This is a genomic window from Promicromonospora xylanilytica, assembly GCF_054782895.1.
This window is the reverse complement of record NZ_BAAGRP010000014.1, coordinates 1-56929: the sequence shown is the minus strand read 5'-3', so window position 1 is coordinate 56929 and position 56929 is coordinate 1. Positions and strand designations below refer to the sequence as shown.

The 56929-nt window shown below is 72.0% G+C and carries 50 protein-coding genes, 3 tRNA genes and 1 other RNA gene (1 of these 54 cut by a window edge); 14 read left to right on the top strand and 40 right to left on the bottom strand.

The window, feature by feature from the left end:
• The 5 genes from ACYVK7_RS14575 to ACYVK7_RS14555 form a co-directional block, all read right to left on the bottom strand.
• Positions 1–980, bottom strand: the 5' portion of a protein-coding gene (locus tag ACYVK7_RS14575) for a HupE/UreJ family protein (RefSeq protein ID WP_460888440.1). Its footprint begins 199 nt before the window's first position; the window shows 980 of its 1179 coding nt (coding positions 1–980); it begins with the start codon at positions 978–980; the stop codon falls past the left edge of the window.
• Between the two features lie 41 nt (positions 981–1021).
• Complete coding sequence (locus ACYVK7_RS14570) at positions 1022–4939, bottom strand: metallophosphoesterase (RefSeq protein WP_460888439.1); 3918 nt, start codon at positions 4937–4939, stop codon at positions 1022–1024.
• 244 nt (positions 4940–5183) lie between these two features.
• Positions 5184–5259, bottom strand: a tRNA-Lys gene (locus ACYVK7_RS14565).
• Positions 5260–5365: 106 nt separating this feature from the next.
• Positions 5366–5441, bottom strand: a tRNA-Lys gene (locus ACYVK7_RS14560).
• 102 nt (positions 5442–5543) lie between these two features.
• Complete coding sequence (locus ACYVK7_RS14555) at positions 5544–5840, bottom strand: GroES family chaperonin (protein WP_460888493.1); 297 nt, start codon at positions 5838–5840, stop codon at positions 5544–5546.
• Between the two features lie 112 nt (positions 5841–5952).
• Between ACYVK7_RS14555 and bcp the strand changes: the two genes are divergently transcribed.
• The 3 genes from bcp to ACYVK7_RS14540 all read left to right on the top strand — a co-directional run bounded on the left by bcp (position 5953) and on the right by ACYVK7_RS14540 (position 7788).
• On the top strand, positions 5953–6435 hold the full coding sequence (gene bcp, locus ACYVK7_RS14550) for a thioredoxin-dependent thiol peroxidase (RefSeq protein WP_460888438.1): 483 nt from the start codon (positions 5953–5955) through the stop codon (positions 6433–6435).
• Positions 6436–6465: 30 nt separating this feature from the next.
• Positions 6466–7674, top strand: coding sequence for an acyl-CoA dehydrogenase family protein (locus ACYVK7_RS14545; RefSeq protein ID WP_460888437.1), 1209 nt, complete (start codon positions 6466–6468; stop codon positions 7672–7674).
• Positions 7675–7706: 32 nt separating this feature from the next.
• Positions 7707–7788, top strand: a tRNA-Leu gene (locus ACYVK7_RS14540).
• A gap of 30 nt (positions 7789–7818) precedes the next feature.
• On the opposite strand, the gene trxA is transcribed toward ACYVK7_RS14540, so the two are convergent.
• A complete protein-coding gene (trxA, locus tag ACYVK7_RS14535; protein WP_460888436.1) occupies positions 7819–8181 on the bottom strand; it encodes a thioredoxin in 363 nt (120 codons plus the stop codon).
• A 125-nt stretch (positions 8182–8306) separates the two neighbouring features.
• Between trxA and ACYVK7_RS14530 the strand changes: the two genes are divergently transcribed.
• A complete protein-coding gene (locus ACYVK7_RS14530; RefSeq protein ID WP_460888435.1) occupies positions 8307–8879 on the top strand; it encodes an NUDIX hydrolase family protein in 573 nt (190 codons plus the stop codon).
• On the opposite strand, the gene ACYVK7_RS14525 is transcribed toward ACYVK7_RS14530, so the two are convergent.
• The 3 genes from ACYVK7_RS14525 to ACYVK7_RS14515 all read right to left on the bottom strand — a co-directional run bounded on the left by ACYVK7_RS14525 (position 8876) and on the right by ACYVK7_RS14515 (position 12664).
• Positions 8876–10507, bottom strand: coding sequence for an ABC-F family ATP-binding cassette domain-containing protein (locus ACYVK7_RS14525; protein WP_460888434.1), 1632 nt, complete (start codon positions 10505–10507; stop codon positions 8876–8878). The two genes, ACYVK7_RS14530 and ACYVK7_RS14525, sit on opposite strands and share 4 nt — an antisense overlap.
• A 145-nt stretch (positions 10508–10652) precedes the next feature.
• A complete protein-coding gene (locus tag ACYVK7_RS14520; RefSeq protein ID WP_460888433.1) occupies positions 10653–12323 on the bottom strand; it encodes a sodium:solute symporter family protein in 1671 nt (556 codons plus the stop codon).
• A complete protein-coding gene (locus tag ACYVK7_RS14515; RefSeq protein WP_460888432.1) occupies positions 12320–12664 on the bottom strand; it encodes a DUF4212 domain-containing protein in 345 nt (114 codons plus the stop codon). Before ACYVK7_RS14515 ends, ACYVK7_RS14520 begins: the two co-directional genes overlap by 4 nt.
• A gap of 332 nt (positions 12665–12996) precedes the next feature.
• Here ACYVK7_RS14515 and ACYVK7_RS14510 point away from each other — a divergent pair, with 332 nt between their 5' ends.
• The 7 genes from ACYVK7_RS14510 to ACYVK7_RS14480 all read left to right on the top strand — a co-directional run bounded on the left by ACYVK7_RS14510 (position 12997) and on the right by ACYVK7_RS14480 (position 19376).
• Positions 12997–13422 (top strand): hypothetical protein, encoded by a 426-nt coding sequence (locus tag ACYVK7_RS14510; protein WP_460888431.1) that lies wholly within the window; start codon positions 12997–12999, stop codon positions 13420–13422.
• 9 nt (positions 13423–13431) lie between these two features.
• Positions 13432–13782 (top strand): hypothetical protein, encoded by a 351-nt coding sequence (locus ACYVK7_RS14505; protein WP_460888430.1) that lies wholly within the window; start codon positions 13432–13434, stop codon positions 13780–13782.
• Complete coding sequence (locus tag ACYVK7_RS14500; RefSeq protein WP_460888429.1) at positions 13779–15509, top strand: solute symporter family protein; 1731 nt, start codon at positions 13779–13781, stop codon at positions 15507–15509. The genes ACYVK7_RS14505 and ACYVK7_RS14500 overlap by 4 nt, the downstream gene beginning before the upstream one ends.
• Positions 15496–16842, top strand: a complete 1347-nt coding sequence (locus ACYVK7_RS14495) for a histidine kinase (RefSeq protein WP_460888428.1) — start codon at positions 15496–15498, stop codon at positions 16840–16842. Before ACYVK7_RS14500 ends, ACYVK7_RS14495 begins: the two co-directional genes overlap by 14 nt.
• A 4-nt stretch (positions 16843–16846) precedes the next feature.
• Complete coding sequence (locus ACYVK7_RS14490) at positions 16847–17656, top strand: LytR/AlgR family response regulator transcription factor (RefSeq protein ID WP_460888427.1); 810 nt, start codon at positions 16847–16849, stop codon at positions 17654–17656.
• Between the two features lie 115 nt (positions 17657–17771).
• Positions 17772–18986, top strand: coding sequence for a sulfotransferase family protein (locus ACYVK7_RS14485; protein WP_460888426.1), 1215 nt, complete (start codon positions 17772–17774; stop codon positions 18984–18986).
• 9 nt (positions 18987–18995) lie between these two features.
• Positions 18996–19376 carry a DUF3054 domain-containing protein gene (locus ACYVK7_RS14480; protein WP_460888425.1) on the top strand — a complete coding sequence of 127 codons (381 nt, stop codon included), beginning with the start codon at positions 18996–18998 and terminating at the stop codon, positions 19374–19376.
• Positions 19377–19380: 4 nt separating this feature from the next.
• On the opposite strand, the gene ACYVK7_RS14475 is transcribed toward ACYVK7_RS14480, so the two are convergent.
• The 9 genes from ACYVK7_RS14475 to ACYVK7_RS14435 all read right to left on the bottom strand — a co-directional run bounded on the left by ACYVK7_RS14475 (position 19381) and on the right by ACYVK7_RS14435 (position 27448).
• On the bottom strand, positions 19381–20046 hold the full coding sequence (locus ACYVK7_RS14475; protein WP_460888424.1) for a non-canonical purine NTP pyrophosphatase: 666 nt from the start codon (positions 20044–20046) through the stop codon (positions 19381–19383).
• Positions 20043–20798: a ribonuclease PH gene (gene rph, locus ACYVK7_RS14470; protein WP_460888423.1), complete on the bottom strand. Its 756-nt coding sequence runs from the start codon at positions 20796–20798 to the stop codon at positions 20043–20045. The genes ACYVK7_RS14475 and rph overlap by 4 nt, the downstream gene beginning before the upstream one ends.
• Before the next feature lie 61 nt (positions 20799–20859).
• On the bottom strand, positions 20860–21687 hold the full coding sequence (locus ACYVK7_RS14465) for an MBL fold metallo-hydrolase (protein ID WP_460888422.1): 828 nt from the start codon (positions 21685–21687) through the stop codon (positions 20860–20862).
• Positions 21687–22490 (bottom strand): glutamate racemase, encoded by an 804-nt coding sequence (murI, locus tag ACYVK7_RS14460; RefSeq protein WP_460888421.1) that lies wholly within the window; start codon positions 22488–22490, stop codon positions 21687–21689. The genes ACYVK7_RS14465 and murI overlap by 1 nt, the downstream gene beginning before the upstream one ends.
• A 101-nt stretch (positions 22491–22591) precedes the next feature.
• On the bottom strand, positions 22592–23362 hold the full coding sequence (locus tag ACYVK7_RS14455; protein WP_460888420.1) for a DUF2017 family protein: 771 nt from the start codon (positions 23360–23362) through the stop codon (positions 22592–22594).
• On the bottom strand, positions 23359–23667 hold the full coding sequence (gene clpS / locus ACYVK7_RS14450; protein WP_460888492.1) for an ATP-dependent Clp protease adapter ClpS: 309 nt from the start codon (positions 23665–23667) through the stop codon (positions 23359–23361). The genes ACYVK7_RS14455 and clpS overlap by 4 nt, the downstream gene beginning before the upstream one ends.
• A 118-nt stretch (positions 23668–23785) precedes the next feature.
• Positions 23786–25234, bottom strand: coding sequence for a nicotinate phosphoribosyltransferase (locus tag ACYVK7_RS14445; RefSeq protein ID WP_460888419.1), 1449 nt, complete (start codon positions 25232–25234; stop codon positions 23786–23788).
• Between the two features lie 109 nt (positions 25235–25343).
• Positions 25344–27149, bottom strand: a complete 1806-nt coding sequence (locus ACYVK7_RS14440; protein WP_460888418.1) for a DEAD/DEAH box helicase — start codon at positions 27147–27149, stop codon at positions 25344–25346.
• A complete protein-coding gene (locus tag ACYVK7_RS14435; protein ID WP_377188831.1) occupies positions 27146–27448 on the bottom strand; it encodes a DUF3039 domain-containing protein in 303 nt (100 codons plus the stop codon). Before ACYVK7_RS14435 ends, ACYVK7_RS14440 begins: the two co-directional genes overlap by 4 nt.
• Positions 27449–27594: 146 nt before the next feature.
• On the opposite strand from ACYVK7_RS14435, the gene ACYVK7_RS14430 reads away from it, so the two are divergent.
• On the top strand, positions 27595–29037 hold the full coding sequence (locus ACYVK7_RS14430; RefSeq protein WP_460888417.1) for an AAA family ATPase: 1443 nt from the start codon (positions 27595–27597) through the stop codon (positions 29035–29037).
• A gap of 28 nt (positions 29038–29065) precedes the next feature.
• Here the strand turns inward: ACYVK7_RS14430 and nagB are convergent, their stop codons facing one another.
• From nagB to ACYVK7_RS14400, 6 genes are all read right to left on the bottom strand, one after another.
• Positions 29066–29848 (bottom strand): glucosamine-6-phosphate deaminase, encoded by a 783-nt coding sequence (gene nagB, locus ACYVK7_RS14425; RefSeq protein ID WP_460888416.1) that lies wholly within the window; start codon positions 29846–29848, stop codon positions 29066–29068.
• Positions 29848–30900, bottom strand: coding sequence for an ROK family protein (locus ACYVK7_RS14420; protein WP_460888415.1), 1053 nt, complete (start codon positions 30898–30900; stop codon positions 29848–29850). The genes nagB and ACYVK7_RS14420 overlap by 1 nt, the downstream gene beginning before the upstream one ends.
• Positions 30900–31754 (bottom strand): carbohydrate ABC transporter permease, encoded by an 855-nt coding sequence (locus ACYVK7_RS14415; RefSeq protein ID WP_460888414.1) that lies wholly within the window; start codon positions 31752–31754, stop codon positions 30900–30902. The genes ACYVK7_RS14420 and ACYVK7_RS14415 overlap by 1 nt, the downstream gene beginning before the upstream one ends.
• A complete protein-coding gene (locus tag ACYVK7_RS14410; protein ID WP_460888413.1) occupies positions 31751–32698 on the bottom strand; it encodes a carbohydrate ABC transporter permease in 948 nt (315 codons plus the stop codon). The genes ACYVK7_RS14415 and ACYVK7_RS14410 overlap by 4 nt, the downstream gene beginning before the upstream one ends.
• Positions 32699–32832: 134 nt before the next feature.
• Entirely contained in the window at positions 32833–34125 is a 1293-nt protein-coding gene (locus ACYVK7_RS14405; protein ID WP_460888412.1) for an extracellular solute-binding protein, read from the bottom strand.
• A gap of 117 nt (positions 34126–34242) precedes the next feature.
• Complete coding sequence (locus tag ACYVK7_RS14400) at positions 34243–35397, bottom strand: ROK family transcriptional regulator (RefSeq protein ID WP_460888411.1); 1155 nt, start codon at positions 35395–35397, stop codon at positions 34243–34245.
• A gap of 306 nt (positions 35398–35703) precedes the next feature.
• Here ACYVK7_RS14400 and ACYVK7_RS14395 point away from each other — a divergent pair, with 306 nt between their 5' ends.
• Positions 35704–36669 (top strand): DUF4349 domain-containing protein, encoded by a 966-nt coding sequence (locus ACYVK7_RS14395; RefSeq protein ID WP_460888410.1) that lies wholly within the window; start codon positions 35704–35706, stop codon positions 36667–36669.
• A gap of 75 nt (positions 36670–36744) precedes the next feature.
• Here ACYVK7_RS14395 and ACYVK7_RS14390 read toward each other — a convergent pair whose 3' ends face one another.
• From ACYVK7_RS14390 to ACYVK7_RS14350, 9 genes are all read right to left on the bottom strand, one after another.
• Complete coding sequence (locus ACYVK7_RS14390; protein WP_460888409.1) at positions 36745–37149, bottom strand: RidA family protein; 405 nt, start codon at positions 37147–37149, stop codon at positions 36745–36747.
• Between the two features lie 29 nt (positions 37150–37178).
• Positions 37179–38384: an alanine racemase gene (locus tag ACYVK7_RS14385; protein ID WP_460888408.1), complete on the bottom strand. Its 1206-nt coding sequence runs from the start codon at positions 38382–38384 to the stop codon at positions 37179–37181.
• Positions 38385–38430: 46 nt separating this feature from the next.
• Positions 38431–40029: an N-acyl-D-amino-acid deacylase family protein gene (locus ACYVK7_RS14380; protein ID WP_460888407.1), complete on the bottom strand. Its 1599-nt coding sequence runs from the start codon at positions 40027–40029 to the stop codon at positions 38431–38433.
• Positions 40026–41789, bottom strand: coding sequence for a beta-N-acetylhexosaminidase (locus ACYVK7_RS14375; RefSeq protein ID WP_460888406.1), 1764 nt, complete (start codon positions 41787–41789; stop codon positions 40026–40028). Before ACYVK7_RS14375 ends, ACYVK7_RS14380 begins: the two co-directional genes overlap by 4 nt.
• Positions 41790–41914: 125 nt before the next feature.
• On the bottom strand, positions 41915–43648 hold the full coding sequence (locus ACYVK7_RS14370; protein WP_460888405.1) for an alpha/beta hydrolase: 1734 nt from the start codon (positions 43646–43648) through the stop codon (positions 41915–41917).
• A gap of 91 nt (positions 43649–43739) precedes the next feature.
• Positions 43740–45626 (bottom strand): acetate--CoA ligase, encoded by a 1887-nt coding sequence (locus tag ACYVK7_RS14365; RefSeq protein WP_460888491.1) that lies wholly within the window; start codon positions 45624–45626, stop codon positions 43740–43742.
• A gap of 260 nt (positions 45627–45886) precedes the next feature.
• On the bottom strand, positions 45887–47476 hold the full coding sequence (locus tag ACYVK7_RS14360) for an HNH endonuclease (protein WP_460888404.1): 1590 nt from the start codon (positions 47474–47476) through the stop codon (positions 45887–45889).
• Positions 47477–47552: 76 nt separating this feature from the next.
• Entirely contained in the window at positions 47553–48974 is a 1422-nt protein-coding gene (locus tag ACYVK7_RS14355) for a carboxylesterase/lipase family protein (RefSeq protein ID WP_460888403.1), read from the bottom strand.
• 23 nt (positions 48975–48997) lie between these two features.
• Positions 48998–49900: an MBL fold metallo-hydrolase gene (locus ACYVK7_RS14350; protein WP_460888402.1), complete on the bottom strand. Its 903-nt coding sequence runs from the start codon at positions 49898–49900 to the stop codon at positions 48998–49000.
• Positions 49901–50027: 127 nt separating this feature from the next.
• Here ACYVK7_RS14350 and ACYVK7_RS14345 point away from each other — a divergent pair, with 127 nt between their 5' ends.
• Entirely contained in the window at positions 50028–50915 is an 888-nt protein-coding gene (locus tag ACYVK7_RS14345) for a helix-turn-helix transcriptional regulator (protein WP_460888401.1), read from the top strand.
• A 70-nt stretch (positions 50916–50985) separates the two neighbouring features.
• On the opposite strand, the gene ssrA is transcribed toward ACYVK7_RS14345, so the two are convergent.
• From ssrA to ACYVK7_RS14310, 7 genes are all read right to left on the bottom strand, one after another.
• Positions 50986–51354: a transfer-messenger RNA gene (gene ssrA, locus ACYVK7_RS14340) on the bottom strand.
• A 129-nt stretch (positions 51355–51483) separates the two neighbouring features.
• Positions 51484–51960, bottom strand: coding sequence for an SsrA-binding protein SmpB (gene smpB / locus ACYVK7_RS14335; RefSeq protein WP_460888400.1), 477 nt, complete (start codon positions 51958–51960; stop codon positions 51484–51486).
• 90 nt (positions 51961–52050) lie between these two features.
• Positions 52051–53475: a peptidoglycan DD-metalloendopeptidase family protein gene (locus ACYVK7_RS14330; protein ID WP_460888399.1), complete on the bottom strand. Its 1425-nt coding sequence runs from the start codon at positions 53473–53475 to the stop codon at positions 52051–52053.
• Complete coding sequence (gene ftsX / locus ACYVK7_RS14325) at positions 53475–54386, bottom strand: permease-like cell division protein FtsX (RefSeq protein WP_460888398.1); 912 nt, start codon at positions 54384–54386, stop codon at positions 53475–53477. Before ftsX ends, ACYVK7_RS14330 begins: the two co-directional genes overlap by 1 nt.
• Positions 54387–54388: 2 nt before the next feature.
• Complete coding sequence (ftsE, locus tag ACYVK7_RS14320) at positions 54389–55165, bottom strand: cell division ATP-binding protein FtsE (RefSeq protein ID WP_460888397.1); 777 nt, start codon at positions 55163–55165, stop codon at positions 54389–54391.
• A gap of 137 nt (positions 55166–55302) precedes the next feature.
• Positions 55303–56412, bottom strand: a complete 1110-nt coding sequence (gene prfB / locus ACYVK7_RS14315) for a peptide chain release factor 2 (protein ID WP_460888396.1) — start codon at positions 56410–56412, stop codon at positions 55303–55305.
• Between the two features lie 57 nt (positions 56413–56469).
• Positions 56470–56877, bottom strand: coding sequence for an ankyrin repeat domain-containing protein (locus ACYVK7_RS14310; protein WP_460888395.1), 408 nt, complete (start codon positions 56875–56877; stop codon positions 56470–56472).
• Between the last annotated feature and the right edge of the window lie 52 nt (positions 56878–56929).

Sequence of the window (56929 nt, the reverse complement as noted above, 5' to 3'; positions counted from 1 at the left end):
GTCCACGACCAGGCGGCCTCGATCCCGAGCGCGCCGGCGAACCCGACCCCGTGCACCAGCCCGAAGGCGAACACGACCGGCAGCCGCCACCGCTCCCAGGCCGTCAACGCGGCGCGCTCCCCCGCGTCGGCCCGCCAGCGCAGGCCGTCACGCACCGTGCCGTACGGCGCGGTGTCCCGTCCGCGCCGGATCAGGTACAGGTCCACGGCCGCCACCACCGCGATGGACGCCGCGATCACCGGCTCGACCACGATCGCGGGCACCGACACCACGCCGAGGGCGGCGAGCAGGAACGTCACCGAGTGCGCGACGGTGAACGCCGTGGCGGTCCAGACGATGTCGCGCAGCCTGCGGGCGCCGATCAGCAGCGCCAGCAGGAACAGCACGTGGTCCAGCCCGAACAGCAGGTGCTCGCCGCCCAGCACGAAGAACTCGCCCACCTGCTTGAGCAGGCGGTTCTCCCCCGTGGTGAGGGTCGGCGACGCCGCGGTGAGCACCGCGGAGCCGTCCTCGCCGTCGAGCGTGTACGCCACGATCGTCTCGGTGGAGTGCACGAACGACTCGGCGTCCGGGAACAGCGCGCTGGAGACCTCGTGCACGCCCTCCGGCTCGCCGTCGCACGCGAAGGCGTAGGTCAGCGAGGCGTAGGGACGGTCGCCGCGCTCCACGACGTCGACGGCGGACAGCGTCGGGACGCACGCCTCGCCGTCGTGGGCGACCGTGAACCGGTCGGTGACGTAACCGTCCACCGCCCGCTCGTGCTGGTCGAGCTGCGCGAGCTGGTCGTCCCGTTCCGTCGCCTCGTACGCCTCGGCCCGCAGCCAGGCGGACTTCATCAGCAGGTCGTACTCGAGGTCGAGCACGGCCGTGACGTCCGTCGTCGGCCCTGCGCCGTCCGGCGCCGCCGGGGTCACCTCGGCGTAGACGTCGCTCGTGGCGTCATGGGCCCACGCCGTCTGCCCCACGGCGGGGCCGCTCACGACTGCGAGCAGCCCCGCCAGGGCCAAGGAGCGCCGGAGTCTCAACGGCGGGCCGTGGTGAAGTACGCCGGCGATGCCGTCGTCGTGCCGCCCCCGGAGGTGCGGGCCGTGACGAACCAGGCGTAGGTGCGGTCCGGCTTGAGGCCGGTCCACCGGACGGAGGCGACCTCACCGGACGTCACCGTGTCCGTGCCGATCTGGTGCACCGGGTCGTACAGCACCACGGACTCGGTGGTGAACGACGTGGTGCGGGAGGTCAGGTCGACCGGCAGCACCATGTTGTCCTCGAGGCCGTTGTACCGCTCGTCCTCGTCGTACTCCGTCGCGCCGAACTCGCCCAGCAGCGGCGAGTAGGTGTCGATGGACACCTCGCCGCGGTCGACGTCGAACTGCAGCATGCGGAAGAACGACGCGCCCAGCCGGAGCCGGTCGGTCGGGTCGTAGCCGCCGATCTCCGTGAGGCCCAGCTGGTCCGCGGACACCGTGTAGAACTGGTAGTCCGCGAGCAGCTCGACCACGCCGCCGCCGATGTCGCCGACCACGGGCGGGCGCACGTTGGTGCCCACGCCGTGGCGGTGCCCGGCCAGCACCATGAAGACGTTCGGGTTGTCCTTGACGAGCAGGTTGTACAGCAGCGGCCCGTCCGACCCGCCGAAGTTCGCCCCGCGCCCGTCGGGCGACGTTGACGGCTCCAGGTAGTCGTGCGTGAGCAGGATGCCGTTGCGGTCCGAGTACCGGTCGAAGATCTCCGCGGCCCACTCGGCCTCGTCCCGGGTCACGCCGTACGACAGGCCCACCACCACGAAGTCCAGGCCGCCGGCCGAGAACAGGTCGAAGTGGTTCTCGTTCGAGCCCGGCGTCATCGAGCCGCCGTAGGTCGCGTTCTCCCAGCCCTCGGCGAGCTCCTCGTAACGGTCCGGCCCGAAGTGCTCGTTGAACAGGTCCGGGTTCTTGCCCGACTGGTTGTCGTGGTTACCGGCGACGACGCCGTTGGGGATGCCGGCCGCGTCGATCCGGCCCTGGGCCTCGGACGCGAACTCGAACTCGCCCGCCACCTGCTCCTCGAGCTCCGGCGAGATCGCACGGATGTTGTTCTCGATGATGTCGCCGGTGTGCGCCACGTACGCGATCTTGCGCTCCTCGGCGTTGTCGACGATCCAGTCCATGACGCCCGTGTACGCCTTGCCCCACACGGCGCGTTCCTCGGCACTCTCCTGCTCGACGGCGCCCTCGGCCAGGTACTGCGTGTCCGTGTAGTGGACCATCGAGAAGTCGTAGTCGTCGGGGTTCGCGAACCGGTCGCCGTCGCCGGCGTCGATGTCGTCGGCGAAGGGGTCCTCACCCGTGACCATCGCGTGGACCTTGCCCCGGACCACGTAGTCCCGGGTCACGGCGCCCTCGAGCACCGTGCCGCCCTCGACGGCGCCGCGCGCGGAGGCCACGACGTCCCAGGCTCGCGTGTCCGGGTTCCAGGCACGCAGGCTGACCAGACGGGCGGGGTCCGCCGTGCCCTCCCAGCGCAGCACCGGCGCCTCGACCTTGCCGCGGACCGGCACGTCGAACCGCTGGTAGGTCACGTCTGCCGAGGCGGGCGAGTCGACCGACCGCTCGTCGCCCGGCTGCAGGGTCTTGGTGCTCAGCCTCCGCTGACCGGGCACGCTCAGGTCCGTCGGCACGGCGTCGCTCTCACCCTGCCAGGCACTGGTCGGGGTCAGGATCTCGGCGGCCGAGAAGTGGGCGGTCACGTCCCCGCCGTCCGGCTCGGCGACCTTCGCGCTCAGCGTCGCCGTGCGGCCCACGTCCGAGGCGCCCGACGCCGGTTCGACGTCGGACGGCACGTCCGGGATCCCCGCGCTGGCGAACGGGATCTCGTGCGTGACCTCGTTGCCGAGGCCGTCGGTCGCCGAGACCGCGAGGGTGTGGTCACCCGCGGAGAGGCCCGGCCCGACCAGGTCGCCCAGGGCGACCTCCTTGCCGTCGAGCATGACGTCCGGACCCTGGACCACGCCGGACGCGTCATCGACCGAGACCGCGAGCGGCACGCTCGACGTGAGCCGGTCGCCGTCCGCGGGCGTGGCCGAGACGAGCGCCGGGCCCGTGTTGTCCGTGAACAGCGCGCGGGTCGCGGTCTCGCCGGTGGTGGAGGTCGCGGAGAGCTCGTGCTCGCCGTCGTCCAGCGTCGCCGTGTCGACCTGGGCGATCAGGCCGCGCGCCGGGGCGTCGACGTGGAACACCAGGTCGACCTCGACCTCGGGGTTCACGTTGCTGCCGCAGTTGCCGTCCCCGATGTTGTGGCTCGAGCGCATGCTCACGTGCGTCGCCGTGCCCTCTGCCGGGGTCAGCACGGGGTTCGTCAGCGTGTAGTCGTCGCGGTTGTCGCCGCACGAGCTGCCGTACAGCGTGCCCGCGACCAGGTCGATCCGGTTCCAGCCCGCCAGGAGCCACTCGTTCGGCACCGTGACCTCGGCCCGCTCGGACACGTAGTCGCGGTCGATGACGAGCTTGTGCCCGTTGACCTGCAGGTACGACTGGTAGCGCGCCTCCAGCGAGTTGGACCCCACGTCGAAGGCCAGCACGGCGTCCCCGGCACCCAGCGAGTCGTGCAGGGTGACCGCCGGGGCGTCGATCGTGTAGGTGAGGGCGACCTCGCGCAGCAGGGTGTCGTTGCTCCCGCAGTTCCCGTCGCCCATCGCGTAGGAGTCGGCGACGTCGTGGCCGGTGACCGTGGCGCCGTCCAGCGCGAGGTCCAGGCCGGAGATGGCGAAGTCGTCGCGGTTGGTGCCGCAGGACGAGGCGTAGTCGCCGGTCACGACCTTGATCGAGTTGTCGCCGGGGACCAGCAGGCTCGCCGGGAGGGTGACGTCCACCCGCTCGCTCGCCCAGTCGCCGCCCAGCTCGACGCGCGAGCCGTTGACCAGCAGGAAGTTGTGGTACGCGTCGTCGATCGAGTTGCTGCCGACGTCGAACGAGAACGTGGCCGCGCTGTTGCCGAGGGTCGGCAGGGCGGTGGGCTCGGCGCCGTCGAGCAGCAGGTCGGCCACCCCGCCGTCCTCGCCGGCCGGGCGGGCGGCGGCCACGGCCACCGTGCCGTTGGTGAGTGTGCCGTCGGCCGGGGTGAGGCGCGGTGCGCCGGTCGGCGCGTTGTTCACGCGGACCTGGTGCGCCGTGACGTCGCCGGACGCCGTGCGTGCCTCGATCGTGTGCTCGCCGTTGGCCAGCGTGGTGGTGTCGAGGTCGGCGCTGAGGCCGGTGGTGCCCTGCGGGTCGCCCTGGAGGAAGAAGGACAGCTCGGCCTTGCGCAGCAGGTTGGCGTTGGAGCCGCAGCTGCCGTCGCCGAACGCGTACGTGTACTCGTTCTCCTCGCCGTCCGCCATCTCACCGAGCGGTTCCAGCGTGAAGTCGGACAGCACGAAGTCGTCGTGGTTCTCGCCACAGCTCGTGGTGAACGTCCCCGCGACGACCTCGACGGTGTTCTCGCCCGTCACGAGGTACTCGTTGGGGACCTCCAGCTCGACGCGCTCGTTCACCGCGTCCGGCAGGTAGATCGGCTCGGACCCGTTGACCGACACGTAGTTCTGGTAGCGCGCCTCGGTGGAGTTGCTGCCGACGGCGTAGCCGAGGATCGAGGTGCCGAGCGTCTCGGTGGCGCCCGGCACGTCCGCGCCGTCGACGGTGAGGCTCTCGACGTCGTCGCCGGGGGCGACGGGCTCGGCCGCGACCGGGACGGTGCCCTCGAGGAACTCTCCGTCGGCAGGCGTGAGGATCGGGCCGTCGGGCGCGGGAGCCTCCGGCTCGCGCGGGGCCGTCGCGGTCGTCGCGCCCGGGGCCCTACCGGTGTCCGCGGGGGCCGCGGACGACGACGTCGCGACCCACCCCGTCATGACGAGCGTCGCTGCCGTGACCGCCGCGACGAGACCGGCCTGCTGCCGGCCTCGTTGTTTCCTGGTGACTGGCCGCATGGCCGCCCTCCCTGTGGTCCGTGAAAGGTGGACGGCTATGAGCACGCCCGGAGGTCAACCTGACCTGGACTGATGAACGGAACGGGAGCATCAGGCAACCTTCCGACAAACTGGAAGAAACCTGGATGAGTTGGCTGGTCAGAGGCACCGTGGAGAGCGGGTGAAGTTTGCCTGCCCAGGCTTTCGCCATCGAACCCCGGCGGGAACGACGAAGGCCCCCACCGAGGTGGGGGCCTTCGTCCTGTGGTGCGCCATCTAGGACTTGAACCTAGAACCCGCTGATTAAGAGTCAGCTGCTCTGCCAATTGAGCTAATGGCGCCTGCGACGGAAAGATTACCAGGGTCTTGACCCTCTGGCGCACCGCTTTCTCCGCCTCGCGACGACCCTCGCCGTCGCCCCGCGTGGGGGCTGCCGGACCGTCGCGTTGGTGCGCCATCTAGGACTTGAACCTAGAACCCGCTGATTAAGAGTCAGCTGCTCTGCCAATTGAGCTAATGGCGCGCAACGGAGAGAAACACTACCAGGACCTGCGACGTCACCGGTAACCGAACGGGCACCCCCACCTGTGAACTGCGCGACAGCCGGGCCGGGCCGGCAGCGGACCTACAGGTAGAGCCCCGTCGCGCCGTCCGCCTCGTCGTTCTCGGCCACGCCGTGCACGTCGCGTTCCCGCAGCAGCACGTAGTCCCGGCCGGCCAGGTCCACCTCGGCGCGCTCCTCCGGGTCGTACAGGACGCGGTCGCCCACGTCGACCTGGCGCACGTGCTCGCCCTTCGCCACGACCGTCGCCCACGCGAGCCGCTTGGGCCCGACGGCGGTCGCGGGGATCACCAGGCCGGCCGTCGACTGCCGCTCCGCCGCGTCCGTCTCCGGCTCGACCAGGAGCCGGTCGTGCAGCATGCGGATCGGGAGGGTGCCGGGCTTGGTCGCGGAATCAGGTACGGCGGGAGTGCTCACGGGACAACGCTACGCGACCCCGGCAGTGCCCGGCGGACGGGCTACCGTTACGGGCATGACCACTCGTCTCGAATCCGGGGACAAGGCTCCCGACTTCACCCTGCCCACGGCCGACGGCGCGACCGTCCGGCTCGCCGACCTGGCGAGCAGCACCGACAAGGGCGTCATCGTCTACTTCTATCCCGCCGCGGCCACGCCCGGCTGCACCAAGGAGGCCTGCGACTTCCGCGACTCCCTGGCCTCCCTGCAGGGCGCCGGCTACGCCGTCGTCGGCATCTCCCCCGACAAGGTGGCGAAGCTCGCGAAGTTCGCCGACGCGGAGTCGCTGACGTTCCCGCTCGCGTCCGACGAGGACCACGCGACCCTGGAGGCGTACGGCGCCTGGGGCGAGAAGCAGAACTACGGCAAGACGTACGTGGGCGTCATCCGCTCGACGGTCGTGGTGAACCCGGACCTGACGGTGTCCGAGTCCTTCTACAACGTGAAGGCGACCGGGCACGTGGCTCGGATCCGCAAGGTCCTCGGCCTCGATGACTGAGCAGATGACCGCGCGGGAGGGGCAGCGCTGATGGGGTCGCCCGCCGACCTGCTCGACCTCGACGCCGAGCTGAACGACACCGAGCTGGCCACGCGTGACCGGGTGCGCGAGTTCGTGGACCGCCGCGTCCGGCCGAACATCGCCCGCTGGTTCGCCGACGCCCACTTCCCGCGCGAGCTGGTGCCCGAGCTGGGCGAGCTGGGTCTGCTCGGCATGCACCTGGACGGGTACGGCTGCGCCGGCCGGTCCGCCGTCGAGTACGGGCTGGCGGCGCAGGAGCTGGAGGCGGGCGACTCCGGCATCCGCACCTTCGTGTCGGTGCAGGGGTCCCTGGCGATGTCGGCGATCCACAAGCACGGCTCAGAGGAGCAGAAGCGGCTGTGGCTGCCCCGGATGGCGACGGGCGAGGTGGTCGGGTGCTTCGGGCTCACGGAGCCGGGCGCCGGCTCCGACCCGGCGAGCATGACCACCCGAGCCCGGTTCGAGCCCGGCGGCGAGGGCGGCGAAGCGGGTGGCGAATGGGTCCTCGACGGCGCCAAGCGGTGGATCGGCATGGCCTCGTTCGCGGACGTCGCGATCATCTGGGCCAAGGTGTCCGAACCGTCCGAGCAGGGCGCGCGGGACCGCGTGCGCGGGTTCATCGTGCCGACGTCGGCGCAGGGGTTCACGGCGGTGCCGATCGAGCCCAAGCTGTCGATGCGTGCGTCGGTGCAGTGCGACATCACGCTCGAGGGCGTCCGTGTGCCCGCGGACGCCCTGCTGCCGGAGCACCCCGGGCTGGCGGGCCCGTTCGCCTGCCTGGACGAGGCGCGGTACGGCATCGTGTGGGGCACGGTCGGCGCCGCGCGCGACGCGTTCGAGGCAGCGCTCTCCTACGCCCAGGAACGCGAGCAGTTCGGCACGCCGGTCGCGGGCTTCCAGCTCACCCAGGCCAAGCTCGTCGACATGGCGCTGGAGATCACCAAGGCGCAGCTCGTGGCGCTGCGCCTCGGCCGGCTCAAGGACGCCGGGCGGCTGGAGGGGCACATGATCTCGGCGGGCAAGCTCAACAACGCGCGCGCCGCCATCGAGGTCTGCCGCGAGGCCCGCACCATCCTGGGCGGCAACGGGGTCACGCTGGACCACTCGCCCATGCGGCACGCGAACAACCTGGAGTCGGTGCGCACCTACGAGGGCACGGACGAGGTGCACACGCTGGTGCTGGGCCGGCACATCACGGGGCTCGCCGCATTCCGCTGACCTGCCCGCGGACCCCGTAGACTGGGCGCCGCGCGCGAGTGGCGTAATTGGCAGCCGCGCCAGGTTTAGGTCCTGGTGTCCTCGGACGTGGGGGTTCGAGTCCCCCCTCGCGCACCTCGGTGGTGCTGTGCCGGCCCAGTCGGCTCAGTTCTGCTGTGCCGCGAGGTCCTTCTTCACGGCCTCCATGTCGAGACCGCGGACGGCCTCGACGACCTCGGCGAGGCCCTTGGCCGGCAGGGCGCCCGCCTGGCGGAAGACCAGCACGCCGTCCCGGAACGCCATGAGCGTGGGGATGGACGTGACCTGCGCGGCCGAGGAGATGCCGGGGTTGGCGTCCGTGTCGACCTTGGCGTGCACGATGTCGGTGTTCTTCTCCGAGGAGGCCTCGAAGACGGGGCCGAACATCTTGCACGGCGGGCACCAGTCGGCCCAGAAGTCGACGAGGACGATCTCGCTGTCGCTGACGGTCTTCTCGAACGTGGCGTCGGTGATGTCGACGGTGGCCATGTGGCGTTTCCTCTCGTTGGACGTCTCCTTGGTTCAGCACAGCGGCGCCCTCGGCTATTCCACGCGGCCGCCCGCGCGCGGCGCGGGGGGCGGCACCGCGCAGCCCGACCTGGTAGAACGGACCCGTGACGGACACTGCCGACTACCCTTCCGACGACGACTTCTACCGTGACCCCTCCCAGGTCTCGGGGTGGCTGACCGATGAGGACCTCGCGGTCGTACGCGCACAGCTGCCGCTCGTCTACGTCGATGCCGTTCCGGTCCGGGTCGACGACTCGGGCGACGTGGTCGCCGTCGGGCTGCTCCTGCGGGTCAACACGCAGGGCACCATGACGCGGGCCGTGGTCTCGGGGCGCGTCATGTATCACGAGCGGGTCCGGGACGCGCTGCTGCGGCACATCGAGAAGGACCTCGGCCCGGTGGCGCTGCCGCAGGTCCCGACGTCCCCGCAGCCGTTCACGGTGGCCGAGTACTTCCCGACCCCCGGGATCACGGCGTTCCACGACCCGCGCCAGCACGCGGTCTCGCTCGCGTACGTCGTGCCCGTCACGGGCGACTGCCGTCCGCAGCAGAACGCCCTGGACCTCGCCTGGCTGACGCCGGAGGAGGCCTGCGCCGACGACGTCCAGGCCGAGATGATGAACGGCCAGGGCATGCTGCTCAAGCAGGCGATGGCCCACGTGGGGCGCCTGCCCTAGGACAGGTCGAGCACCGGCCAGTCCTCCAGGTCCGACCGCATCCGGCGGTCGTGCGTCGCCACCACCACGGCGCACGGGGTGACCTGCAGGGCGCGGGTCAGCTCGTCGACGAGGTCGATCGACAGGTGGTTGGTCGGCTCGTCCAGCAGCAGCAGGTGCGGTGCGTGCAGCAGCGCCCGCGCCAGCTCGAACCGGCGCCGCTGCCCCGCCGACAGCTCGGCGAGCGGGCGGTCCAGGTCCTCCTCGCTGAGCAGGCCGAGCCCCGCGACGGGCACCACGTGGTCCGGGTCCAGCTCGCCGGAGGAGAGCAGCCGGAGGGCCTCGTCGGCGTAGGTCTCGAAACCGGTCCGCAGGCGCGCCCTGCCCGTGATGGGCAGGCTCTCCTGACCCACGACGCCGATGCGGACGCCCGGCGCGACCGACCGGCTCCCCCGGTCCAGGGCCAGCGTCCCGGCCAGCGCCCCGAGCAGCGTCGACTTGCCGGTGCCGTTCGGCCCGACGACGAGCAGCCGGCCCGACGGCGGGATCGCGATCCGGGTGCCCGGCAGGTCCACGCGGGCGCCGCCGTCGTCCCCGACCCGCGGCGAGCGCACCTCCACGACCGGGTGGCTGGGGTCCCAGCCGGGGGACATCGCCGGCAGGTCCGGGAACGCCAGCTCGACCGGTGGCTTCGGGACCTCGATGGCCTCCGCCTCGAGCTTCTGGACGAGCCGGTCGGCGGCCTTGACGTGGATCCGGGCGTGCGTGGCGCGCCGGTGCTTCTGCGAGCCCTTCTCCGGGCGCCACTCGTCGGACAGCCCCTCGTACGACTCGTCCAGCCGCTCCGCGAGCGCCGCCGCCCGCTTGCGCTCGGCGCGGTAGCGCTGCCGCCACCGGTGCAGCGACTGGTTCTTCGCGAACCGGTAGGCCAGGTAGCCGGGCTGCCCGTAGAGCACGGGTTTGCCGTCCCAGGACGGGTCGAGGTCGAGGATCGCGGTGGCGACGTCGTCCAGCAGCTCACGGTCGTGCGTGACCAGCACGATGCCGCCGCGCCAGGCGACGAGCTCGCCCGTGAGGAACTCGATGGCGTCAGTGTCCAGGTGGTTGGTGGGCTCGTCCAGCAGGAGCAGGTCGGAACGCTCGGCGAGGCGGCACGCGAGGCGGACCCGGAACCGCTCCCCCACGCTGAGCTCGTCGAGCCGGCGGGCCGGGTCGCGTGGGGCGCCGAGTCGCGTGAGCGCCACCTCGACGCGGCGGTCGGCGTCCCAGACCGCGAGGTGCTCGGCGAGCGACAGGGTGCGTTCCAGCACCGCCAGGTCACCCGACCCGTGGTCGAACGCGGCGGCGGCGGCCTCCAGCTCGGCGGCCGCCGTCCGCAGGCCGTCGAGGGTCATCGCGACGACGTCGCCGATGGTCTGGCCGGGCGTGGGGTGCAGCTCCTGCTCGACGAGGGCCACGGATCCGTGCCGCCGCACCTCGCCCGACTTCGGCTGCAGGTCACCGGCCAGCAGGTGCAGGAACGTGGACTTGCCGGACCCGTTCTCCCCCACGACGCCGACGCGCGTGCCGTCGTTCACGGTGACGCTCACCCCGGCCAGCACGTCCCGCCCGGGGTACGCGAAGGCGAGGTCCTGGGCGACGAGATGCATCCGCCAAGCCTACGGGCCCTTCGGGGCCGCGCGGTCAAGGGAAGGGCGGTGCCCGACGCCGGGCGGCGTCGGGCACCGGGGGACGCTGTGGGTACGCAGCGGGGGGATCCAGGGGCGGATGTACTACGTACCCACAGCGAGGTGATCAGGCAGAGGTCTCAGTCCGGCGGGTGACGGCGGGGTACCTGATGTTCTCGACCATCTCCTGGATCTCGTGCGACGGGGGCTTGGTCGCCAGCGACACGATGACCGTGACCACCAGGTTCACGACCGCGCCGATCGCGCCGATGCCCTCGGGGCTCACGCCCATGATGTGGTCGTTGGCCTGCGTACCGAACACTTCGAGCGTGTAGATCATGTAGGTCGAGGTGAAGGCGAGGCCTGCGAGCATGCCGGAGACCGCTCCCGCCGCGTTGGTCCTCTTCCAGAAGATCCCGAGCAGCAGGATCGGGAAGAAGGTGGACGCGGCGAGCCCGAAGGCGAAGGCGACCACCTGGGCCACGAACGCCGGGGGGTTGATGCCGAAGTAGATGGCGACCAGCACTGCCAGCCCCATCGCGATCCGGCTGACGAGGAGGCGGCGGCCCTCCGAGGCGTGGTGGTCCACGTACCGGAAGTACAGGTCGTGGGACGCCGACGACGAGATGACCAGCAGCAGACCGGCCGCCGTCGACATGGCGGCCGCGAGGCCTCCCGCGGCGACGAGCCCGACGATCGGTGCGGGCAGGCCCGCGATCTCCGGGCTGGCCAGCACCAGGATGTCGTTGTTGATGATCAGGTCGGCGCCCGACGTCGGGTCGTTGCTGACCGTACCGATCGTGTCGACACCCTCGCCGACGGTGACCAGGCCGGTCGCCATCCAGTTCTGCACCCAGGAGGGCAGGGCGTCGACGGCGGCGCCCTGCACGCCCGAGAGCAGGTTGAGCTTGGTGAACGCGCCGACGGCCGGGGCCGTCGTGTAGAGCAGGCCGATGAAGACCAGCGCCCACAGGGCCGAGTAGCGCGCCCCGCGGACCGTCTTGGTCGTGTAGAACCGGATGATCACGTGCGGCAGGCCGGCAGTACCGATCATGAGCGACAGGGTCACCAGGAAGACGTCGATCTGCGGCCGGGCGGTGAACGCCTCGGTGTAGACCGGCAGCCCGAACTCGGCACCGATCCGGTTCAGCTCGGCCAGGATCTCGCCGAACGAGACCTGGGGCACCGGGAAGCCGGTCATCGTGTGCGCGACGGCCCAGGCCGGGATCAGGTAGGCCGTGATCATCACCGTGTACTGGGCCACCTGGGTCCAGGTGATGCCCTTCATGCCGCCGAACACCGCGTACGCGAAGATGACCGCCGCCGCGATCGCCACACCGGCCGCCTGCTCCACCCCCAGGAACCGGGAGAACACGATGCCGCCGCCGGACATCTGCCCCACCACGTAGGTGAAGGACACGATGATGGCGACGACCGCCGCTACCGAGCGCACGGTCTCGGAGAACCGGTCACCCACGAACTCGGGGACCGTGAACTTGCCCCACTTGCGCAGGTACGGCGCGAGCAGCAGGGCGAGCAGCACGAAGCCGCCCGTCCAGCCCATCAGGTAGATGGAGCCGTCCGACCCGAGGAAGGCGATCAGGCCCGCCATCGAGATGAAGGACGCCGCGGACATCCAGTCCGCCGCGACGGCGGCCCCGTTCGCGACGGCGGGGATGTTCTGCTCGGCGACGAAGAAGCCCTTGGTCTCCTTCACCCGGCTGCGCCAGGCGATGCCGATGTACAGCGCGAACGACGCCGCGACGAAGACGAGCGCCCAGGTCTGGATGTCACTCATGACCGGCTCCCGTCGTCGTTGCGCTCGCTGACGCCGTACTGGTCGTCAAGCTTGTCCATGCGCATGGCGTAGATGAGGATCAGCAGGATGAAGGTGTAGATCGAACCCTGCTGCGCGAACCAGAAGCCGAGGGGGAAGCCGCCGATCACGATCTCGTTGAGCTGCTCGACGAACAGGATCCCCGCGCCGAACGAGACCACGAACCAGACGACGAGCAGCGCCACCATCAGTCGGAGGTTCTTCTTCCAGTACTCCTTGCGCCAGCCGTTCTCCGTCAGGGCGGCTCCCCCGCCGTCCGGGGGCGGTGCACCGCCAGGCGGTCTCTCGTGCGTGTCGGCCATGTGTCGACGCTCCTTTGCGTGTCGTGGTGCTGCCCCGGCGGCGGCGCGTCCTGCCCCCGGACGCCGTTCCTGCCAGGGCGCACTGTGGTGCGGGTCACAGCTGCCCCTGAGCCTGAGCAAAGGGCCAGGAGCGCCTGGCGCGCAAGAGCCGACCGGCCGGACGGCAGCCGTGACCTCGCGAGCGGTCGCTCTGGGCGGCGAACGGTGCCGGACGTCTTCACCCGACCGCTCGGGAGGCGTTCCTGACCGTTCGTGGAGCTCGTGCTGCCGTTCAGCAGGGCCGTGCCCTGGCAGGGCTCCCCTGACGTCCCCGGTAGCCCTACGATCGCCCTATGTCCTCGACGTCGAGCACTTCCGGTACCGCCGTGCGCCGCCGCGTGTTCCACCCCGGCAGCCTGGCGATGACCATCGGAGGGCTGTGCGTCATGATCGGGTCGGTGCTCCCCTGGATCAGCACGCCGCTGGGGCACATCCCCGGCCACGCGAGCTACCTCGGCTGGGCGACGATGGCCGCGGCCCCTCTCGCGTTCGCCGGCGCGGTGCTGCCGTTCCGCCGGGTGGCCATCGGCCACTGCCTCGTCGTCGCCGCGCCCGCCGTGCTCGCCGTCGTGTGGCAGATCGTGCAGATGGTCCAGGTCAGCGCGACCACCGACTCCTGGGGCAAGGTGTGGCCCGGCATGGGCCTGGTCATGATCGCCGGCGGCACGGTGATCCTGCTGCGTACCGCCTGGCGTCTGCATCGGACACCTGACGCATAGTCTCGTCCCATGCAGCACGACGACGGCGTCGACGAGCACGACACCCCGGCCGAGGTCGACGCGACGTTCCGCACGGTGCGGCGCGTCGCGATCACGCACTTCGTGCTGTTCCTCGCCGCCGTGATGGGGGTCCCGGCCCTGTCGCTCACGCTGGACTGGTGGTCGGGCGGGCGTCTGGCCGGCGGGATGAGCCCCGGTTTCGCCATGGCGGCGTTCGGGCTGTACGCGTTCTTCCTGGTGATCGGGCTGGCGGCGGCCACGCTCTCGTCGGCGGTCGAGGCCCGCATGCTCGGCGGCCGGAACGACGAGGACGGCGAGTACGAGAGCGACGTCTACCCGGGCGAGGGCGAGCTCCCGTGACGGCCACCAGCGCCGGCACGCTGGCGATCCTCATCGCCGCGGTCGCCCTGGTCACCCTGGTCGTGCGCCCGCGCGGCGTCTCCACCGTCGACTTCTACCTCGCCGGCCAGCGGGTCGGCGTCGCCTCGAACGCCCTCGCCATCTGCGGGGACTACTTCTCCGCCGCCTCGTTCCTCGGGGTCGCGGCGGCCGTCTACGTCTCGGGTCTCGACGGCGTCTGGTATGCGGTCGGGTTCGCCGCCGGGTTCGTGCCGGTGCTGCTGTTCGTGGCCGCACCGCTGCGCCGGTTCGGCGAGTTCTCGATCCCCGACTTCCTGGGGCGGCGGCTGGCCTCCGAGCGCGTGCGGCTCGTCGCCGTCGGCGTGGTCCAGACGGTCATCCTGGTCTACCTGGTGCCGCAGGCCGTGGGCAGCGGCATCACCTGGCAGCTGCTCGTGGGACACGGGCTGCCGGGCCTCTCCGCGTACGCGACAGGCGTGCTGCTCTCGACGGCGGTGGTGGCAGGGCTCGTCGCGTTCGGCGGCATGCGCGGCACCACGTGGACCCAGGCCATCCAGTTCCTCCTGCTGCTCGGCGCCCTCGTCTGGCTCGCCGTCGCCGTCGCCGGCTCGGGGTTCCACTACTCCGGGGCCGTCGCCGACCTGTCCGCCGAGCCGCTGGCCAACCCCGTGCACGGCGACGCCGGATGGCATCTGCAGCCCGAGGACAACCAGCTCGACCCGACCACGCCCGCGACCTTCGGCCAGCCGGGCGCCGCCTACGGGCCGCTCGCGCAGTTCGCCCTCATCCTCACGCTCGTCATGGGCACCGCCGGCCTGCCGCACGTGATGAACCGGTACTTCACCAGCCCCACCGGCACCGCCGCCCGCACGACGACGGTCTGGGTGCTCGGCCTGGCCGGGCTGTTCTACGCGCTCGCCGTCATGCTCGGCACCGCCGCCCGGCAGCAGATCGCCGCCGCCGTCGAGCAGCACCCCTGGCTCGAGGAGCTCACCGTCGACGGCATCCTGCGCGTGCCGGAGCACGCCCTGCCCGTGCTGGGCCGCATCTACGGCGGCGACTCCGGGCTCGCCGTCGTCGCGGCCGGAGCCCTGGTCGCCGTGATGTCCACGATCGCGGGGCTCCTGCTCGCCGCCGCGGCGTCCTGGGGGCACGACGTCTACGAGCGGCACATCAACCCGCGCGCGACCCAGCGCCAGGCCGTGTGGGCCGGCCGCACCAGCACCGTGGTCGCGGCACTCGCGGCCGGCGGGCTCGCCATCGCCATGCAACCGGAGGACATCACGCCCGGCGTCCCTTCGATCGTGGCCGCCATGGTGACCTGGGCGTTCGCCATCGCCGGTTCGGCGCTGACGCCCGTGTTCGTGCTGGCCATCTGGTGGCGTGGCACCACGGCAGCGGGCGCCACCGCCGGCATGGCAGTCGGCGGCCTGGTGTCGGTGACCATGTTCGTGGTGGGGGCGCTGCCGATCGGCCCCGGCCTCGGGGAGATGCTCATGACCCCCACGCTCGTGGCTGCGCCGCTGGCCGCACTGGTCACCTGGCTCGTGTCGCGGGCGACGACGCCGCCGGACGACGTCGAACGGCAGTGGCTGGTGCTGCACGGCACCGCCGCCGACCGGCATGCCGAACGGCTGGCACGCCTGACCATCGCGAACGCCGAGCCCGCGCGGCGACGGTTCGGCCGCGGGTCCCGGCGCAAGGGGCAGCGCGATGCGGACCGGTAGCGCGCTCCTGGCCGGTGCGATCAGCGTCACCTGGGCGGTGGTGTACCTGGTGACCCAGGTGTTCGTGTCGCCGTCGCTCGGGGTGGGCACCACCGTGGCGGCCGGCACCGTGGCATCCGTGCTGCTCGTGTTCGGCTACCCCTCCGCGCTGCGCGGGCCGCGCGCGGGCCGGACCCTGCGGCGCTGGTCCGCCGAGCGCACCTCCGAGCGCACCTTCGAGGGCCGCGGCGCCGAGCGGTCCCGCCGCCGGATCGTGGCGGGCGGGCACCGCATGCCGCTCCGATCCGGCCTGACCCCCGACGCGGCGCGCCGCACCGCCGCGCTCCTGCGCCCGCTGCTGGGGGGCGACGCCGTGGTGATCACCGACCGGGAGCGGAACCTCGCCTTCGTCGGGCCCGGGTCCGACCACCACCAGGCGGGCGGTCCGGTGCGGGCCACGACGGTGCGGAGCGCCATCGCCAAGGGGCGCACGATGATGTCCCGCAGAGCCTCGAGCATGGGGTGTGACGACCCGGACTGCCCGCTGCGCAGCGGTGTCGTCGTACCGCTCGTGGTGGGCTCTCGCGTCGTGGGCACCATCGGCGTGTTCCGTACCCACGACCGGCCCGCGCCGCGCGACCAGGTCGAGGACATGGCGAGCATCCTGTCGCTGCACCTCGAGCTGGCCGAGGCGGACCGCGAGCGCAAGCTGGCGTCGGACGCCCGGCTCGATGCCCTGCGCGCCCAGATCAACCCGCACTTCCTGTTCAACATCCTGAACACGATCGCGTCCAAGTCGCGGACGGACCCGGACGAGGCGCGCCAGCTGCTCCTGCGCCTGTCGGACTTCTTCCGGTACGCGGTGCGTCAGGAGGGGCAGCTCGCTGAGTTCGCGCAGGAGTACTTCTTCGTGCGGACGTACCTGTCGCTGGAGCAGGCCCGGTTCGGCGACCGTCTGCGGGTGCGGTACGACATCGACCCGCAGGTGCTCACGGCCCACGTACCCGTGCTGACCATCCAGCCCCTGGTCGAGAACGCCGTGAAGCACGGCCTGGCCGACAAGGTCGAGGGCGGCACGGTGACGTTGCGGGCCCGGGTGGACCCGCTGACGCGGACGACGTCGATCCGGGTGACCGACGACGGCGTGGGCATGGGCGCCGACGTGCTGGACGGGCTCGGCGCCTCGGGGGGCGCCGCGCGGGGTGCGGCGGGTGCGGAGGGCGCGCGCGGTGGTGTGGGTCTGCAGAACATCTCCGAGCGGCTCACGGCACTGTTCGGGGAGCGGTTCACCCTGGACATCCAGTCGACGGCGGGAGAGGGGACGGTCGTGGAGGTACGGGTCCCGCTACGCTGACCGCATGCGCCCCCGCGCCCTGATCGTCGACGACGAGGCACCGGCCCGTACCGAGCTGCGCTTCCTGCTCGAGGAGCTCGGCCAGGTCCAGGTGGTCGGTGAGGCCGCGAACGGCGAGGAGGCCCTCCTGCTCCTGCGGTCCCTGCCGTACGACCTGGTGCTGCTGGACATCCGGATGCCGGGCGGCAGCGGCCTCGAGGTCGCCGCGGCGCTGCGCGATCTGCCGCATCCGCCCCAGGTCATCTTCACCACCGCCTACCCGGACCACGCCGTCGAGGCCTTCGACCTCGACGCGGCGGACTACCTGGTCAAGCCGTTCGACGCCGATCGCCTGTGCCGGGCGGTGGAGCGTGCGCTCGAGCACGCCGGTGCCGACGATCCCCAGACCGGCGTCACGGCGGCCGGCAGCCCGGCGGGGCCGGGCGGTACGTCGAACGCCGGGGCGAACGGGCGGCGCGCGGACGAGCCGACAGGGCCGGAGCCGCTCGCGCGGGTCCCGGTGCAGCGCGACGGCCGCACCGTGCTGGTGGACCAGTCGGCGATCGTGTACGCGAGCGCCGCGCGCGGCTACTCCTATCTCAAGCTGGCCGACGAGCGGCTGCTGGTCACCTTTTCCCTGAACGAGCTGGAGCGGCGGCTGCACGGGCACTTCTTTCGCGCGCACCGGTCGTACCTGGTGAACCTGAACCATGTGCGCGAGCTGGTGCCGGACTTCAAGGGCGCTCTCGTGGTGGTCATGAACGACCGGCAGCGCAGCCGGGTCGAGGTCTCCCGCAGGCAGGCGAGGGAGCTGCGCCGCCGGCTGGGCGTCTGACCGCGTGGTCCGTCGGGGCGAAGCACCGGTTTTCCTCGTCCCGTAATGCCCTGTAAGGGATGATATGAGGCAGTTCTGCCTGCCGAGCCCGACCCTGCCGTCCCGAGGAGAAGACGTGTCCCGGACCACGCCTGCCCTGCGCCTGACCAACCTGCTCCTCACCCCGGGTACGCGTACCCGCAAGGACCCCGACGCCGTGTTCGACCGCATGGTCGCGCGCGCCACGCGGCGGCGCGCACCCCTGAGCGCCGAGTACGCGGCCGACCTCGACCACCTGCGGCTGGTGCTGCGCGCCTTCGCCGGGTTCGCCGGCCTGAGCCCGCTCGGCTGGATGGCCGGGCAGGCGCTGGTGGACTCCCGCATCCGGAACCGCGCGGTGGTGGGCGACCTGCACGCCCGGCATCCCGAGCTCGCCGACGAGCCGGTCCAGGCGCCCGTCTTCGTGGTGGGCATGCCCCGCACCGGCACCACCCTCACCTACAACCTGCTGTCCCGGTCGCCCGCCCACCGCGGCCCCAAGCTCTGGGAGATGACCCACCTGGGCCTCGCCGTCGACAGCGGCACCGAGGCGGACCTGATCCGGCGCACCCGCAAGAAGTACGCCATGGTGTCGCGGCTCAGCCCTACGTGGGACACCATCCACCCGCTCTACGCGGAGGCCGAGGAGGAGGACACCTTCATCAGGGCCCACTCCGAGCTGCACGCCTCCGCCGTCCCCGTGCCCGACTACGTCGAACGCCTGCGGACCTTCGACCACCGGCCCGACTACCGGTTCCTGCGGGACGCGCTCCAGGTGCTCTCGTACCGGCGCCCCGCCCGCCGGTGGGTGCTGAAGCACCCGGCCAACCTCTTCCACCTGTCCGCGATCCGCGACGTGTTCCCCGACGCCCGCTTCGTGTGGACGCACCGCGCCCCCGAGGTGGCGCTCGCGTCGCTGTGCTCCCTCGCGGAGGCCGCCGAGCGACTGCACCGGCACCCGGCCGCCGTGGACCTGGCCGACACCGGCAGGAAGTGGCTGTCGATCATGTCCACCGGGGTGTCCGGCGCCCTGGCCCAGCGCACCGAGCTGGGCCCCGACGTGGTGCTCGACCTGCCCTACGAACGCCTCACCGGCGAGCCGGGCACCGCGCTGCCCGAGCTGTTCGAGCGGCTCGGCGCGCGGTGGGGCGCCCCGGACGAGGCGAACCTGGCCGCGGCCCGCGAGGCGCCGCGGCAGCGCTCCCCGCACCAGTACTCCCTGGAGCGGTACGGGCTGGCGCCGGACGAGGTGAGGGCGGCCTTCGCGGACTACCTGGACCTGCTCCCGGCCCTGGCACCGGACGGTGCCTAAGATGCGCTGGTGAGTACCACCCGAGTCCCCGTCTGGCCCGCCGTCGCGGCCGACGCCGCCTGTGTCCTGGTCTTCGCGGTCGTCGGCATCGCGTCGCACGACGGGTCGATGCTCGCCGCCCTCGGCCGCGTCGTGTGGCCGTTCGCGCTGGCCGCCGCGCTCGGCTGGGCGCTGACCAGGGCCTGGCGCCACCCGGCCCGCCCCTGGCCGACCGGCGTGGTCGTCTGGCTCGTGACCGTACTCGGCGGCCTGGCGCTGCGCGGCGTCTCCGGTCAGGGGCTGGCCTGGACGTTCGCCCTGGTCACGGCCCTGTTCCTGGCCCTGACGATGCTCGGCTGGCGCGGCGTGGTGGCAGCCCTGCGCCGCGGCCGGGCGCACGGCGCCGCCTGAGGGCTCAGCGCGAGCCCAGCACCTCGAGGATCACCGGCGCCAGCGCACGGAACGCCTTGCCCCGGTGCGAGATCGCGTTCTTCTCCTCCGGGTCCAGCTCCGCCGCGGTCCGACGGCGGCCGCCGTCGCGCCCGGCACCGTCACCGGCCTCCGCACCCGGCGCCGACTCGTCCGGAACGAGGATCGGGTCGTAGCCGAACCCGTTGCTCCCGCGCGGCGCGGTCGCCAGCACGCCCCGCATCTCGCCGGTCCGCACCTCCTCGCGCCCGTCGGGTGTGACCAGCGCGGCAGCACACACGAACCCGGCCTGGCGGTACTCCGGCCGCACGTCCCCGAGCTGTCCGAGCAGCAGGTCGAGGTTCGCGGCGTCGTCCCCGTGCTTGCCGGCCCAGCGCGCCGAGAAGATCCCCGGCGCCCCGCCCAGCACGTCCACCGCAAGCCCCGAGTCGTCGGCGACGGCGGGCAGCCCGGTCGCCGCGCACACCGCGCGGGCCTTGATGAGCGCGTTCTCGGCGAACGTCACGCCGTCCTCGACCGGCTCGGGCGCCCCGACCTCCGCCGAGGTGACCAGGCCGCCGTCGGGCAGCTCGAGGCCCGCCGCGGCGAGGATCGCCCGGAGCTCGCCCACCTTCTTGCTGTTGTGCGTCGCGAGGACGATCCTGGCGGTCACCCGATCTCCCGCGCGAGCGCTTCCTGCTGGATCTTGGCGAGCTCGGCCGTGCCGCCCACCGCGAGGTCGAGCAGCGAGTCGAGCTCCGCCCGGTCGAACGGCGCGTGCTCGGCGGTGCCCTGCACCTCGATGAACTTGCCGGCGCCCGTGACCACCACGTTCATGTCGGTCTCGGCGCGCACGTCCTCGACGTAGGGCAGGTCGAGCATCGGCGTGCCGTCGATGATGCCGACCGAAACGGCGGCCACGGAGTCGGCGAGCACCTGCTTGCCGCCCTTGATGTGCCCGTGCCTGCGGCCCCACGCGATCGCGTCCACGAGCGCCACGTAGGCCCCGGTGATCGCCGCGGTGCGGGTACCGCCGTCGGCCTGGAGCACGTCGCAGTCCAGCACGATCGAGTTCTCACCGAGCGCGCTCATGTCGACGACGGCGCGCAGCGACCGGCCGATGAGCCGCGAGATCTCGTGCGTGCGGCCGCCGATCTTGCCCTTGACCGACTCGCGCGCGCTGCGCTCGTTGGTGGCACGCGGCAGCATCGCGTACTCGGCGGTGACCCACCCCTCGCCGGAGCCCTTGCGCCATCGCGGCACGCCCTCGGTGAACGACGCGACGCACAGCACACGCGTGCGCCCGAACTCCACGAGCACGGACCCCTCGGACTCGTCGAGCCACCCTCGGGTGATCTTCACGGGGCGGAGCTGGTCGGTGGCGCGCCCGTCGGCGCGGACGATGCTGTCGGTGCTGGAGGTCATGCGACCACCCTAACGACCGCCCGCCGTGCTCGGACGCACGAGTCGCGCGGCGTCCGACACGTCAGAGCTCGTAGACCGTGCCCGGCTCCGCGACGTCGACCGGGCCGGCGAACGTCTGGCGTGCCTCCGCCAGCGAGTCGGCGGGATCGTTCCACACGGGCAGGTGCGTGAGCAGCAGGCGGCGCGCACCGGCGTCGGTCGCCACCTGGCCAGCGCGACGGCCGGTGAGGTGGATGCCCGGCTCGACGGCGTCGTCGCGCCCCTCGAGGAAGGCCGCCTCGCTGAGCAGCAGGTCCACGTCACGCGCCAGCTCCACGACGGACTCGCACGCGTCGGTGTCCCCCGTGTACGCGAGGGTCGCCGTGCCGCCCGACGCCGACGGGCCGGTCACACGCACGCCGTACGTCTCGACGGGGTGGAACACCCGGTGCGGCTCGATGGTCAGCGGCCCGACCGTCACCGACGGGTACTCGGCCCACGAGCGGAAGTCGAAGTCGTTCTCCATGGACTCCCCGTCGCTCAGCCCGTAGGACAGCGCGACGTGCCGCTGCGCCGTCGACGGACCGAAGACCGGCAGGGGCGTGTCCCGTGGGCCGGTCCGCAGCGAGCCGCGCTCGGGGTGGTACCGCAGGTACACGTACAGCCCGGAGAGGTCGGCGCAGTGGTCGGGGTGCAGGTGCGAGACCGACACGGCGTCGAGCTCCATGGGGTCCATGAGCCGCTGCAGCGCGCCGAACGCGCCGTTGCCGAGGTCGAGCAGCACGTTCCAGTCACGCGCCTCGTGGCCCGCAGCTGCCGCCTCGGCGGCCGGGACCCGGACCACGTACGACGAGGCGGGCGTCGCGGGCCCGGGGAACGACCCGGAGACCCCGACCGGGATCAGGCGCATCAGACGGCCTCCACCAGGGACACCTCTGGGCCGAGGAACCGGCCGGCGAGCTGCCCGAAGGGCGCGGGATCGCCGGTGGTCAGGAACCGGTGCTCGGGGACACCCGCGTCGGGCGCCCGCTCCAGGTCGTGGGCGAGCAGGGTGCGGTACACGTCCTTCGCGGTCTCGTCGGCGCTGGACACCAGGGTGACCTCCTCGCCCATGACGTAGGAGATGGCGCCCGCGAGCAACGGGTAGTGCGTGCAGCCCAGCACCAGCGTGTCGACCCCGGCCGCCCGGACCGGGTCGAGGTACTCGTGCGCGAACTTCTGCACCTCCGGGCCGGACGTCCGGCCCTCCTCCACGAAGCGGACGAACTCCGGGCAGGCCTGGCTGGTGATCGTCAGGCCTGGAGTGACGTGAAAGGCGTCGTCGTACGCACGCGACTGCACGGTGGCACGGGTGCCGATGACGCCGATCCGGCCCGAGCGCGTGGCGGTCACCGCGGCGCGGGCCGCCGGCAGGATGACCTCGACCACCGGGATGCCGTGGCGCTGCGTGTACCGTTCACGGGCGTCGCGCATCATCGCCGCCGACGCCGTGTTGCACGCGATGACCAGCATCTTCACGCCGTCGGCCACGAGGCGGTCCATGGCGTCCAGCGCCATGGCGCGCACGGCCGCGATCGGCTTGGGCCCGTACGGGCTGTTCACGGTGTCGCCGAGATACCTGACCCGCTCGTTGGGGAGCTGATCAAGGATGGCCCGCGCGACCGTGAGGCCGCCGAGGCCGGAGTCGAAGATCCCGATGGGCGCGTCGTTCACGGGGTGAAGCCTAGCGACGACAACGCAGGGTCACCCTTGCTCGTGAGCCGTGCCACGCGTGACGCACGACACGTTGCGGCAGGTCAGCGGTTTGATCGGCGTCACTCGGACCCAACGGGCGGGCCTGGCGGACGCCGCCCTCTCAGTTCCCCGAGCATCACGTCCATCAGGGTCTCCTGCGCGTAGCCCGCCGCGACGAACACCCCGGACCAGAAGCGCCGGGCCGCGCGCCCGTCGGTCGCCACGGGGATCTCGCGGCCGGCCTGCCTGTCCCACATGATCTCGTCGGTGAGCTGCATGACCTGGTCGTCCGACTTCAGTCCCAGGCGTTCCGCGATCACGAGCCGCACGTCGGTGAGGGCCCCGGCGAACTGCTCGGCGTCCTCGCGCGGCACCCGGACCGGCGGCGGAGCGCCGTGCCTGCCCAGGGGCGACGGCGCGTCCTCCCCGGTCGGCAGGTCGAGCAGTGCCGCGAACGCCTCGAGCCGGTCCACCTTCGCCTGCGCCACGTCGTTCTGCGTGAGCCGGCGGAACTCGTCGGCCATCTCCGCGTCGACCTTGCTCGCGTCCGGCAGGAGCCGCCGCGCCGCAGGGTCCGTCGGGACGCGTCCGACACCCGTCACGCCGGTGAGCCGTGCCAGGTCGGCGTCGGTCAGCTCGTCGGGGGCGAGCAGGCCGTTGGCCCACGCCTGCCCCTTGCCGGGGCCGTGGTGCGTCGAGAAGCCGAGCTCCCCGTCGTCGGGGAACAGGTCGAGGCCCGCCTCCTCGCGGAGCATCTCCGCGACGTCGCGCGCCACCCGGGCCAGGACGACCCGCTCCACCGGCTCGAACCTGGCCTCGTAGCCCCGCCGCATGGCGCGGAACGGCGTCATGCCGCTCCTCGCGCGCCCGACTCCTGCAGCGTCGCCCACAGACCGAACCCGTGCATCGCCTGCACGTCCACCTCCATGCGTTCGCGTCCGCCGCTGGACACGACTGCTCGACCGTTCTCGTGCACCTGGGTCATGAGCCGCTCCGCCTTCACGCGCGGATACCCGAAGTAGCTCTCGAAGACGTACGTCACGTACGACATGAGGTTCACCGGGTCGTTCCAGACGATCGTCACCCACGGGTCGGCGACCCCCGCGGCGAGGTCCGCCTCGGTGTCCTCCTCGACGGCCGTCCCGGCTGACCCCATGGGTGTGAGCAGCGGCGGTGGGGAAGAAGTCACAAGTCTCACTGTAGGCGGTTTGGACCCTCCCCTGGACACCCCTGTCCGAGATCTTCGCGAAGTTGTCGCCGGGCTGTGACCTGCGTCAATCGAGGAGGTCGTCCAGCCGGAGGTCGACCGTCGGAATGGCAGGGTCACCGTCGGACAACCGCCGCGCGCCGCGCGGGAGCTCCGCGCGCACCATGCCGTGGTTGACCGCCGCGTTCGCCACCCCGTAGGGGCCCACCCAGCGCGAGTCGACGGCGCCGTCCACGACCATCGGCGCGAGCAGCGGGCGCAGGTCGTCGCTCTGCGGGGTCCACTCGGCCACCGCCGCGTCCGGGCCGGTCACCATGATCTCCTCGATGGCGTGCCCGTCCCGGCCGTACCGCCGCGCGGCGGCCTTGCGGCCACCGACCGACGCCTTGTTCGCCGACGCCTTGGCCACCGGCTGCAGCACGCCCGTCGAGTCGGCCCGCGCGACCAGCTTGTAGACCATGCCGCAGGTCGGGGCGCCCGAACCGGTCACCACCGACGTCCCCACGCCGTACACGTCCACCGGGGCGGCGGCCAGGGAGGCTATCGCGTACTCGTCGAGGTCGGACGTCACCACGATCTTCGTGTCCGCGGCACCGAGCTCGTCGAGCTGCTTGCGCACCTCCTGCGCCAGGCCGCCGAGGTCTCCGGAGTCGAGCCGCACGGCACCCAGCCCGGTCCCCGCCACCTCGACGGCGGTCGCCACGCCCTGCCGCACGTCGTACGTGTCGACCAGCAGCGTCGTACCGGAACCCAGCGAGGCGACCTGCGAGGCGAAGGCGTCCCGCTCCGTGTCGTGCAGCAGCGTGAACGAGTGCGCGGCGGTGCCGATGGTGTCCAGCCCGTACCGCATGCCTGCCTCGAGGTTCGACGTGCCGGCGAAGCCCCCGATCACGGCGGCGCGGGCCGCCGCGACGGCGGCCTGCTCGCTCGCCCTGCGCGAACCCATCTCCAGCACCGGCCGGCCGCCGGCCGCGCTCGTCATGCGCGACGCGGCCGAGGCCACCGCCGAGTCGTAGTTCAGGATCGACAGGATCAGCGTCTCCAGCAGCACCGCCTCCGCGAACGTGCCCTCGACCTGCAGCACCGGCGAGCCGGGGAAGAACACCTCGCCCTCGGCGTAGCCCTGGATGGTGCCGGAGAACCGGTAGTTCGCGAGGTAGTCGAGCGTCCGGCGGTCCACGACGCCGTTCTCCTCGAGGTACGCCAGCTCCGCGTCCTCGAAGACGAAGTGTGGCAGCGCTTCCAGGACGCGACCGGTGCCCGCGAGGACGCCATAGCGGCGCCCCGGTGGAAGGCGCCGGGTGAACACCTCGAACACGCAGTGCCGGTGGGCCGTGCCGTCCGCCAGGGCCGCCTGGAGCATGGTCAGCTCATAGCGGTCGGTCAGGAGCGCGACCGACGGACGCACCGCCGGCAGGGGTGCTGCGGGGAGCGGCTGCGGTTCTTCGACACCGTTGTCGAACGCAGGCCACGAGTCTGTGAGCGAGGCGCCGATGCCCCGGAGCTCGTCGGTCATGCACTCACGGTAGGCCAGTATGGCCACCCGAGTGGCGTGAACAGGGTCATGGCAGCCTCTTGTCTCAACATGCGGATCGTCGTGCTCCTCTTGGCGTGCTCGGTCCGGACTACTTCTGCCCGACGAACCAACGCCGGACCTGGGCCACGCGTGCCGCGAGCTGGTCGGCGGTCGCGAGCGGCACCTCGGGCCCGCCGCACGTGCGGCGCAGCTCGGTGTGGACCATGCCGTGCGGCTGTCCGCTGCGCTTCGCCCAGGCCGACACGAGCTTGGACAGCTCCTTGCGCAGCTCGGTCGCGCGGCGGTGCTCCTGCTCCGACCGTTCGTTCTCCACGTCGCGCGCCGACGGCGCTCCCCCGCGGGCCTTGAGGTGGTCCGCCTGGCGCTGCCGCAGGAGGGTGGCCACCTGGTCCGGCTCCAGCAGCCCGGGCAGGCCGAGGAAGTCGAGCTCCTCCGCCGAGCCGGGATCGGCACTCGTGCCGAACTCGCCGCCGTCGAAGAGGACGCGGTCGAACGTGGCCTGGGCGTCCAGCGCCTGGAACGAGCCCAGCAGCTCGCTCGACGCCTTCTCCTCCTTGTTGGCCTCCGCGACGAGCGCGGCCTCCGGGTCGTACTCGATGCCCTGCTCCTCGGCGGTGCGCGGACGGTCGAGCGCGTGGTCGCGTTCCTGCTCCATCGAGTTCGCCAGGTTCAGCAGCGGCGCGACGCTGGGCAGGAAGATCGATGCTGTCTCGCCCCGCTTCCTGGCTCGCACGAACCGGCCGATCGCCTGGGCGAAGTACAGCGGCGTGGATGCGCTGGTCGCGTAGACGCCCACGGCGAGGCGCGGCACGTCCACACCCTCCGACACCATGCGCACGGCGACCATCCACCGGTCGTCGCCCTGCGCGAACTCCTCGATGCGGCCGGAAGCGCCCTCGTCGTCGGACAGGACGACCGTGGGGCGCTTGCCCGTGATCTCCTGCAGGTGGGCGGCGTAGGCGCGCGCGTTGTCCTGGTCGGTGGCGATGACCAGGCCACCCGCGTCGGGCACCGTGCGGCGCACCTCGGCGAGCCGCTTGTCCGCCGCCGCGAGCACCGACGGGATCCACTGCCCCTCCGGGTCGAGCGCGGTGCGCCACGCCTGGCCGGTCATGTCCTTGGTCATGGCCTCGCCGAGCCGGGCGCTGACCTCGTCGCCCGTCTTGGTGCGCCAGCGCATGTCGCCGGCGTAGGACATGAACAGGACGGGTCGGACCACGTGGTCGCGCAGCGCCTCGCCGTAGCCGTAGGTGTAGTCGGCCTTCGACCGGCGGATGCCCTCGCGGTCGGCCTCGTACTCCACGAACGGGATGGCGGACGTGTCGCTACGGAACGGGGTACCGGTCAGCGCCAGCCTGCGGTCCGCCACCTCGAAGGCCTCGCGGACGGCGTCGCCCCAGCTCAGGGCGTCGCCACCGTGGTGGACCTCGTCGAGGATCACCAGGGTGCGGGCGGCCTCGGTGCGAGCGCGGTGCAGCGCCGGCTTGGCGGCGACCTGCGCGTACGTCAGAGCGACCCCGTCGTAGTGCGAGCCGTGGCGGCCCTGCGCGTTCTTGAAGTGGGGGTCGATGCGGATGCCGACGCGCGCGGCGGCGTCGGCCCACTGCGTCTTCAGGTGCTCGGTGGGCGCCACGACCGTGACCCGCCGGACCACGCCCTGCTCGAGGAGCTCCGTGGCGATGCGAAGCGCGAACGTCGTCTTGCCCGCGCCAGGGGTGGCGACGGCCAGGAAGTCCCGCGGGTTCTTCTCGCGGTACAGCTCCAGGGCCTCCGCCTGCCAGGCGCGCAGACTCGACGCCGTGCCCCAGGGGGCGCGGCGCGGAAAGGCAGGGCTGAGCGACGAAGCGGCCGCAGACGACGGTGTGTGGGGCAGCTGCTGCGGCTGGCTCGTCACTTGGAGGAGTCGCCCTCGCCGCCGTCCTGCGGTTCCCGGAGACCCTCGTAGATCTCCTTGCACCGGGGACAGACCGGGAACTTCTTCGGGTCCCGGCCCGGCACCCAGACCTTGCCGCAGAGCGCGATCACGGGCTTGCCGCTCATCGCGGACTGCATGATCTTCTCCTTGCGCACATAGTGCGCAAAACGCTCGTGATCTCCGGGTTCCGTCTCGTCCCGGGTCTCCTCGCGCTCGAGGACGCTCGTACCGCCCTGCGTACTGGGCTCGTCCTGCGGGTTCGAGAGTGGTTCGGTCATGCCGAGAAGTCTACGCGGGCCCACCGACAGCCACTTCGGCGGGACACGCCCTGGACCTGCTCCCCGGCACCGCCCAGGGCGTCATTCCGGGACCAGGGCGCGGAATGCCTTGCGGGGGTGTCGGTGACCACAGATATAACTGACGCATGTCACATCCCCACCCCGAGAGGAGCCTCACCCTGCCCGACGACGGCGCCGTCTCCCCGGCCGACCTCGCCGACTCCCTGTCCACGACCCTCTCCGACCACCTGGCCGACGGCCTGGCCGACGACCTGGCCCGCGACCTCCCGGCCGGCCCGCCCGAGCCCGTCTGGCCCGACTTCGGCGACAACGACGAGTCCGCACGCCGTGCCGTGGCCGCCGTGGCCGCCATGCTCGGCCGCCCCATACCGGAACGCCCGAAGGAACCCCGCTCGTCGAGCGAGTGGCTCGCCCGCCGGTGGGACGTCGACGAGAGCGCTCTGGTCAACGTCTCGCGCGACATGTCGCGCACCCTGCAGCGGCTGCACGCCTACGCGCTCCAGCGCTGGGTCGAGCGGCACCCGGACGACGTCGCGGTGTTCGGCCCGGGCGGTGCCCCGCAGCGGGCCGCCCTCGACCTCGGCAACGGCACCTCCGTGAGCGTGCCCGCCGTCGCCACGGTCCTCTTCCCTGCCGGGACGGCGTACGAGACACCCGTCGCCGTCGAGGTGGCCTACCGCTACGGGACGCCCACGGTCACCGCCTTCGCGCCGCCCGGCGGCCTGGCGCTCGCCGAGCGGGTCCTCGCGGACCTGACCCGCACGCTGGAGACCGACCACCCGTACCGGGGCGGTGTCCTGTCCGCGCGGGCGCCCAGCGGGTCGGTGGAGCTGACCCCGGTCAAGCACACCGTGCAGGTGCGGGGCGACGTCGTGCTGCCGCCGGACCTGTGGCACGAGGTCGACCTGTTCTGCTCCAGCGTCACCACGCGCCGCGAGGCCCTGCGTGCCCTCGGCCACACGACGTCACGGGGGCTGCTGCTCGCGGGCCGGCCCGGGGTCGGCAAGACGAAGCTCACGCGGGTGATCGCCACGGAGCTCGCGGGACCGCTCACGGTCGTGCTGGTCACCGCGGAGGTGCTGCGCACCTGGATGACCGAGCTGTACGAGGAGATCCGCGGCCTGGGCCCCTGCCTGGTGGTCCTGGAGGAGATCGACTCGGTCGCGTCGAAGGGCTCGCGCGGCGAGACCTCGTTCGCCGAGTTCCTCGACGCCCTCGACGGCACCCGCAGCTCGGACGACGTGCTGACGGTCGCCACCACGAACGACCCCGACTCCCTCGACCCGGCGGTCAAGCGGCCCGGCCGCTTCGACACCATCATCGAGGTGCCGCCGCCCGACCAGGCGGGGCGCACGGAGATCCTGCGGCTCTTCCTCCCGCCGGGCGCCCCGGTCGACGTCGCCCAGGTGGCCTCGTACCTGGACGGCGCCACGGGCGCGGACCTGCGCGAGGTCGCCCGCCGCTCGATCCTCGAGCACGGGCCCGAGGGGCTGACGACCGACCGGGTCGCCGACGTGGCGACGTCGGGCCGGTGGAAGCCCGCGCCGGTGGCGGGGAACTACCTCTGACGGGTGGGCGTGTCTTGCCGGCCGGGGGTCACAGGCCTTGCCAGTCGGGTTTGTCGGCGTAGGTCTGGCGGTAGTAGTCGGCGAGCTGGAGGCGGGAGGCGGCCGCGTCGTCGACCAGCACGGTCGCGTGCGGGTGGGTCTGCATGATCGTCGCGGGCCACATCGCGGAGATCGGGCCCTCCACGAGCTGGTGCACGGCCTCGGCCTTCGCACGCCCGGACGCGAGCAGCACGAGGTGGCGCGCCGACATGATCGTGGCCAGGCCCTGGGTCAGGCAGTGCCGGGGCACCTGCTCGACCGATCCGCCGAAGAACCGTGCGTTGTCCTGCCGGGTCTGCTTGGTCAGGGTCTTGATCCGGGTGCGTGACGCGAGCGAGGACCCGGGCTCGTTGAACGCGATGTGCCCGTCGGTGCCGATGCCGAGCAGCTGCAGGTCCACACCGCCGGCGTCCGTGATCGCGGCCTCGTACGCGGCGCACGCCGCCGGCAGGTCGTCCGCGAGGCCGTCCGGGCCCTGCACCGCCCCGGGCGCGAGGTCGACGCGGGAGGTGAACTCCTTCTCGATCACGTTGCGGTACCGCTCGGGGTGGTCCTCACGAAGGCCGACGTACTCGTCGAGCATGAACGCCCTCGCCCGCGCGAACGACAGGCCCTGCTCGGTGTGGCGGCGGGCCAGCTCGTCGTACACCGCCAGCGGTGACGATCCCGTGGCCAGCCCCAGCACCGCGTCGGGCGTGGTCCCGAGCAGTACCTCGACGGCATCGGCCGCCAGCCGCGCGAGCTCCTGCGCCGGAGCGATCACGACCTCCATCAGACCCTCCTCCCGAGCACCGCGGCGCCCACCGCCGCGACCGGAACCTGCGTGGGCGCGAGCTGCACCCGCTCCGCCAGCCTGAGCGACCCCAGGAACGGCGACACCTTCGCCTGTTCCCGCAGCGCGTCCTGCACGGCGTCCAGCAGCTCCGTGCCGAGCTGCGCCACGCCACCGCCGAGCACCACGTGGCGCACGTCGGTGGTCAGGACGAGCAGCCGTACCGCCGAGGCCGTGGCGTCGGCGAACCGGTCCTTCACCGCTATCGCCTCCTGGTCGCCCCCGCGGGCCGCCTCGAACAGCTCCACCGGCGCCGGCTTGCCGTGCCGGGACGGCCACGCCGCCTCCAGCGCCTTGCCCGACGCGAACCGCTCCAGGCAGCCGCGCTGCCCGCACGGGCACTCCGGCCCGAGCGGGTCCACCGGGATGTGCCCGATCTCCCCCGCCGCGCCGCTCGCACCGCGGCGCAGCTCGCCGTCGAGCACCAGTCCGGACGCGAGCCCCGTGCCGAGCGCCAGGAACGCCAGGTCCTCGTGGTCCTGGGTACCGCCCGCGCGCTCGAGCACGTGCGCCGCGCCGACGGCGGCCACGTTGAGGTCGTTCTCGACCACCACGGGCACGCCGTCCAGCTCGGCCGACAGCAGCTCGGCGAGCGGGAGCTCGTCGTCGTGCACACCAAGGTTGACCGCGTGCTTCACCGTGCCGGAGCGATGGTCGACGATGCCGGGGATCCCCAGCCCCACGCCGACCACGTCCGCGAGCCCCACGCCTCCCGACGCGACGACTTCGCGGACCGCCTGCGCGGCACCCGCCACCAGCCCGTCGGCGCCGTGCACGGTGGTCCGGCGCACCGTGCCGACCACCGCGCCCTCCGGATCGAGGAGCGCGCCGAGGATCTTGGTCCCGCCGATGTCGAGGCCGACCGTGTACGCGGGCCCCCGCCCGTCCTCGGACCGGGCACTCCCCTTCCGCTTGCCGACCTTTCCCATCCCGACCTCTCGCTCACCGGGCCCGCCCTCGTGGGGCGTGCCCGTACCGGACTTGCTGCCCATCAGCCCTTCACCGCACCGGACACCAGACCGCCTGTCATCCGACCCTGGACGATCAGGAAGAAGATCACGGCCGGGATCGCGATGAGCACCGACCCCGCCATGACCGCACCCCAGTTGGTGGCCTGCGTGGCCTGGAGGAACGTACGCAACCAGAGCGGCAGCGTCATCGCCTCGGGCCGCTGCATGACCACCAGCGCCATGACGAACTCGTTCCACGCCTGGATGAAGGCGAACACACCCGTCGCCACGAGGCCAGGGGCGAGCAGCGGGAAGGTGACACGCCAGAAGGCACCGGCCCGGGAACAGCCGTCGATCATCGCCGCCTCCTCCAGCTCCTTGGGCACACCGTTGACGAATCCGCGCAGCGTCCAGATGGTGAACGGCAGCACGCCGGCCGCGTACACGAGCGTCAGGCCGATGATCGTGTTCAGCAGCTGCCAGCCGTCGATGATCCGGAACAGCGAGATGATCATCGCCTCTCCGGGGATCATCTGGACAACCAGGATCAGCACGATGAACGTACGGCGCCCCTTGAAGGAGAACCGGGTCAGGGCCAGCGCCGCCACGAAACCGACGACCAGCGCGATCACCAGCGTGAGGAACGTGACACCGATCGAGTTGACCACGGCCGGCGGGAACGGCGCCCGCACCTCGCCGAACATCGCCGCGCGGTAGTTGTCGAGCGTGAACACGTCCGGGGTCGGGAAGAACGCGAGGTCCTCGCCGCGGATGCGGTTGTTCGGCAGGAACGACGTGCTGACCATCCAGTACACGGGGAAGGCCGAGAACACGAAGACGACGATCGCCAGGGCGCCGAAGCCCGTGTCGGCGAGGCGCTTGCGGATCTTGATCACTGCTCGTCCTCCCGCAGGGTGCGCCGCACGTAGGGGTACGCGATGGCCAGCATGACGATCACGAAGATCACGCCGATGGCGCTCGCCATGCCGTAGTGCCCCTGTGCCATACCCGTCTGGTAGATGTAGACGCCGATGGTGTTGGTCAGCTCGCGGTCGCCGCCGACGTCCTGCAGCACGAAGACCTGGGTGAAGACCTTCAGGTCCCAGATCATCGACAGCACCACGAGCACCGTGATGATGCTGCGCACGTAGGGCACCTGGATGAGCCGGAAGCGCTGGTACGCGCTCGCGCCGTCGAGCTGCGCGGCCTCCATCACCTCTCCGGGGATCTGGGTGAGGCCCGCATAGAGCGTGAAGGCGACGAACGGCACGGCGCCCCACACGATGATGAACGTGAGGATCAGGTAGAACGACCACGGGTTGATCAGCCAGGAGTGACCGAACCACCGGTCTCCCGTGATCGCGGTGAGCAGGTTGTTCACCACGCCGTACTGGGTGTCGAACACCCAGCTCCACACGGTCGTGGCGGCGAGCTGCGGCATCGCCCACGCCAGCAGCAGGCCGACCGACATCAGGAGGCGCAGGGCCTTGCCGACGCGGATCATGAGCAGTGCCACGAGCATGCCGAGCACCATCGTGGTGACGACGAGCACGACCATGAGCGCGAAGCTGCGCCCCAGCACCGTCCAGAAGCCCTCGACGTCGGTCAGCACCGTCACGTAGTTGTCGAAGCCCACCCACTCGGCGGGTACGCCCATGAGCTGCGCCCGCTCGTACTTCTGGAACGACATCACCAGCAGGCGGACGACCGGGTACCCCGTCATCACGCCGAGCAGGATCATCGTCGCCGAGAGCAGGAGCCAGGGCAGGTAGGGCGGCCGGCGCTTCTGCCGGATCTCTTGGCGCGGCGGCGCCGGTGTGTCGAGAAGTGTCGAGCTCATGTCCTGTCTTCCTCGCCAGGCGGCCCGGCAGCCCCTCGAGGAGCGACTGCGGGCATCAGGGGGCAGTGGAGTCCCGTCCCGCCCGGGCTTTGAAAGGGCTGCACCGGGCGGGACGGGAAGTTCTGCTGACCTCGTCAGCTGTTGAGGATCTCCTCGATGTCCGCGTCGAGCTTCTCGGCGACGGTCTTCACGTCCTCGCCGGAGGCGATCTTGGTGAAGGCGGTCTGCAGGATCATCTTGGCCTCGACGTCGGCCCACTTCGGTGACGCGGGCGTGAGCCGGGCGTTGGCGGCGGCCTCCGCGGCGGCCTTGCCGATCGAGGTCGACTGGTCGACCTGCTCGAAGAGCGAGGTCTTGGCGGGGAACAGGCCGATTCCGGCGAGGATCGACTGGTACTCGTCGCTGAGCAGGATCTCGTAGGCGCTCATCGCGAGGTCCGGACGGGCCGAGTTCTGCGCGACGGCGATGTTCGAGCCGCCGGCGAACACCTGGGCGGCGCCGCCGTCCTTGCCCGGCAGGGCGATGCCCTCGAGGTCCTTGCCGTACGTGGAGGCGCAGCCCGGGACGCCCTCGGGGTCCTCGGGCTCCTCCGGTGCGTTGATGGACCACTGGATCCAGCTCGGGGCGGAGAGGAAGCCGACCTTGCCCTCGCAGAACGGCACCTGCAGGTCGGTCTCGTTGGCGTCGGCCGGGGCGTTGTTGCCCTCGGTCATGATCGTCTGGATCTGTTCGAGGCCGGCGAGGCCACCCTCGGAGGAGAACCCGGCGTCCCAGGTCCCGTCGTCGGCCTGCTCGGCCACGTAGCCGCCGTTCTCCCAGATGAAGGGCAGCGCGTTGTACCAGTCCTGGCCGGGCCAGTACACGCCGGACAGCTCGTCCGTCTTCAGGTCGACGGCGGTCTCGACGTACTCGTCGAGCGTGGTCGGCACCTTGGTGTCGCCCAGGACCTGCTTGGAGTAGAAGACCACGCGCGAGCCCGAGTAGTACGGCAGGGCGTAGTGCTTGCCCTCCCAGTCACCGGCCTCGACGAAGCCGGGCAGCAGGTCGCTGCCGCCCAGGGACTCGAACTCGTCCGGGGTGATCTCGCGGAAGTAGCCCGCCGAGGTGAACGCGGCGGCCTGCGTGTTGCCGATCTCGACCACGTCGGGAGCGTCAGAGCCGGCCAGCGCCGTCGTGTACTTGTCGACCAGGCCGTCCCAGGCCTGCTCCTCGATCACGAGGGTGCTGCCCTCGTTCTGTTCCTCGAAGGTCTTCTTCAGGTAGTCACGCGCCTCTGGCGGCGTGTCGGTACCGACGAGCCAGACCCGGACCTCGCCGGGGCCGGTCTCCTCGGCGGTCGCGGCTCCGCCCGCGTTACCGCACGCGCTGAGCGCGAGGGTCAGGGTGATCGCCGACGCCGCAGCGCCGACGAGACGGTTTCTGTTCACGTGTGTTCCTCCCGGGATACGACTCTGTGTCGCGGTGGGTGTTGATAAGCGGTGCGTGGTGATGACTCGAGCGGGAGCTCGAGGAGACGCCTGCCGCCGACACGTGCGCACTGATGCTCACGAGACCCCCAGCTGAGCGGAAAGCACGAGGACCGCGGCGCCCGCCAGCACCACGTCCTCGTCGAGCGCGGCCATCCGCAGCTGCAGGCCCGAGTTGATGGCCGGCATCGTGCGCTGACGGATGGTGTTCAGCGCGGCCTCGCGCAGGGGCCCGTCGAGCAGGTCGCGCGGACCGCTCAGCAGCACCTCCGTGAGGTTGAGCGCGCTGACGACCGGGGCGAGGGTCACACCCAGCACCCGGCCTGCCGACGCCAGGGCGGCGTCGGAATCTTCTGGGGTCCTGCCCTCGACCGCGCGCCGCAGCGCCGGTACGGACAGGACTGTCTCGAGGCAGCCGGTACGGCCGCAGGCGCAGGCGTCGCCGTCGTCGACCACGGTCACGTGGCCGATCTCACCCGCCGCATCGCCCTGGCCGTGCACCCGCACGCCGTCGACGACCACGCCGGCACCGACGCCGGCTCCGACCGTGACCACGAGCATGCCGGAGCTACCACCGCCGTACGTGAACTCGCCGAGCGCCGCGGTGTTGGCGTCGTTCGCGACGTGCACGGGCAGGCCCAGCCGGTCGCCGAGGATCTCGGCGAGCGGCACGTCGTACCACCCGCGGTTGGGCGCCTCGACCACCCTGCCGTCCAGACCGACGATGCCGGGCGAGCCCACGCCGACGCCGATCACGGGATGGGTCGCGGCGGCGACGAGCCGGCGGACGAAGCGGGTGAGCAGGTCGACGAGCTCGTCGCCGGTGCGGCCGTCGATGTCGAGCTGTCGGCGCACCACGATCTCGCCGGTGAGGCTGAGGACGGCGCCGCGCATGCGGCCGTAGTCCGTGAGGTCGACGGCCACGATCTGGTAGGCGTCGGCCCGCAGGCCCACGAGGATCGCCGGCTTGCCGACGCGCTGGCCGGGCCGCGTGCCCAGCTCCTCCACCAGGCCCTCGGTGATGAGCACCGAGACCAGGTCCGAGATGGTGACGCGGGTGAGCGAGGTCGCTCGGGCGAGGTCGGCCCGGGAGGTGGGCCCCTCGTGGAAGAGGTGCTGCAGCACCAGGGACCGGTTGTGCGCCCTGGCGTGCTCGGGGAGCACCTTGGACGTCGCGCGCAGCCGTGCGCCGAGCCCTCGCCCGGTGCCGTTGCGTTCTGTCGTCGTCGCCATGTTTGTTAGTAGACCTCCTTAACAGAGTCGTTGTCCATCGCCGGGTATGACCCGTAACAAGACTGTTACGTGGGTCACCTTGCCCTGACTTCGAACGCACTCTGCCGCCGTATCGGGATTACTTCACGTGCCTGACGAACCCGAGACTGCCCCACCGCGGCGCGGTCGGCACAGCGTGACCGCAGCGTGATCAAAAACCGCGCAAAACCGGTGAAAAATCGGGTCACGAGGGCCGCAAGTTCACAAAGGGATCACAGTTCTCAGGTGGGGCCGGTTCCGGCACCGTCGGCCTCATACGCTCGTCCCATGAAGCGCAACCGGTCAGCCAGGGGGGACGTGGGCCCGCCCGCCCGCCACCTCGCTCACAGTCTCCTGGCAACGGTCGTCGGAGCGACCCTCGCGGTCACCCTCGCAGCCTGCTCCGGAAGCGGCGCGACCGAGTCCGGCGGCGGCGCCGAGGCGGACGCCGCGCGCAGCGAGGCCGTCGCCCCGGGCGCCGTCGAGGACTCGGTCACCGGCGCGGCGGGCACCGTCGGCCTCACCGAGGCCCCCGAGGAGGCAGTCGACCGGGAGCTCATCACCACCGGCAACGCGACGCTCGCGGTCGAGGACCCGTTCGCCGCGGCCGAGCAGATCGCCGACCTCGTCGAGTCGGCCGGCGGCCGCGTGGAGGCGCGCGACGAGCGTGCCGCTACCGACGACGAGCCCGGCAGCGCGTCGATGACCCTCCGCATCCCCGCCGACCGCGTCTCGGCGACGCTGGACGCGCTCGACAAGCTCGGCGAGGTGCGCGACCGGCACGTCGAGACGGTGGACGTCACCGGTACCGCGCAGGACCTCGACGCCCGCATCGCCGCGCTCCGCACCTCGACCGACCGCCTGCGCGAGCTCATGGCGGACGCCGACCGCACGTCCGACCTCATCGAGATCGAGGCGGAGCTCGCCACCCGCCAGGCCGAGCTGGACTCCAAGATCTCCGAACGCAGCCGGCTCTCGGACGAGGTGGCCATGTCCACCCTGCACGTCGAGATCGTCGCGGAGGGCAGCCCTGCGGCCCAGGCTCAGCCCGGCGGCTTTCTCGGCGGCCTGTCCGCGGGCTGGAGCGCCCTGGTGAGCACGTTCAACGTGGTCGTCCTGGTGCTCGGCGCGATCATCCCGTGGCTGGCGCTCGGCGGGCTGGTGCTGCTCGTGGTCGTCGGCGTCCGCAGGCAGGTCGCCAGGAACCGGCCGGACGGCCCGACGGTCGTCGCGGAGCCGGCAGTCACCGACTGACTGCACAGGACGGCCTGCGGCCCTGACTCGGCGTACGTGGTACGCCGGGTCAGGGCCGCAGGCCGTCCTGTGCAGTCAGTCGGTGATGGCCAGCGCGTCGATCTCCACCGTCATCTCCTCGCGCGGCAGGCCCACGAAGACCGTGGTCCGGCTCGGCAGCACGCCGCTGGGGCAGTGCTTCGTCACGAACTCGCCGTAGGCCTCGTTCATCAGCGCGAAGTCCTCGCGCACCCGGAGGTAGACCCGCAGCATCACGACGTCGTCGAACGTCGCGCCGCCGGCCTCGACCACCGCCCGCACGTTCTCCAGCGTGCGCGTGGTCTGCGCGGCCACATCCCCGAGGTGCACGTACTCCCCCGTCGCCGGGTCGGTGGGCCCCTGGCCCGAGACCTGGACGAACGGGCCCTTGCGTACACCCTGGTGGAAGGTGTGCGCCGGCGCGGGGGCGTCCGGGGTCGAGATGGCGGTCTTGTCGGTCATCAGTTGTTCTCCTTGCTCGTCGTGCGGGTTCAGAAGTCGAGCGTGACCTGCTCGGCGACCTCGTCGCCGCGGGTCACGAGCGCGGTGCGGTACTTGTCGAACGTGGTGCACGGGTGAGAGATGCCGAACCCGATCACGTCGCCCGGCCGCAGCACGCCGTCGCTCGCGGGCTCGACGGCGAGGTAGGCGTGCTGGTCGTTGAGCGCGGTCACCCGCACGCCGGTCAGCTCGCGGGACTCACCCAGGCGGCCCGCGGCGTCGGCCGGGCGCACGACGAGCGGCGTCGGCAGGTCGATGTCGAACGACACGTCCCTGCGCCCCATGCCGCAGATGACCAGGCCGGGCTCCGGAGCGGACAGCACCGCGGCCCAGACGGTGATCGCGGGGCGCAGCGCCGGGGCGCCGAGGCGCGTCCAGGGGTCGGTGCGCAGGTAGTGCCCGTGGTCGTGGGTCACGTAGGCGCCGGAACGCACCACCGCGCGTGTCGGCACGGAAGCACCCGTCGCGTCCTGGACGGGGACGGTCAGACGCCGGGTGACGACGTCGGCGAACGCGCTGCCGCCCGCGCTCACCACGACCGGGCCGGTCACGAGCCCGGCGATCTCCGCCGCCGCCTCGCGCAGCCCGTCGCACCACCGGCCGACGGCGGCCAGCTCGTCGTCGCTGGTGCCGCCCGCCACCGGACCCTCGTAGCCGGCGACGCCGACCAGGCGCAGGCCCGCGTCGCGCACCTGGCCGGCGAGCGCCACGGCGTCGGGCACGGTGCGCACCCCGGTGCGGCCACCGGGTACGCCGAGCTCGACGAGCACGCCGAGCCGTGCGGCGTCCTGGGGCGCGGCGCCCGCGAAGCCCGCGGCGAGCAGCTCGACGCCCCGTGCGGAGTCCACGTACACCCAGACCTCGTCCGCGGCGCCGTCGGTCAGCGCCGTGCGGAGCCAGGCGATGTCGCGGGGGTCGACCAGCTCGTTCGCGAGGAAGACGCGGCGTCCCGCGCCGGGTACGCCCCAGCCGAGCACCGTCCGGAGCTGCGCGGGGGTCGCGACGGTGGCGCCCCAGGCTCCGGCGGCGGCCTGCCGCTCCCAGATCTCGCGGGACATGTGCGTCTTCACGTGCGGGGCGTGCTCCACACCGCCCTCGGCGAGCACGCGCGCCACGGTCGCGATGTTGTGGTCCAGCGCCGCCTCGTCGAGGGTCAGCAGGGGCCAGGTGGAGGTGGGGTCGTCGATGCGCAGCACACCCACATCCTGCCGTGTCACCCGCCTCGCGTGCACGTGCCGGCCGTCAGTCCGCCGTGCGGGCCGCGGGACCGGTGACCGCAGGGCGCAGGCCGCGCCCCGGCGTCGCACCGGTGAGCCGGCCGGCGGCGAGCACCGGAACCCCGGCGACGAGCACGTCGTCGATGCCCGACGCCGGCGTGCGCGGCTCCTCGTACGTCGCGTCGTCGCGGACCGTCCCGGGATCGACGAGCACGATGTCGGCGACCGCGCCCGGCACGATCCGCCCGCGGTCCGCCAGCGCGAACCGTCGTGCGGCACGGGCCGACAGGTGCTCGGCCGCGTCCCACCAGGTCCACGACCCGCGCCGCACGTGCTCGTCGAGCATCCGGGCGAAGGTTCCCCAACCCCGCGGGTGCGGGCGCCCGCCCCAGTAGATGGAGTCCGAGCCCACCACGTGCGCCTCGTGCCCCGCGAGCGCGCGGACGGACTGCGGCGAGTTGGTCGGCGGCTGCGCGAACACGCAGCTCGCGCGGAGCGCGGTGGTGGTGAGCACCTCGACCACCGTGTCGGGGGCCGAGCGCCCCAGCCGGGCGGCGACGTCGGGCAGGGTCAGGCCCTCCGCCCACTCCATGCCGGGGACGGACGCGAAGGTGATGCGCGGCCACAGCGCGGTCAGGCCGGCGAAGTGCTCGTCCAGCCGCGCGGCCGTGGCGGGGTCCCGCAGGGCGTCGATGGTCGCGGCGGCGTCGGCGAGCGGCAGCCACGGCGGCAGGGTGACCATGGACAGGATCGAGCATCCGCGCAGGTACGGGTAGGAGTCGTAGGTCAGGTCGTGGCCCCCGGCGCGGGCTGCCTCGACCCGCTCCAGCAGGTCCGCCGCCGGTCCGTGCAGGTGGGACACGTGCGTCGCGACGCCGGAGGCGCGCGCGACCCGCATCAGCTCGTCGAGCGCCTCGACGCCCCGGTCCTCGTACCCGCGCATGTGGCTCACGTGCGGCAGGCCCCGCACGGCCGCGGCCTTCGCGAGCGCCACGAGCTCGCGCTCGTCGGCGTAGGCGGCGGGCACGTACTCGAGACCGGTCGAGAACCCGCAGGCGCCGTCGTCGAGGGCCTGCTCCAGCAGGCCGACCATGGCCGCCACCTCCTCGTCCGACGCCGGACGCTGCGCCGCCCCCAGGATCCGGTACCGCAGGGTGCCGTGCGGGGCGAGGTAGGCGACGTTCACGGGGACCGTGCGGTGGTACGTGCTCAGCAGCTCGCCCACGGAGCCGCCGGTGAACGTCGGGTGTGCCCCGTCGACGGCGGCGAAGTACGTGCTCGCCCAGTCGTAGGTCGCGCGGTCGCTGGGGGCGAAGGAGACGCCGTCCTGCCCCGTCACGACGGTGGTGATCCCCTGGCGCAGCACCGCGAGCTGCACGTCCGGATCGAAGACCGCGGCCTCCGCGTGCGTGTGCGCGTCGACGAACCCCGGCATCGCGACGCGACCCCGCCCGTCGAGGGTCGTGTCGTCGTGCGCGAGGGCGTCCTGCCCGACGGCGGGCCGCTCGCCGGGGCGGGTGATCGCGGCGACCCTGCCGCGGGCGACGTGCAGGTCGACCGGGTCGGACAGGGTGCCGTCGGGCTGCGGCACGCGGGCGCCACGGATCAGGATCGTGCCGGTCATGCGTCACTCTCCGGGGTCTCGGGGTCGAGGGCGGTGGCTCGGGTGGGCCGGTTCTCCGCGCCGCCGTCCTCGCGCCAGCCGCCGATCCCGGCCCAGCCGCCGACGGCGGTCTCCGCCGCCAGGTCGCGCGGGTAGCCCTGGACGCCTGGCCGGGTCTGCCAGGGGTGCGGCCCGGCGAGCGGCCGGTACTCGACGCCGTACGCGTCGAGCCGGGGCAGGTGGCGCCGTTCGAGGCGGTCCAGGAACTCCTTCGACGCGGTCGAACCGGGCGCACGGTCGGCCCGCGGCGACCAGGCGACCTCCGCGAACGCCGCCAGCCGGGGATAGGTCGCGTAGTCGACGCGCCGCGCGCTGTCGAGGTGCTCGGTCCAGACCTGCGCCTGCGTGCCGAGCAGCCGGCCGGGCGCGCCGGTCGGGGCCAGCGGGGCGGGCAGCGGCTCGAAGCCGTACACGTCCTCGACGGTCCGCAGGAAGCCGACCGGGATCGGCTCCGCCGGGTGCTCGCCCGCTCGATGGTCGAGGTAGACGGCCTGCTCGGGTGCCATGACCACGTCGTGCCCGCTCTCGAGCGCCGCCGCACCCTGCGCGTAGCCGCGCCAGGACGTCACGATCGCGTCGCGCGGGAGCAGGGGCGACATCGCCTCGTCCCAGACGACGGCGCGGCGGCCGGCGTCGGACACGTGCTGGGCGAGGCGGGCGACGAACCAGCCGTGCAGCCGTGCGACGTCCGGGGCGCCGTCGGCCCCGACCAGTCCCAGCGCACGGGCGCGCTCGACGATGTGGGGCGACTCGCGCCACAGGGTGGGCGGCACCTCGTCGCCGCCCAGGGCGATCCACGGCGCGTCGAAGACGTCGAGGACCTCGTCGAGCACGTGCCGGAAGAACGCGAGGGAGCCCTCGGACGGGTCGAGCACGTCCTGGCTGATGCCCCATGTGGTGCGGACCCCGCTGCGGTCCTTGCGCGTGCCGAGCTCCGGGTAGGCGGCGACCGCCGCCTCGACGTGGCCGGGGACGTCGATCTCCGGGACCACGGTGATGCCCCGGTCGCGGGCGAACGCCACGATCTCGCGCAGGTCGTCCTGCGTGTAGAAGCCGCCGTGCGGGCGGCCGTCCCGTGCGCCGGTGCGCCAGGTGCCGACCGTCGACTCCCTGCGCCACGCGCCGGTCCGGGTCAGCTCCGGGTAGCGGTCGACCTGCACGCGCCAGCCCTGGTCGTCGGTCAGGTGCAGCTGCAGCACGTTGAGCCGGTGAGCCGCGGCGAGGTCGATGAACCGCAGCACGTCGTGCTTGGGCAGGAAGTGGCGCGCGACGTCGAGCAGCACGCCGCGCCACTCGAAACGGGGACGGTCCTCGATACGCACCGCCGGCAGCTCGACCTGGCCCGCCCGCGGGTTCCCGTAGGCCGCGGACGCGCGGCGGTAGGCCGCCGGACCGGCGAGCTGGCGCAGTGTCTGCGCCGCGGCGTGCGCACCTGCGAGGTCAGCGGCCTCGACGCGCACGGTGCCGGACGCCGCGCTTCCCGACGCCGCAGGGCGTACGTCGATCCGGTAGCCCCCGGCCGACAGGTCGGTGGCACGGACGAAGACGACGTCGGAGTCACGGTCCGGCACGCCCGGGACCAGGTCGAGGCCGAAGGCCTCCTCCGTGACCCGCCGCCACCAGCGCACGGCCGGCCGCAGCACGGGGTCGGCCGTGACGAGCGCGCCGTCCGCGAGCAGCACCGTGCCGCCCGGCACCTGCATCGACGCAGGCTCGGGCACGAGACCAGGATCCCCGGGTTGGTGCACGGCGTCACCCTAACGCGGTGCCGTGTGACCGCGCCGACCCAGGCGGCGGCGGGAGCGCGCGATCCGGAGGACCACGCACTCCCGCCGGCTCGGAACCGTCAGCCCGCTCGGCAGGAGACGTCGCGCCTCGGCAGCTCACCGTCCACCAGGTAGGTCGTCCCGACGTTCAGTGCGCACGCGTTGCCGCCGAGCGCGTAGACCCCGTGACCGCTGCCGTCGACGGTCACCAGCCGCGACCGGTCACCGAACTTCTCGTGCAGCAGCTCGCCACCCGCCAGCGGGGTGACCGGGTCACGGCGGTTCTGCATGATCAGCACGTTGCTCGGCCCCTCGTCGGTGATCCGCACCGACGGCTCGATCGGCTCGGACCAGTAGGCGCAGGGCAGGATGTTGGCCGACGCCGCGCCGAACATCGGGAACTTCTCGCGGTCCTCGGCCACCGCCTGGCGGTAGGCGTTGACGTCCTCGGGCCACTCGCTGTCGTTGCAGGTCGAAGCGATGAACACCGACAGGGCGTTGGACAGCGGCGACACCTCGTCGGCCGTCGCGCCGTCCTGGTCGGCAGTTGCCGGGGCGGCAACGTCCGGGGCGGCACCGTCCGGGGCGGCACCGTCCGGGGCGGCACCGTCCGGGGCGGCACCGTCCGGGGCGGCACCGTCCGATAGGACACCGTCGAGGAGGTTGGCGTCCAGCAGGCTCCGGGCGGCAGCGGCGTCGCCGTCCAGCAGCGACTGCCAAATCTGCGCCGTCCGGCCGTAGGTCAGCTCGCTGTAGAGCCCACCGAAGACGACCTGGCGGAACAGTCCGCCGTCGACCCCCTGCACGGGGTTCCGGTCCAGCCGCTCGGCGGTCTCGAAGTAGCCGGCCCGCACCTGCGCCGGCGTCCAGCCCAGCCCGTAGGCGGTGTGCCGCTTGGCCGCCCACCTCGCGAAGTCGGGGAACGTCTGCTCGAACCCCTGGGCGAACCTCCGCAACCCTTCCTGGTCGAGGTGCGTGTCGCCCACGTTGCTGTCGAGCACCACCCGGTCGACCGTCTCGGGGAACATCGAGGCGTACGCGGCGCCCAGCGCGGAACCGTAGGAGTAGCCCAGGTAGCTGGCCTTCTCCTCGCCCAGCGCCGCGCGGATGCTGTCCAGGTCGCGGGCCATGTTCGCCGTCGACACGTGGCGGAGCAGGCCGTTCTCGTCGTTGTCGGCACACTGCTCGGCAGCGGCCTCGACGACCTTCGCCCGCTGGACGACCGCCGCGTCGTCGACCGCGTACGGCGGGACGTTGCCGAAGTATTCGCCGCCGATGGTGAACCCGCAGTCGATGCGGGTCGAGTGGCCCACCCCTCGGGTGTCCATGCCGATCAGGTCGTAGGCGTCCAGCACGCTGTCGGGCAGACCCCTCGACGCGAGAAGCGAGGACTGCGTGAGGCCGGAACCGCCGGGACCGCCCGGGTTGAGCAGGAGCACACCGCGCCGCTTCGCCGGGTTGTCGCTGGCCATGCGGGACAGCTGGAGCTCGATCTGCTCGCCGTCGGGGTCGGAGTAGTCCAGGGGTACGGGCACCGTGGCACAGGTCAGCACGTAGGGCGCGGCTTCCTCCGCGACGTCCGCGGGGCACGGGCCCCACTCCAGCCGCGCGGTGGGCTCGCTACCGGCGTCGTCAGGGCGGACGTCGGCCGCCGCGGGTGCCGCGAGCGCACCGACCAGGCTCAGCACCGCCAACAGGGCCGCGCCCCGACCGCGCGCTCGTGGCCGACGGCGCCGCTGCTCGCCGTCGGGTGCGCCGTGCCGCGGCGCGCGGATCGGGAGCGGATGTGGGGTACTGAAGTGGATTCGCTTCATGCACCCCACCCTCGGCCGGCGCACGCGCACGGGTAAGTGTCACCGAGTCATCAGCGGGGCTGAGGACCACACGATCGACGCATGACAGATGTCACTCCCGCTCCCGCCGCAGCACCGGCTCCAGCGCCCTCAGCACCGCAGGGTCCTCGATCGTGGACGGCACCTGCGGGCGCTCTCCGTCGGCCAGCTGGCGCATGGTGCGCCGCAGGATCTTGCCCGAGCGCGTCTTGGGCAGGCCCGCGACGACCTGGACGTCCTTGAACGCCGCGACCGGACCGATCTCCCCGCGGACCGCCGCGACGAGCTCAGCGGCCACGCCGCTGGGGTCGGCACCGGCCTTGAGCACCACGAGCCCGCGCGGCACCTGCCCCTTGAGCTGGTCGGCCACGCCGATCACCGCGCACTCGGCCACGGCGGGGTGCGCGGCGAGCACACCCTCGATCGCACCGGTGGACAGGCGGTGCCCGGCGACGTTGATGACGTCGTCCGTACGGCCCATGACGTAGACGTACCCGTCGTCGTCGACGTACCCGCCGTCCCCGGACAGGTAGTACCCGTCGTAGGCGGAGAGGTACGACGAGACGTACCGTTCGTCGTCGCGCCACAGCGTCTGCAGGGTGCCGGGTGGCAGCGGCAGCCGGATCGCGAGGCTCCCCTCCTGTCCTGGCGCCGCGACCGTGCCGTCCGGGAGCAGCACCTGCACGTCGAACCCCGGTACGGGAACGGACGGCGAACCCGGCCTGGTCGGCATCGGGTCCAGACCACGGAGGTTGGCGACGACGGCCCACCCGGTCTCGGTCTGCCACCAGTGGTCGGTCACCGGCACGCCGAGGACCCGCCCCGCCCATTCGTACGTGCCGGGGTCGAGCCGCTCCCCCGCGAGGAACAGGTGCCGCAGCGACGAGGTGTCGTGCCCGGCGAGGAGGAGCCCCTCAGGGTCCTCCTTCTTGATCGCCCGGATCGCGGTCGGCGCCGTGAACAGGGCCTCGACCCCGTGCTCTGCGATGACCCGCCAGAACGCCCCGGCGTCCGGGGTGCCCACCGGCTTGCCCTCGTACAGCACGGAGGTCGCGCCCGCGATCAGCGGGCCGTAGACGATGTACGAGTGGCCCACCACCCAGCCGACGTCGGACGCCGTCCACCAGACCTGGCCGGCCCTGATGTCGTAGACGTTGCGCATGGACCAGGCCAGGGCGACGGCATGGCCGCCGTTGTCGCGCAGGATCCCCTTGGGCTTTCCCGTGGTGCCCGACGTGTACAGGATGTAGAGCGGGTCGGTCGCCGCGACCTCCGCGCACGGCGCGGGGTTGGTGCGTCCGGCGCGCAGCACCGTGCCCCAGTCGACGTCCCGCCCCTCGACCAGCGTCGCCGTGGCCTGCGGCCGCTGCAGCACCACGCACGACGCCGGCTCGTGGTCGGCCAGCTCGAGGGCCTTGTCGAGCAGTGGCTTGTACTCGACGATCCGGGTGGGCTCGACACCGCAGGACGCCGACACGACGACCTTCGGCTGGGCGTCGTCGATCCGCAGGGCCACCTCGTTCGCGGCGAACCCGCCGAACACCACCGAGTGCACGGCGCCCAGCCGGGCGCAGGCCAGCATTGCGACGACCGCCTCCGGCACCATCGGCATGTACAGCACCACGCGGTCGCCCTGCCCCACGCCGAGGTCGCGCAGGCCGCCGGCGAACGCGGCGACGTCGGCCAGCAGCGACGCGTAGGTGATGGTCGCCGAGGCTCCGGTCACCGGGCTGTCGTAGATCAGCGCCGCCTGGTCCCCGCGCCCGGCGATCACGTGCCGGTCCAGCGCGTTGTAACAGGTGTTGAGCCTGCCGTCGGGGAACCAGCGGTAGAACGGCGGGCTGTCGTCGTCGAGCACACGGGTGGGCTTGCGGAACCAGGAGACCAGGGCTGCCTGCTCGCGCCAGAACCCCTCGGGGTCGGTGAGGCTGTGCCGGTAGACGTCCGCGTAGTCGGCCATGGGCCCTCCAGCTCGTCGTCGCGCACCCCGATGTGGGCGACGCCGCCAGTCTGCCCCGCCGCCGGGCCGACGTCGAGCCGCCCGCGCCCCGCCGCCGGCGAAGCCCAGCTCCGCGTGCCGTGCCCTGGCGTCGGGGTCGCCGTGCCGCACCGTGATCCGGTAGTCGGTGCCCTCGGCGTGGTCCCGCAGCCGGATCTCCGCCGTCATCGGCACCAGAGGCTGCGCTGCCCCGGAACATCACTTAGCGCAAGGGCTAAGTATCAGACCCAGGACAGGTCGGCCCCGGACCTGACGCGGCGGGCTCTCGGACGCCGGTCAGGGATCGCACCCCTCGGGTACCCGACCTGACAGCCGCTGCTGTACCGGCTTCGTGGCACGCGACCACCACGCGGGCCGGTCATGCCGACGGCCGGGGTCCAGGCCGTTCCGTCCACCAGGTCATCCGACGCCCCCTCCGTGGCGGGCTCGGGCGGTGCGGGCGCGACAGAGACATGGGTGTGCCCGGTCGGGGTCGTCGTCTCCACGGCGTGCCGGCCGTCGATCTCGGTCACCTTCTGCCGCCAGCCTGGTGCCTGCTTCGCGTGATTGCACCGGGCACACAACCCTTGCCCGTTGTCGAAGCTCGTCTCACCACCCTCCGCATACGGAAGGACGTGGTCGAGGTGCCGCACCGGGGCGTCACACCAGGACGACGCACAGATGCCCTGCTCCCGGGCCCGCAACAACACCGCCAAGCCCTGCGGATGGAACCGTGACACCGACGTCGTCGCCAGCAAACGGCCCCGAGGGTCGACGTAGATCGAGCGGAGCCAGGCGGCGTCCGCGTCGATCCCGTGCGCCGCAAGGTTCCGCGCCACGGGAGCCGGGACACTCCCGACCCCTGCCGCCATACCCTCGACAACCACGCCAGGCTCGACGCCCTCCGCGAGCAGCGTCCGGTCAGAGACCAGCAGATTGATCGTGACCGGCACCTCGTCCGCCTTACCCGGCGCACGCCCGGTGACCCGCTCGATCAGGGTGTCCGCCATGATCTGACCGGCACCACGCTCGTCACCCGCTGCCCTGACCGCATCGGCATGCGCCTTGAGCTGCGCATAGGCCTGCACCCCCTGCTGCACCGGCACCAACGCGCTCACGTAGACCATCAGATCGGGCGCCGGACGCACCGACACCCGCCGCTCCGACACCGCCCGCGCATTACGCCGCACACACGCCCCCACATCCAGGCGCGCCGCGAGCTCCTTGACCCGCGCGACCAACCGCCTCGTACCCAGACCCGCCAACACGGCCAGGCCCGCCGGACCACACAGCTCCTCATCGATCCACGCGCGGTGCTCGGGCGACAGATGAGACGTCTCGCGCACCAGAAGCGTCGCCCGCCACTGCGACAACACCCCCGAACGCAACGCATCGAACGTGAACGGCATACCCGTCATCCACACCCGAGCCGTACTCAGGAACGACGCACCCGCATACGGGCTGACCCGCATCGCCGCACCAACCTGACTCGCGACACCACGACCCCGCCGCTCGGAGCGGATGCCCTGGGCGGCCTCCTCAGCCTTCGCCGCCGCGTCCAACGCGACAACCAACCGCGCCTGCGTCGCAGCCACCGCACTCTTGACCGCCTCCAGCTCACCAAGCAGATCCACCCACTCCGCCCGTGCCTGCCGCGAGGCAGACCCGGGCGTGTCACCGGCGCCCGGCAGAATCATGGTCGCGATGAGCTCACGCACCGCGTGGACCTCGGCGCCTCGAAGGGCCGCACCACCCGCGCGACCGGCACCGGTCAGCACCGACGAGAGGGACTCGTCGGCTGCCCGGTCTGCCGCATCAGGGGTGAACGTCATGTCATCAACATATAGCACACCCGTTCCAACTGCTCGCCGAGGACTCCCCTCTCTGCCAGGAGCAGAACGGGGGTCGTCATCTGGCTCCGGTGAACCGGTGCCTCTCGGTACGCGCCCAACCGGGATCCCCGCTCGTCGCGAAGCTGACCCAGGCTCCGTGCACCTCCGCCGCGAGCGCCGCGGGCGCCTCCGCGGTCCCGAGCAGGCTGCCGGGACCGTGCAGGGACTGCAGGCTCACGTTGTCGAACACGTACGGCAGCTCCGTCGTGTGCGCCGCGCCGAGCAGACCGTCCACGGCGTCGGACCGCCAGGCGAACTCGTAGGTGAAGGTCGCCGCCCGGCGCTGTGCCGCGTGGGCGTCCACGAGGGCGCGGCTCCCCGCGCCGAACAGCGCCTCCCCCAGGATCGCCGCGCGGAGCTCACCGATCCCGGCCAGCGGTCGTCGTTCGCGGAAGAGCGCCACCAGCGCTGCCGGATCCGGGTGGACCCGCGCCGCGAGGTCGTGCAGGTCCTCCTCGGTCGAGGTGGTCAGGTTCCCCTGCGGTACCAGGTAGAGGTTGCCCTCCTCGGCGGTGGTGCCGACGAGGAGGGTCACGTCGGCGCCCGCGCCCGTCGCGACGGCCTCGGCCGGCTGGGTGTCGAGCACCAGGCTGAACGGGCTGAGCCCGACCAGCGGGTCGAACCGCGTGGCCGTGCGCAGGTCGACGCCGCCGAGTCGCCCCGCCACCTCGACGAGCCGGTCGTCCGGCACCTGACCGAACCCCGCGACGTCCGGTTCGACGCCGAGCTCTGCGGCCGCGGCCGCCGTGACCCGTGCCGCCTGCTCCGTGCTGAACGCGCCCATCGCGTTGCCGCTCTGCACGATGGCACGCCGGAAGAGGCCCTCGGCGCTCGGCGTCGCGAGGATCCCGCTCACGATCGTCGCGCCGGCGGACTGGCCGAACAGCGTGACGTCGTCCGGGTCACCGCCGAAGGCCCCGATGTTCCGCCGGACCCAGCGCAGCGCGGCCACGACGTCGAGCAGCCCGCGGTTGGCCGGCGCGCCCGGGACATCGAGGAAGCCGGCGATCCCCAGCCGGTAGTTGAGCGTGACGAGCACGACCCCGTCGCGGGCGAAGGCACCGCCGTCGTACAGCGGAGTCCTGCTGGAGCCGGCGGTGAACCCGCCGCCGTGCACGAAGACCATGACGGGGCTGTTGCGGGCGCCGGCCGGGGCCCACACGTCCGCCGTCAGGTAGTCCTCGCCCTTGACCCAACCCGGCCCGAAGAACGGCGCCATGTCCAGGGCGCCGAAGCCGTCGCGGCGCAGCTGGGGCGCCGTCGGGCCGGGCCGGGTCGCGTCCAGCACGTCCGGCCAGGGGGCGTGGTCGGTCGGCTCGGCGAACCGGGCCGCACCCACCGGTCCCGCCGCGTACGGGATGCCGCGGTAGACGTGCGCACCGGCGTCGGCGCGGCCTCGAACGCGGCCCTCGGTCGTGGTGACGATCAGATCTGACATGTTCCTTCTCCTGTCGTTCCAGCTCAGACGCGGTCGAACGGGGCCCAGGACGTGATGGCGAACCGGCCGCCGTCCCGCTCCACCTGGACGCCGCCGTGGCCGCCGAGGTGCGCGGGCAGCACGAGCGCGTTGTTGTCGGCCGCCCAGCCGAGCAGGCGCCGTCGGGTCGCCCTCGCTTGCGCGGGGTCCTCGCAGAAGCAGCTGTTGGTGTCGGGTTCGACGATCTGCAGCGGCGTGTGCAGCAGGTCGCCGACGAGGAGCGCCCGGTCCGTGCCGGACTCGAGGGTGACCACCGACGAGCCGGGTGTGTGCCCGGGCGCGAGGTCGAGCCGCAGGTTCGAGTCGATCTGGTGGCTGTCGTCCCACAGCAGCGCCTGACCCGCCGCGTGCACCGGAGCGACGCTGTCCTCGAAGACGTTCTGGTTACCCCGGCCGAGGTTCGGCTCATGGCCGCCCGCCGGGTCCCAGAAGTCGAAGTCGGGCCGGGGCATCAGGTAGGTGGCGTTGGGGAACGTCGGCACCCAGGACCTGTCGTCGAGGTACGTGTTCCAGCCCACGTGGTCCACGTGCAGGTGGGTGTTGATCACCAGGTCGACGCCCTCGGGCCGCACGCCGGCCCGGGCGAGGTTGCCGAGAAAGTCCGTGTTCAGCCGGCTCCACACCGGTGAGTACGGCCGTTCCTTGTGGTTGCCCACGCCGGTGTCGACCAGGATCGTCCGCCCCTCGCTGCGCAGCAGCCAGGTCTGGATCGCCGACTGGCAGACGTGGGTGTGCGGGTCGACGAAGTCCGGCGCCAGCCACGACTCGTTCCGCTGCCACGCCCCGTCGGGACTCTCAGGAAAGAAGGTGTCCGGGGTCATCCCCACCGGACCGAAGTACTCCATGACCCGGGTGACCGTGACGTCACCCAGCACGATCTCGTGCATGTCTGCTCCCGGTGCTCGATTGGCTCCGGCCACCCTGCGGTGCCCGGGGCCGTGCCCACCAGCCCCGGTCCTGCATACCCCTGACAGGGTCAGGCACGGCGGCGGTACGGCGGCACATACTGGGGTCATGAGCGCTTCCGGAACGCTGGGCGGTTTTCTCCGCGCCCGCCGCGGCGGCCTGCGCCCCGAGGACGTGGGCCTGCCCCGATACACCGACCGACGTCGCGTCACCGGGCTGCGGCGCGAGGAGCTCGCTCAGCTCGCGGGGGTCAGCGTGTCCTACTACACCCGCCTGGAGCAGGGGCAGTCGGTCAACGCGTCCGACGCCGTCCTCGACGCTCTCGCCGGAGCCCTACGGCTCGACGACGCCGAACGTGGCCACCTGCGCGAGCTCGCGACCCAGCGGCCCCGACCGCTGCGCAGACCACCGTCCGAGCGGATCGATCACATGACCCTCGACCTGCTGCGCGCGTTCGGCGACGCGCCCGCCATGGTGCTCGGCAGGAGGACCGACGTGCTGGCCTGGAACGCCCCGGGGCACGCGCTGCTGGCCGGGCACGTCGACCGCACCGCACCCGAGCGTCCGGCGGACCGGCCGAACCTGGCCCGGATGCTGTTCCTCGACCCGCACAGCCGCGAGCTCTACGTGGACTGGAACCGCAAGGCGCGGGCCGTCGTCGGCAACCTGCGCCTCGTCGCGGGGCGCCACCCCGACGACGCCCTGCTCGCCGCCCTCGTCGGCGAGCTGTCCATGAAGAGCCCGGAGTTCGTCGCGCTGTGGCGCGACCACCGGGTCAAGCCGTGCGAGGCCGACGAGCACGAGCTCCGGCACCCGGTGGTCGGCGCGCTCACCGTCACACAGCAGATTCTCCAGCTCGCGCGCACGCCGGAGCAGTCGGTCACCGTGGTCACCACGAAGGCGGGCTCGAGCTCGGCGGACGCGATCAAGCTGCTCGCCGGGACCTTCACGGGCACGACGAAGGCCCCGCCGGTTACGGCGAGGCCTTCAACATAGGGCTGGGGGCGAAGCCCCCACAAACATGACGAAGCGAGGTGGCACGTCACGGCACACCTCGCTTCGAGGGGAGTGGAGCTGCCGGGAATCGAACCCGGGTCCGGTGACGCTTTTCGAGTACTTCTCCGGGCGCAGTCTGCTATGGATTTTCTCGGCCCCCGCACTCGCGCAGACACGTTCGCGGACAGGCCCAGTCACCTGAGTGTTCCCGCAGCCCCGATGACGAGGACTACGAGCAGTGGCTTCCTAGATGACGCCGGCTACTGGGACGGAAGCATTTCCCAGGCCGACGGAGTTCGGGCTCGCTCAGGCGGCGAGGGCGAACTCGTTGCGCGAGTTATCGGCAACTATGTGTTTGCAGACATCGTTTACGAGATAAGTCTGCATCCTCGGCCCGCTTCTCCTCGAAGCACGACCACCGTCGAAACCGATCAGCCCCTATGTTGTTGTCAACTGCCCCACCCGGGTCAGGCCCGTGCGGAACGTCTCCAGTCTAGGTCACAACACCGCAGACAGGAACGTTATTTCCGTAACAGCTGGCCGGCACCGTCGGCCGGGCCCGGACGGGTCAGCGGAGCATCTCCTTCTGCCGCATCGCCCGCTGCGCCTCGCGCATGTCCTGCTGCTCGCGCAGGGTCTGTCGCTTGTCGTACTCCTTCTTACCGCGTGCCAGGGCGATCTCGACCTTGGCCCGGCCGTCCAGGAAGTACAGCGACAGCGGGATCAGGGTGTGCCCCTTCTCCCGCGACTTGGACTCCAGCCGGAGGATCTCCTCCCGGTGCAGCAGCAGCTTGCGCCGGCGGCGGGGCGCATGGTTGTTCCACGTGCCCTGGAAGTACGCGGGGATGTGCACGTTCTCGAGCCACGCCTCACCACGGTCGATGTTGGCGTAGCCGTCGGTGAGGGACGCCCGCCCCATCCGCAGCGCCTTGACCTCGGTACCCGAGAGCACGAGCCCGGCCTCGAAGACGTCCTCGATCACGTAGTCATGACGGGCCTTCTTGTTGTTCGCCACGATCTTGCGCGGATCGTCCTTCTTGGCCATGGTCTCCCTCCGGGATCTACTGGTGCGACCTGCCCCCTGCGGGCAGCGCGACGTCCCAGTTTACGCGCCCGGCCTGGGTGGACCAGGCTTTTACAGCCAGGTCATCGGGTCGACGGTCGAACCGTTGATGTACACCTCGAAGTGCAGGTGGCAGGCCGTGGACGTACCGGTGGTCCCGGAGTACCCGATCACCTGCCCGCGGGAGACCTGCTGGCCGGCGGAGACCGCGAACGAGGTGAGGTGGTTCGCACTCGTCATCACACTGCTGCCGCCGGACGAGTAGCCGTGGTTGATCAGCACCTGGTTGCCCAGCCCGTCGAGGTAGCGCGCGTACTGCACGGTGCCGTCGGCGGCGGCCAGGATCGGCGTGCCGCAGTACGCCCGGAAGTCGGTGCCCGCGTGCAGGCGCGAGTACTGCAGCACGGGGTGGAACCGCATGCCGTACGAGGAGGTGACCACGGGGCTCGCCGTCGGGTAGCCGAGGAAGGACACCGTCCCTGCCCCGCTGCCCCCGCCGGACGAGCCACCGCCCGACGAGGCCCCACCGGAGGAACCACCGTCGGACGAGCCGCCACCGGAGGAACCGCCGGAGGCGTTCTCGCGCGCCTCCCGCGCCTCCCGTTCGGCCTGCTCCTGGGCCAGCCGCTCGTCGCGCTCCTCCTGCTTGCGGATGATCTCCTTCAGGTCGGACTCGATGGAGCTCAGCTCCTGCGCGTTGTCCTGCATGTTCTGCACGGCCACGTGCTTGCGCTTCTCGATGCGAGCCTTGAGCCGCTCCTGCTCCTCGATCAGGCGCTCGATCTCGGCCTTGCGCTCCACCGCGGCCTGCTTGGCCTGCTCCTTGGAGCGGACGTTCTCGTCCGCCAGGCGCTTGAGCTCGGTGACGACCTCACGGATCGCGGTCAGCCGCGCCTGCAGGTTGCGGGCGGTCGCCTCGGCGTCCTGGAGCTCGGCGAGGGTGCGCGCCCTGATCCGCGCGGCCGACGACGACACCGAGTACCCGTCGATGAACTCCTCGGTGCTCTGCGCACCGGTGACGAGCCCGATCGTCGAGTTGTCGCCCGACCCGCGGAACTCCTCGCGCGCCATCTGCGCGATGTCGTCGCGTGCCCCGTCGACCTTGCCGGAGCCGTCCTGCAGCTGCTGGCTGACCTTCGCCTCTTCGAGCTGGGCGTCCGCGAGACGCTGCGCGAGGATCGCCGCCTCCCGCTCCGCGCGCTCCAGCTCGGCCTCGGCGACGGCCAGCTCGGCCTCGGCGACCGGCAGCCGTCCCTCGACCTGGTTCAGCTCGAGCACCGCGTCAGCCAGCTGGGTGTCCGTGTGCTCCAGCTCTGCCTCGAGGCTCTCGCGCTGCTCCTCCTTGGCCTGCTGCTCCCGCTCGGCCGCGGCACGGCGGTCGTCGAGGTCGTCCGCGTGGACGGCGGGCGCACCCCCGAGCAGCAGCACGGCAGCGAGCACGGCGGCCAGCGGCCCACGACCGCGGACCCTGGCGGGAAGGTTTCGGGGAGTGGACATCAGATCCTCGTGTACCGGTTCAGGGTGAAGAAGGACGAGAGCGCCGCGAGCGCGACGGCCATGATCACGAGCAGCGGCGCCACCCGGAGCACGTCGACCTCGGAGACGTAGGCCACCCAGTCGACCGACCGTTCGAGCCAGTCGCTGACCATGAACCGCACCGCCAACCACAGCCCGCCACCCGCGAGCAGCGAACCCAGCACGGCCGCCAGCGCCCCTTCCAGGAGGAACGGGAGCTGGATGAACAGGTTGGACGCGCCCACCAGGCGCATGATCTCGGTCTCCTTGCGCCGCGAGACGGCACTCAGCCGGATGGTGGTGGTGATCAGCAGCACCGCGGCCAGCAGCATGACGCCGGCCAGCCCCGCCGCGAGCAGGGTGGCGACGTTGAGCGTGCGGAACAGCGGTTCGAAGACCGCCCGCTGGTCCTCCACGATCTCCACCCCGTCGCGCCCGGAGAGCACGTCGCTGACGACGGCGAACTGCTCGGCGTCGGACAGCTTGAGCCGCAGCGAGGCCTGCATGTCCTCCGCCGTCAGCTGCGTGCCCTGGTAGCCGTCCGGGTAGCGCTCGCTGAACGCCTCGAACGCCTGCTCCTTCGACTCGAAGTAGACCTTGCTGACCTCGTCGGACAGCTCGGTGTCGATGACCTGGCGCACGGCGTCGACCTGGTCGTCGGTCGCCTCGCCGGTGGCGCACGTCGGCGACACCGAGCCCTGCGGGCACAGGAAGACGGACACCTCGACCAGGTCGTACCAGTCGTCCTTGAGCTTGCCGATCTGGGCCTGGAGCAGCGCGGCGGCGCCGACGAACGTCAGCGACACGAAGGTCACGAGCACCACGGCCACGACCATGGTGGTGTTCCGGCGCAGGCCCGAGAGGACCTCGCCCAGCACGAACTGGAAGCGCACGGTCAGCCTCCCCGCACCGTCTGGACCGGCGCGCGGGTACCGCTGCCCGGGGCGTCGAGCACCGCGGACGCGCCGACGTCGGGCAGGATTGCCTCGCGCTCGCCGTAGCTGCCGCGGGCCTCGTCGCGGATCACGACGCCGTCGGACAGCTCGACCACGCGGCGCCGCATCTCGTTGACTATCTCGTCGTCGTGCGTGGCCATGACCACGGTGGTGCCCGTCCGGTTGATGCGGTCCAGCAGACGCATGATGCCCAGCGAGGTCGTGGGGTCCAGGTTTCCCGTGGGCTCGTCCGCCAGGAGGATCTGCGGCCGGTTCACGATGGCGCGGGCGATCGCCGCACGCTGCTGCTCACCGCCCGACAGCTCCGTCGGCATGCGCTTGCCCTTGCCCGCGAGGCCCACCATGTCCAGCACCTCGGGCACGGTGTCCCGGATGACGTGGCGCGGCTTGCCGATCACCTGCAGGGCGAACGCCACGTTCTCGTGGACGGTCTTGTTCTGCAGCAGGCGGAAGTCCTGGAACACCACGCCGAGCTGACGCCGCAGCGTGGGCACCCGCCACCCGGACAGGTTCGCGACGTCCCGGCCCGCGACGTAGACGCGGCCGCGCGTGGGCCGCTGCTCGCGCAGCACCAGCGACAGAAACGTCGACTTGCCCGAGCCCGAGGCCCCCACCAGGAAGACGAACTCGCCACGCTCGACGTCCACGGAGACCTGGTCGAGGGCAGGCCGTGCGCCGCGCGCGTAGACCTTCGACACGTTCTCGAACCTGATCACGAGCCCGAGACTAGGGGGGTGAAGTGGTGGCGTGTCGGGGGGACACGCCGACGGCAGCCACCCGGTTGCCCATCAACTCGGCAATCAGCCGGGCAAATCAGACACTAAATGGCAATTCGCCCAACCGCGTGCGACCGTCAGTTCGGCGTCGTACCCCGGCGCCAGCGGATGCCCGCCTCGATGAAGTCGTCGATCGCCCCGTCGAACACGGCCTGCGGGTTGCCCGACTCGTGCTCCGTGCGCAGGTCCTTGACCATCTGGTACGGCTGCAGCACGTAGGAGCGCATCTGGTCGCCCCAGCTCGCCTTGATGTCGCCCGCCATCTCCTTCTTCTTGGCGGCCTCCTCGGCCTTGCGCAGGAGGAGCAGCCGCGACTGGAGCACGCGGTAGGCGGCGGCCCGGTTCTGGATCTGCGACTTCTCGTTCTGCATGGCGACGACGACGCCGGTGGGGATGTGCGTCATGCGCACCGCGGAGTCCGTGGTGTTCACGGACTGCCCGCCCGGGCCGGACGAGCGGTACACGTCGATCTTGAGCTCGGAGTCCGGGATGTCGATGTGGTCGGTCTGCTCGATCAGCGGAATCACCTCGACCGCCGCGAACGACGTCTGCCTGCGCCCCTGGTTGTCGAACGGCGAGATGCGCACCAGACGGTGGGTGCCCGCCTCGACGGACAGGTGCCCGAACGCGTACGGCACGTTGACCTCGAAGGTGGCCGACTTCAGGCCCGCCTCCTCCGCGTAGGAGGTGTCGCCCACCTTGGTGGGGTAGCCGTGGCGCTCCGCCCAGCGCAGATACATGCGCATCAGCATCTCCGCGAAGTCAGCGGCGTCGACGCCGCCGGCGCCCGCGCGAATGGTCACGACCGCCTCACGGGAGTCGTACTCGCCGTTCAGCAGCGTGCGCACCTCGAGCGCCGCGAGATCCTTACGGATCTTCACGACCTCCTCCTCCGCCTCGGTGATCGAGTCGGCGTCGTCCATCTCGACGCCCAGCTCGACGAGGGTCTCGACGTCATCGATGCGCGCGGCCAGCTTCTCCACCCGGCTGAGCTCGGCCTGGGCGGCCGACAGCGCCGAGGAGACCCGCTGCCCCTCCTCGGGGTTGTCCCACAGGTTCGGCGCCGACGCCTGCTCCGACAGCTCGGCGATCTTCGCCTGCAGCGCGGTGGGGTCGCTCACGGCCTCGATGGACTCGAGGGTGGCGCGGAGCGCCTTGATCTCTGCGGGAAAGTCGTTGGATGCCACGATGTTCAAGGTTACCCGCGCATCGCGGTGCCCGACGCCGCGAACCGCGACGACGGCTCAGCCGGCCTCCGGCTCCGGCAGTACGCGGCCGAACATCTGCGCCGTCGCACGAGCGCTCGGGCTCCCGGCGTCGACGTCGGCGCCGTGCTCGACGAGCACCCTGATCACGTCCGTCTCGTTCTTGAACACGGCGCCGGCGAGCGGCGCCTGCCCCTTGCCGTTCAGCCGGTTCACGTCGGCCCCCCGCTCCGCGAGACCCTCCGTGAGCTCCGCGTGGCCGTGGTACGCGGCGAGCATCAGCAGGGTGTTGTCGGACTCGTCGGCCAGGTCGACCGGAAGGCCCGCGTCCACGAGATCCAGCAGCACGTCGGCGCCCTCCCGGGCCAGGTCGAAGACCTGGTGCGGCTCGAGCCGCGTGCCGTGCTGGTCGTCTCCGCCCTCCTGGGGAGGTTCGTGCTCGCTCATGTCCACAATCTATCCGGTCGAGGTGCTGCGGTCGGCGGGGGGGGTGGGCCGG

Excerpts from the sequence above, each read along its gene's own strand:
- ACYVK7_RS14570 (WP_460888439.1), bottom strand. The coding sequence starts at position 4,939 with ATGCGGCCAGTCACCAGGAAACAACGAGGCCGGCAGCAGGCCGGTCTC.
- ACYVK7_RS14555 (WP_460888493.1), bottom strand. The coding sequence starts at position 5,840 with ATGCTGCACGACCGGCTCCTGGTCGAGCCGGAGACGGACGCGGCGGAG.
- bcp (WP_460888438.1), top strand. The coding sequence starts at position 5,953 with ATGACCACTCGTCTCGAATCCGGGGACAAGGCTCCCGACTTCACCCTG.
- ACYVK7_RS14545 (WP_460888437.1), top strand. The coding sequence starts at position 6,466 with ATGGGGTCGCCCGCCGACCTGCTCGACCTCGACGCCGAGCTGAACGAC.
- trxA (WP_460888436.1), bottom strand. The coding sequence starts at position 8,181 with ATGGCCACCGTCGACATCACCGACGCCACGTTCGAGAAGACCGTCAGC.
- ACYVK7_RS14525 (WP_460888434.1), bottom strand. The coding sequence starts at position 10,507 with ATGCATCTCGTCGCCCAGGACCTCGCCTTCGCGTACCCCGGGCGGGAC.
- ACYVK7_RS14520 (WP_460888433.1), bottom strand. The coding sequence starts at position 12,323 with ATGAGTGACATCCAGACCTGGGCGCTCGTCTTCGTCGCGGCGTCGTTC.
- ACYVK7_RS14515 (WP_460888432.1), bottom strand. The coding sequence starts at position 12,664 with ATGGCCGACACGCACGAGAGACCGCCTGGCGGTGCACCGCCCCCGGAC.
- ACYVK7_RS14510 (WP_460888431.1), top strand. The coding sequence starts at position 12,997 with ATGTCCTCGACGTCGAGCACTTCCGGTACCGCCGTGCGCCGCCGCGTG.
- ACYVK7_RS14505 (WP_460888430.1), top strand. The coding sequence starts at position 13,432 with ATGCAGCACGACGACGGCGTCGACGAGCACGACACCCCGGCCGAGGTC.
- ACYVK7_RS14495 (WP_460888428.1), top strand. The coding sequence starts at position 15,496 with ATGCGGACCGGTAGCGCGCTCCTGGCCGGTGCGATCAGCGTCACCTGG.
- ACYVK7_RS14490 (WP_460888427.1), top strand. The coding sequence starts at position 16,847 with ATGCGCCCCCGCGCCCTGATCGTCGACGACGAGGCACCGGCCCGTACC.
- rph (WP_460888423.1), bottom strand. The coding sequence starts at position 20,798 with ATGACCTCCAGCACCGACAGCATCGTCCGCGCCGACGGGCGCGCCACC.
- ACYVK7_RS14465 (WP_460888422.1), bottom strand. The coding sequence starts at position 21,687 with ATGCGCCTGATCCCGGTCGGGGTCTCCGGGTCGTTCCCCGGGCCCGCG.
- ACYVK7_RS14455 (WP_460888420.1), bottom strand. The coding sequence starts at position 23,362 with ATGACGCCGTTCCGCGCCATGCGGCGGGGCTACGAGGCCAGGTTCGAG.
- clpS (WP_460888492.1), bottom strand. The coding sequence starts at position 23,667 with ATGGGGTCAGCCGGGACGGCCGTCGAGGAGGACACCGAGGCGGACCTC.
- ACYVK7_RS14445 (WP_460888419.1), bottom strand. The coding sequence starts at position 25,234 with ATGACCGACGAGCTCCGGGGCATCGGCGCCTCGCTCACAGACTCGTGG.
- ACYVK7_RS14435 (WP_377188831.1), bottom strand. The coding sequence starts at position 27,448 with ATGACCGAACCACTCTCGAACCCGCAGGACGAGCCCAGTACGCAGGGC.
- ACYVK7_RS14430 (WP_460888417.1), top strand. The coding sequence starts at position 27,595 with ATGTCACATCCCCACCCCGAGAGGAGCCTCACCCTGCCCGACGACGGC.
- nagB (WP_460888416.1), bottom strand. The coding sequence starts at position 29,848 with ATGGAGGTCGTGATCGCTCCGGCGCAGGAGCTCGCGCGGCTGGCGGCC.
- ACYVK7_RS14420 (WP_460888415.1), bottom strand. The coding sequence starts at position 30,900 with ATGGGCAGCAAGTCCGGTACGGGCACGCCCCACGAGGGCGGGCCCGGT.
- ACYVK7_RS14410 (WP_460888413.1), bottom strand. The coding sequence starts at position 32,698 with ATGAGCTCGACACTTCTCGACACACCGGCGCCGCCGCGCCAAGAGATC.
- ACYVK7_RS14400 (WP_460888411.1), bottom strand. The coding sequence starts at position 35,397 with ATGGCGACGACGACAGAACGCAACGGCACCGGGCGAGGGCTCGGCGCA.
- ACYVK7_RS14395 (WP_460888410.1), top strand. The coding sequence starts at position 35,704 with ATGAAGCGCAACCGGTCAGCCAGGGGGGACGTGGGCCCGCCCGCCCGC.
- ACYVK7_RS14390 (WP_460888409.1), bottom strand. The coding sequence starts at position 37,149 with ATGACCGACAAGACCGCCATCTCGACCCCGGACGCCCCCGCGCCGGCG.
- ACYVK7_RS14380 (WP_460888407.1), bottom strand. The coding sequence starts at position 40,029 with ATGACCGGCACGATCCTGATCCGTGGCGCCCGCGTGCCGCAGCCCGAC.
- ACYVK7_RS14370 (WP_460888405.1), bottom strand. The coding sequence starts at position 43,648 with ATGAAGCGAATCCACTTCAGTACCCCACATCCGCTCCCGATCCGCGCG.
- ACYVK7_RS14365 (WP_460888491.1), bottom strand. The coding sequence starts at position 45,626 with ATGGCCGACTACGCGGACGTCTACCGGCACAGCCTCACCGACCCCGAG.
- ACYVK7_RS14360 (WP_460888404.1), bottom strand. The coding sequence starts at position 47,476 with ATGACGTTCACCCCTGATGCGGCAGACCGGGCAGCCGACGAGTCCCTC.
- ACYVK7_RS14355 (WP_460888403.1), bottom strand. The coding sequence starts at position 48,974 with ATGTCAGATCTGATCGTCACCACGACCGAGGGCCGCGTTCGAGGCCGC.
- ACYVK7_RS14350 (WP_460888402.1), bottom strand. The coding sequence starts at position 49,900 with ATGCACGAGATCGTGCTGGGTGACGTCACGGTCACCCGGGTCATGGAG.
- ACYVK7_RS14345 (WP_460888401.1), top strand. The coding sequence starts at position 50,028 with ATGAGCGCTTCCGGAACGCTGGGCGGTTTTCTCCGCGCCCGCCGCGGC.
- smpB (WP_460888400.1), bottom strand. The coding sequence starts at position 51,960 with ATGGCCAAGAAGGACGATCCGCGCAAGATCGTGGCGAACAACAAGAAG.
- ACYVK7_RS14330 (WP_460888399.1), bottom strand. The coding sequence starts at position 53,475 with ATGTCCACTCCCCGAAACCTTCCCGCCAGGGTCCGCGGTCGTGGGCCG.
- ACYVK7_RS14310 (WP_460888395.1), bottom strand. The coding sequence starts at position 56,877 with ATGAGCGAGCACGAACCTCCCCAGGAGGGCGGAGACGACCAGCACGGC.